Source organism: Tabrizicola sp., from assembly GCF_030373185.1.
Lineage (GTDB): Bacteria > Pseudomonadota > Alphaproteobacteria > Rhodobacterales > Rhodobacteraceae > Tabrizicola.
This window is the reverse complement of record NZ_JAUCZH010000001.1, coordinates 1-54,389: the sequence shown is the minus strand read 5'-3', so window position 1 is coordinate 54,389 and position 54,389 is coordinate 1. Positions and strand designations below refer to the sequence as shown.

The following is a 54,389-nucleotide window of genomic DNA, read 5'->3' as shown; positions in this document are numbered from 1 at the left end:
GAAGTGAACGAGGCCCGCATGGGCTATGAAGCGGGCGTGCGCGCCCAATGGCTCCTTAACTGAGAACGAACATGATCCAATTCGGAACCAACCCCATCGCCTGGGCCAATGACGACGACCAGACCATCGGCGCCGATATCCCCACAACCCGCATCCTTGATGAAGCCGGACGCCAGATCGGCTTTGACGGCATCGAAAACGGCCACCGCTGGCCCGATGACCCCGAGGCGCTGCGCGCGCTTTTGGCCGAACATGGGCTGAAGTTCATCTCGGGCTGGTATTCGACGGAACTTCTGGTCCGGTCGGTGGAAGATGAGATCAAGGCCGCACAGGCCCATATCGCCAAGCTTCGCCACAACGGGTGCCGCGTGATGATTGTGTGCGAGACGTCAAACGCGATCCACGGCAACCCGACCAAGCCCGTGAACGACCGCCCGTGCCTTACGGCGGCGGAAATGGTGGCGTTTGGTGCGAAGCTTGAGGCGTTTGCGGCCTACCTTGCCGCGCAAGGCCTGACGCTGGTCTATCATCACCACATGGGAACGATCGTGGAGTCCCCCGAGGAAATCGACGCCCTGATGGCCGCCACCGGCCCACATACCCAGCTTTTGTTTGACGCAGGCCACTGCGCCTTTGGCGGCGGCGATCCGGTGGCGGTGCTGACCCGCCATGTTGCCCGCGTGCGGCACTTCCACGCCAAGAACATCCGCCCCGCTGTCACCGCTCGGGTGCGGGCCGAGGGGCTGAGCTTTCTGCAAGGCGTGGTCGCCGGGGCCTTCACCGTGCCGGGCGATCAGGAGGGGGGCATCGACTTCGGACCTTTGCTTCAGATCCTTGCGGGTGCAGACTATGACGGCTGGATCGTGATCGAAGCGGAACAAGACCCCAAGGTCCGCAATCCGCTGCTTTATCAGACGCTGGGTCTGGCGACACTGAAGCGGCTTTCGCGGGAAGCCGGTCTGATCTGACCGCGGCAGAGCCGGGGGCCAGCCCCCGGACCCCCGGAGTATTCTTGAAAAGAGCAAGCCATGGCCAATCTTCTTTGCAAACCGACCGGCACACGCGGCAAGGTGCATGACGTCACCCCCGAAAGCGCAGGCTGGGGCTATGTGGGCTTTGCGCTTCACCGGCTGGAACCGGGCGATGTGGCGGCGGACGTGACCGCGGACCGTGAGGTCATTCTGGTGCTGGTCGAGGGCAAGGCGCGGATCGAGGCCGCAGGTCAGGACTGGGGCGAGATGGGTGCGCGGATGGACGTGTTTGAAAAGACCCCGCCGCATTGTCTTTATGTGCCGGGCGGCAACGACTGGCGGGCAGTGGCGACCACGGCCTGCACTCTGGCGGTCTGTTCGGCACCGGGCGTGGGGGGACACACGGCCCAGCGCCTTGGGCCGGAAGGGATCGAACTGACCCCGCGCGGCAAGGGGACCAACACCCGCCACGTCAACAACATCGCGATGGAAACCCGCGAGGTGGCCGACAGTCTGCTGGTGACCGAGGTGTTCACCCCGGCGGGGCATTGGTCCAGTTACCCCAGCCACCGGCATGACGAGGACGACTTCCCGCGCATGACATATCTGGAAGAAACCTACTACCACCGCCTCAACCCCGATCAGGGTTTTGCCGTCCAGCGCGTCTATACCGAGGACGGCAGCCTGGACGAAACGATGGCCGTCAAAAGCCATGACGTGACGCTGGTGCCGAAGGGCCATCACCCCTGCGGCGCGCCTTATGGCTATGAGCTTTACTATCTGAACGTCATGGCCGGACCGCTGCGCAAGTGGCGATTCCAGAATGATCCCGACCACGACTGGATCGCCACGCGGGATGCGTGAGCCATGCCCCACGGCAGGAAGTTCCCGGCATTTTGATCTCGCTGGGTTGGGTGGTGGCGGCTACCGGGCCTTTACGATTGCCACGAAGGGCGGGGGCCAAACGGCTTGACGCGGTTGGTGGAACAGCGCCGGTCAGCAGGTTCGGCATCGGTCGATCATTGGCCCGACGTTACCGGCATCCTGCAAATGCAGGGCAAGACCAAACCCCCTTCTGCCCTTGCCGGCTTGCGCCGGCTTTGGCCGGGTGCCTTGCGAAGCGCCTTATCTGGGGCTGGCAGCCGCCTTCCGCCGCGCGAAGACCGAAACGGTCGGGTCTGACCAATCAAGCCGGCAGCCGCGAATACCCTCCATGCGTTGAAGCATGCGGTCTTCGAGGCTGACGGAACCACGGAACCAGAACAGGAGGGAATGTACAGCGCTCATCTCGGTCTCCTAAGGGTTTTGTCGATATGTCGAGGATGCCCGCCAAAGTTGTGCCGAATATGACCGAACCGGGATAGAGTTGAGACGCTTCGTGGTCTTTCTGTGAACTGTCCGGCGAACTGGACTGATCTCGAATGCGGTTCCGGCCGACGTCTGACTTTGTATGTCGCTTCAGAGGATCAAGCGGACAGGACGGAAGCGGTGTGCAAGGTCAAGCGGTGCGCTGCGGCACCCGGTTTTCCAGCCAGCGGAACAAAAGCACGATCACCCCGGCAATCGCCATGTAAACCACGGCGAGGAGGAGGAGCGGCTCGTAGACCACGAATGTATCCTGCCGGATCCGCGAGGAGACAGCATAGATGTCGACCACGGTGATGGTGGCAACCAGCGGTGTGGCCTTCAGCGTCAGCACTGTCTCGCCGCCCAATGTGGGCAGGACACGTTGCAGGGCCTGCGGCAGCCAGATCCGGCGGAAGATGGTAAAGCGCGGCATGCCCATCGCGCGCGCAGCCTCCAGCTGACCATGCGGAACACCTTTGAAGGCACCGCGCATGACTTCGCCCTCATAGCCCGCGACAGACAGGGTCAAAGCCAGCACCGCGTAGGGCCAAGCCTGACGCAGGATCGGCCAGAGGTCACTTTCCCGGATCCACGGGATCGACGGGAAAAGCGAGCCAAGGCCGTAATACAAGAGCCAAAGTTGCAGCAGAAGCGGCGTGCCGCGGATCAACCCGCAGAAGGCGCGCGCCGGGGCGGCCAGCCACCAGGGGCCAGCGGCCTGCGCCAGACCGAGCGGGATCGCAAGCAGCATCCCGAGAACCATGGTCACCACCAGAATCCAGGTCGTGTTCCATGCGCCTTGCAGCAGCAAGGCCTGATACTTGGGGTTGGCAAGCCAGCTCCAGTTCAGGCTTGTCACACTCCAGCCGACCAGGGCGACAGCGATCAGGGCCAGCACGATGCGACGCGTGGCCCAGAAACCCTGCACCGGCGCGGGACCGGCAGAGACAGTCTGGCTTGGGGTCGGGTTGGCTTGCATCAGCTTGTTCCCGGCCTGACTTGCCCGCGCCGCGCCCAGGCCTCAAGCCGGGCGAACAACAGGGTGGAGAGGATGGAGATGATCAGATAAAGCGCGCCCGCCGCCATGAAGAAGGTGAAGAATGCCTTTGTCGTGCTGGCCGCCTGCCGGGTCACCAGCGTCAGTTCGGCAAAACCGACCACGGCCAGAAGCGCGGTGTCCTTGGTGGCAATCAGCCACAGGTTGGCAAGACCGGGGATCGCTGCGGCCAACATCTGCGGCAGCGTCACGCGCCAGGCAAGCATCAAAGGCGGCATGCCCATGGCGCGCGCCGCCTCGATCTGGCCCGAAGGGACAGAGAGAATGGCCCCGCGCAAGACCTCGGTCGCATAGGCGCCCTGCACCACGCCAAGGACCACGATGCCAGCAGCAAAGCCGGAGATCTGGATCCGCTCGAACCCCCATGACAGCAAGAGGTTGTTGATTGACGAGGTGAAGGCGAAATAAAGGATCAGAATCAGGATCAGCTCCGGTACCGCGCGGACGATCGTGGTGTAGATCGCCAGCAGGTCACGGGCCAACGGGCCGCCGTACAGCTTGCCATAGGCGCCCAGTGTGCCGATCAAGAGCCCAAGACCGAAGGCGCCCAGGGCGATCATCACCGACTTTGCCAGGCCGGTCAGCAGTGTCGCCCCCCAACCGGGGGGCGACAAGGCCAGAAGATCCAGCGTAGAGGCCAGGACGGCCCCGGCAATCATGGTTTAACCGCCGTAGATCGACGACGAGAAGTAGCCGGCGGTGATCTTGTCATAGGTGCCGTCAGCGATGATTGCCGCGATGCCGGCGTTGATCTTTTCACGCAGTTCATCTTCGCCCTTGCGGATACCCGCACCGACGCCAAGGCCGAGGATCACCGGGTCATCGGCCACCGCACCCTTGGTTTCGCAACAGGCCATGCCGGTTTCCGAGGCAAGGAAAGCGTCCATCGCGATGCTGTCGGCCTGGGTCGCGTCGATCCGGCCAGCGGCAAGGTCAGAGTTCGCCTCGTCCTGGGTCTGGTAGATCTTGATCTCGGCGGCGGTGCCGGCGAAGTATTTCTCGACATAGGCCGCGTGTATGGTCGAGGCCTGCACACCGATGATCTTGCCGGCCAGCCCTTCGGGCGTGGGGGCCACGTCGCCACCCTTGGCACCAACGATAACGGTCGGGGTGTTGTAGTACTTGTCCGAGAAATCAATGGTCTGCATGCGCTCTTCGGTGATCGACATCGAAGCCATGATCGCGTCGATCTGCCCCGAGGTCAGCGACGGGATGATGCCATCCCAGGCGACGGGGGTGATCACGCACTGCATTTCGGCGGCGGCGCAGACCGCGTTGATAAGCTCCACTTCCCAGCCAACCCAGTTGCCCGAGGCGTCGGGCGACGCGAAGGGCGGATAAGCCTCGGCGGCGATGCCGATCTTGACTTCCTGCGCAGCGGCCGGCGCTGCGAACAGAAGGGTCGCGGCGACGAGTGATCTGAAGGTCATGTTGGTCTCCTTGCTGGTTTGGTTGTTTCCGCCCGTCAGGCGACGGACTTCAGGAATTGTTTCAGCCGGTCGGATTGCGGCGCGCCGAACAACTGGTCGGGCGGGCCTTGTTCTTCGATCAGGCCGTTGTGCAGGTAGATGACATGGCTTGCCACCTCGCGGGCAAACTTCATCTCATGCGTGACAAGGATCATCGTGCGGCCTTCGTCGGCCAGCCCCTTGATCACCTGCAACACCTCACCCACCAGTTCGGGGTCAAGGGCGCTGGTCGGTTCATCAAACAGCATGGCCTTGGGTTCCATGCACAGCGCGCGGGCGATGGCGGCGCGTTGCTGCTGGCCGCCGGACATGAAGGCGGGATAGGCGTCTTCCTTTTCGGCCAGGCCTACGCGGGCCAGCAGTTTGCGCGCCCGGTCGATGGCCACGTCACGCGGGCATTTCATCACATGGACCGGCACCTCTATCAGGTTTTCCAGCACGGTCCGGTGGGTCCAGAGGTTGAAGGACTGGAACACCATGCCAAGCGACTGGCGGATGCGTTCCAGCTGTTTGCGGTCTGACGGGCTGCCGTCGGGGTGCATGGCCACCGCTTCGCCAGCGATGGAAATCAGGCCCGAAGACGGAGTCTCCAGAAAGTTGATGCAGCGCAGCATGGTGGACTTGCCCGACCCGGACCCCCCGATGATGGCCACCACGTCGCCTTCATGCGCGGTCAGGGAAACGCCTTTCAGCACATGGTGCGTGCCAAAGCTCTTGTGCAGGTCTGCGACACGGATCGCTTCGGGGGACTGTTGGTTGCCGTTTGCCATGTGCCTCACTCGACTGTTGTTATCTGAACGTGCAATTCAGCGGTGCGCAAGCCTTTCCTGCAAGAATGTGCCGCAGGGCATCGCGGCTTGAAGGGGGAACGCCGCTCGTCTAATCAGAGAAGGGAAAGAGGGGCCTGAAATGCGCATTCTGATCACCAATGACGATGGCATCAACGCCCCGGGACTTGAGGTGCTGACCGAAATCGCCACCGCCATTGCCGGGCCGAAGGGCGAGGTCTGGACAGTGGCCCCGGCGTTTGAACAATCCGGCGTCGGCCATTGCATCAGCTATACCCATCCGATGATGATCGCCGAACTGGGGCCAAGGCGATTTGCCGCCGAGGGCAGCCCCGCCGATTGTGTGCTGGCCGCGATTTACGACGTGCTTTACGGGGCCAAGCCTGATCTGGTGCTTTCTGGCGTCAACCGGGGCAACAACGCGGCCGAGAACGTGCTTTATTCCGGCACCATCGGCGGCGCGATGGAGGCGGCCTTGCAGGGCGTGCCGGCAATTGCGCTCTCACAGTTCTTCGGGCCGGAAAACGCCGGGCTTGCCGATCCGTTCGAAAGCGCGCGCGCGCATGGCGCGTCCGTGGTGCGCGCCCTTCTGGACCGTGGCACATGGACAAAGGATGATTACCGGGTCTTTTACAACGTCAACTTCCCGCCCCAGACCGCCGCAGACACGCGCGGGATCAAGGTGGCACCGCAAGGCTTCCGCCGCGATACGGCCTTTTCGGTGGAACCGCACCAATCCCCCTCGGGCCGCAAGTTCCTGTGGATCAAGGGCGGGCCGCAGCACATGCCCACCCTTCCCGGCACTGACGCGGCGGTAAATCTGGAAGGCTTCATCTCTGTCACCCCGATGCGCGCCGACCTGACAGCACATGACCTGGTTGCCGACCTTCAGGCCCGGCTGGCATGACCGCAGGGCCGGAGGATCACCTCGACCCCTCCGACGAGCTTGCCGAACGCAAGATGCGTTTTCTTTTCGCGCTCCGCTCACGCGGCGTGACCGACGCGCGGGTTCTGACCGCGATGGAGCGGGTCGACCGCGGACATTTCGTGCGCGGCATCTTTGCAGACCGCGCCTATGAGGACATGCCCCTGCCCATTGCCTGCGGCCAGACCATCAGCCAGCCCTCGGTCGTGGGCTTGATGACGCAGGCGCTGCACGTCAATCCGCGCGATACGGTGCTGGAGGTGGGGACCGGATCCGGGTATCAGGCCGCGATCCTGTCGCAGCTGGCGCGCCGGGTCTACACCGTGGACCGCTACCGCCGCCTTGCGCGCGAAGCGGCAGACCTGTTCCAGCAGATGGACCTTGCGAATATCACCACGATCACCGCCGACGGGTCGCACGGATTGCCCGATCAGGCCCCCTTCGACCGGATCATCGTGACCGCCGCCGCCGAAGACCCCCCCGGCCCGCTTTTGGAGCAGTTGAAGCCCGGCGGGATCATGGTGCTTCCGGTCGGCCAGTCCGATGCGGTGCAAAGCCTGATCAAGGTCACCCGCACCGCCACCGGCTTTGATTACGAAGAACTTCGCCCAGTGCGCTTTGTGCCTCTGGTCGAAGGGCTCGGGTCCGAGTAGGATACCGGCCCAGAAACCGGGCCAACCCGGGCAGCATGACAGAGGCGGTGGGGCCATGCAGAAAATCAACGGCAGAATTCGGACCGGTCTGGTCCTTGGGGCAAGTGCGCTGGCGCTGTCGGCCTGCGTTAATACCGGCGAGCTGGACTGGGATCTGCGCGGGGGTGGTGGCTCTACATCCGAAGCAGCCCGACAGTCCACTGCGGCCGCACCAAGGCCGGATGCAAACGGCATCCTGTCCTATCCCGATTATCAGCTTGCCAAGGCCCGGCGCGGCGACACCGTGGCGGCCATGGCAGGGCGGCTGGGCCTGAACCCTGAAGAACTGGCCCGCACCAACGCCTTGCGCCCGACCGACCCCTTGCGCGACGGCGAGTTGCTGCTTTTGCCAAAGCGCGTTTCGGCGGCACCGCAACCCGCCACGATCGGTGGTGGCAGCGGACCTGTCGACATCACCGCGATTGCCACCACCGCGCTGGACTCCGCTGGCCCGTCCTCGGCCCCGGCCCCGACCGCATCGAAACCGGTCGCCGCACAGCCCTCGACTCACCGCGTTGCCCGGGGCGAAACCGCCTTCACCATCGCGCGGACCTACAATGTATCAGCCAAGGCGCTGGCCGACTGGAACCAGCTTGGCTCTGACATGGCGATCCGTGAGGGGCAGACGCTTATCATCCCGATCGCCACCGCCCCTGCGCCGAACCGCGAACCCGTGCCGACGTCGCCGGGCGCAGGATCACCCACCCCCGAACCACCCTCGGCCTCAAAGCCCTTGCCGAACGAAAAGACCGAAGCCGCCGCCAGCAAACCCAAGGCCACCCCGCCTTCGCCCGATCTGGGCAGCGGCACGACCGGGGCCTCGGCCAGCGCCTTTGTCATGCCGGTGCAAGGCAAGATCATCCGCGGCTATGACAAGCGCAGCAATCAGGGCATCGATATTGCCGCAGCAGCAGGCACGCCGGTCAAGGCCGCCGCCAGCGGCACCGTTGCCGCGATTACCCGCGACACCGGGCAGGTGCCGATCGTGGTGATCCGCCATACTGATGGTTTGTTGACCGTCTATGCCGGGCTGGACGGCCTGACCGTCAAGAAGGGCGACACTGTCAAGCGCGGCCAGACCATCGGCGCGGTGCGCAAGGCTGACCCTGCGTTCCTGCATTTCGAAGTCAGGAAGGGCGTCGACAGTCTGGACCCGATGACTTATCTGCGCTGAGCTTGCGGCCCCGCCGAATGGGGCCTCAGTCCAGCCGCACGCCTTCGCGCGCGGCAAGGTCACAGAAGAACTGCCAGGCCACCCGGCCTGACCGCGACCCGCGCGTCGCCTGCCATTCGATCGCCTCGGCGAACAGCCGGTCTTCCGGCACCTTCACCCCATGCGCCGCGCAATAGCCACGGATCATGTCAACGTATTCATCCTGACTGCACGGATGAAAGCCCAGCCACAGACCGAAACGGTCTGACAGCGACACCTTTTCCTCCACCGCCTCGCTGGGGTTGATCGCGGAGGAGCGCTCGTTCTCGATCATGTCGCGCGGCATCAGGTGGCGGCGGTTCGATGTCGCGTAGAACAACACATTCTCTGGCCGCCCCTCGATCCCGCCATCCAGAACCGCCTTCAGGCTTTTGTAATGCTGGTCGTCATGGCTGAAACTGAGGTCGTCGCAAAATAGCAGGAAACGATGGGAAGCGGCGCGCAGGTGGTGCAGCAGGCGCTGGACGGACGGCAGGTCTTCGCGGGAAAGTTCAACGATCTTCAGCGCAAGGCCCTCAGACCGCACCTTGGCATGCACCGCCTTGACAAGGCTTGATTTCCCCATGCCCCGCGCGCCCCACAACAGCGCGTTGTTGGCAGGCAGACCCCGCGCGAAATGTCGGGTGTTTTCCAGAAGCGTATCGCGCGAACGGTTGACCCCGATCAAAAGCCCGATATCCACCCGCGCGACCTTGGTGACCGGTTCCAGACGATCCGGCCCGGTGTGCCACGCAAAGGCATCGGCGGCGTCCAGATCGGGCGCGGGCAACGGCGCAGGGGCCAGCCGCTCCAGCGCGGCGGCAATCCGGTCCATCGGGTCGCTCACTCTTCCGCCTCCGGTTCCACCCATGTGCCATCGGCTTTCGCCTCTGCCTCGCGGCGCTTTTCGATCCGGCGGATCAGGAAGATCGACACTTCGTAGAGCGGGTATACCGCCACGAACAGGATCAGCTGGCTCATCACATCCGGCGGCGTGACAAGGGCCGCGACCACAAGGATCAGCACGATGGCATATTTCCGCATCCCCGCCAGCCCGGCCGAGGTCGCAAGCCCCGCCTTGCCCATCAGCGTCAAGAGGACCGGAAGCTGGAAGCACAGCCCGAAGGCAAGGATAAGCTTCAGGCTGATATCCAGCGTCTCATTGACCTTGCCCTGAAAGACGATGGCGATTCCGGTCGTTTCGGCCGGCGCGGCCACCTCTACGCCCGAGGCGTCACCAAGGCTTGGCACCAGGGCCGCAATCACCGAATAGGTGTCGGCAAAGCCCAGAAAGAAGCTCATCGCGATGGGCGTCACGATGAAATGCGCGAAAGCGGCACCAAGGAAGAACAGCACCGGCGAGGCCAGAAGGAACGGCAGGAACGCCTGCTTTTCATTGCGGTAAAGCCCGGGCGCCACGAACCGCCAAAGCTGGTAGCCGATGACGGGGAAGCTTATCATCAGCCCGGCCACGACCGAGATATGGATCAAGGTGAAGAAGTATTCCTGCGGCGCGGTGTATTGCATGACCGGGTTCGGGTTGCCCAGCGCCCGCATCGCGCCTTCGATCGGCTGCAACAGGAAATCAAGGATCGGATCGGCCACGACAAAGCACAGGACCATGGCGATCAGGAAGGCCGACACCGACCAGATCAGCCGGTTGCGCAGTTCAGCCAGATGCTCGACCAAGGGGGCCGAGCTGTCTTCGATCTCGTCTTTGGTCGTCATGCGTCTTCACCTGCGCCCGCTGCGGGTTTCTTGCGGACCCGGCCACCGCGTTTCGGTGCGGGGGCTTCGGCCGCGGCTGGTTCGGCCGCAGCGGGTTTGGCGGCGGCCGTTGCAGGCGCAGCTTTCGCTTCGCGCAGCTTTGCCACCTTCTCGACCGAGGCGGCCTTCTTTGCTGCAACCTTTTCGGCCAGCGCCGAGGTTGCGGGCCCTGACGGCGCCACCGCGGGGGCCGTCGTCGGCGTCGCGGGCATCGGTGGAGGGGTCAGCGACGAGGCGGCTGGCTTGGCCGCAGCCGGCTTCAGCGGATCCCATTTTTCGAACTTGTCAGCGGCGGATTTCACCGCGTCCATGCCCATCGCCTTCGGATTGGCAACCTTTTTCAGGTCAGCGGCCACATCCTTGACGCCACTTTCCTTTGCGGCCGCCTCCATCGCACGCGAAAACTCGCGCCCCATGGCACGGACCTTGGCGGCAAAGCGGCCAAGTTCGCGGAACATGCCGGGCAGGTCTTTCGGGCCGATGAAGATCAGCGCGATAATGCCCACAACCAGAAGTTCGGACCAGCTCAAGTCCATCCTGCGTCCCCCGAACGCGCGTCAGACGGTCAGACCTTGTCCTTCTCGGCGGGCGTCACGTCCTTGGCGGCTTCGGCCTTGGCCTCGTCGATCTCGGCCGTGCTTTCGTTCACGCCCTTCTTGAAGGCGGTAATGCCCTTGCCCACCTCCCCCATCAACGAGCTGACCTTGCCCCGACCGAACAGGACCAAAAGGACAACCGCAATCAGGAGAATGCCGGGTAAACCGATATTGTTAAGCATGCGAACCACTCCATCCATGGCCCCGATCACGGGGCGGATTCCGTTACTGCCGCAAAATAGGGCTGGTCGACGGCGGGTTCCAAGGGCAAAGCTGCTTGCGCGGTGCATTCTACTGACAGTATTTTGTCAGTAGGCCCGGCAAAATCGCCGGCCCTACCCACCCTGAAAGCCGCAAGACCCGCCAATGAAACGCGACGCCCGCCTTTTCGACATCGTTCAAGTCCTGCGTGACGGGCGGCTGCACACGGCGGCAGAACTGGCCTGCGGACTGGGGGTGTCCACCCGCACGATCTGGCGCGACATGGAGATGCTGGCCGCTACCGGCCTGCCGGTCGAAGGCGAAAGGGGTCTGGGCTACATCCTGCGCTCGCCCCTGGTGTTGCCACCGACCATGCTGACCCCCGAGGAGCTGGAGGCCCTTGTCGAAGGCCTGCGCCATGTCGGTCAGGACGGCAACCCCCGCGCCAAGGCAGCCCGAAGCCTGCTTTACAAGGTGGCGACCCTTTTGCCGCAGACCGGGATCGACCCGGACCCCAGGGACGGTTGATCCCCAGACCCACCTGCCACCGAAAGACTGCTGACAGGGTGTTGTCAGTTGGACCATGTCAGAAGACCTCCATCACAACGAATGGAGATGACGATGCGCCTTTTGCCAGCCCTTGCCGTGATGATCCTGTTTTCCCCTGCTGACTCTGCCCGAGCAGGCGGCGATGGCAGGGTAATGGAGATCGTCACCTTCCGCCTTGTCGCCGGCGCAACTGAGGCAGATTTTCTTGCCGCAGCCGCTGGCACCGAAGATCCGCTGCGCAGCCAGAACGGTTTTCTTGGCCGCACGCTGACCCGCAGCGATGCCGGGGTCTGGACGGACCACGTCCTTTGGTCCTCAACGGCAGCGGCGATGACGGGGGCAGATGCCATGATGGCCAACCCGGCATTCGGCCCCTTCATGGCGCTCATCGACGGGCAGACGGTCGAGATGCGCCATGATCCGGTTCTGTGGCAGATGGATTGACCGAAGCCCGCGCCACCTGCACCTTGCCGCCATGCGCCGCACCGACCGCCTCTTCGACCTGATCCAGATCCTGCGCGACGGGCGGCTGCACACCGCCCGCGACATGGCCGGTGTATTGGAAGTGTCGGTCCGCACCATCTGGCGTGACATGGCCACGCTTGTGGCATCGGGCCTTCCGGTCGAGGGCGAACGCGGGGTCGGATACATCCTGCGCGAGCCGATCAATCTGCCGCCTCTGACCCTTACCCCGGACGAGGTGCTGGCCCTGACGCTGGGCCTGCAACTGGTGACCAAAGGGGCCGATCCCTCGCTTGCCGGGGCAGCAGCCTCACTTCACGGCAAGATCGCTGCTGTGTTGCCCGCCCGGCTGATGGCCGATGCAGGCCAGGACACCTGGGTCTTTCCCGGCGAAGAAGCGATGGCCGCAGCCCGCCACCTGCCGAGCCTGCGCCGCGCGATCCGGCTGCGTGAGCGCCTGCGGGTCAGCTACCGTGACACCAAGGGCGCAGCGACAACCCGGCTGATCCGCCCCTTGGGCCTGGAATTCTGGGGCCGGGTCTGGACGTTGGCCAGTTGGTGCGAAACGCGCGGTGATTTCCGCAGCTTCCGGGTGGACAGATTTGACCGTCTTGTCCCGACTGGTGACATCTTCCCTGACGAGCCGGGCCGCAGCCTTGCCGACTGGCGCGCGATGGTTGCGCCCTAGACGCCGAACACAAAGCACCGATCCCGCCGGATCATCAGCCAAAGCACCGTGCCGGGCTTTGGCAGGAACACCCCCGGCACCGAAGCTGTCAGCTTCGCCCCTTCAAAATCCATCGCGAAATCCACCAGACTTTCGCGCCCCAGATAGCGGCTGCGCAAGACGGTTCCCCGCGCCGGAGTGCCGTCTTCGGGCGTCGGATGCGGCCCCTTGCCGCCCCGGTCAAAGTCGATCCGCAGATGCTGCGGGCGGATCACGATCTCGACCGCGCCGCCATCGGCATGGCCGGGCGTCAGAAAGGCCCCAAACGGGGTTTCTGTCAGCGCCCCACGAGACGTGCCGCGGATCACGTTGATATCGCTGAAAAACGCCGCCGCGGCCTTGTCGACCGGCGCATTGTAGACGTTATAGGGCGCGCCCCGCTGCACGATCTTTCCGGCCCGCATCAGGGCAATCTCATCGGCCATGCGCATCGCCTCATCCGGCTCATGCGTGACCAGCAAGACCCCGGTGCCTTCCTCTTTCAACAGTTCCAGCGTCCGGTCACGGATACCGTCGCGCAGCCGGTTGTCGAGCCCGGAAAACGGCTCATCCATCAGCATGACCCGAGGCCGGGGTGCCAGCGCACGGGCCAATGCGACCCGCTGCTGCTCGCCACCTGAAAGCTGGTGCGGATGCTTCGGGCCAAATCCCGAAAGGTCTACCCTTTCAAGAAGCTCACCCACCCGCCTCGTCTTTTCGGCCCGATCTACCCGCAGACCGAAACCCACGTTTTCGGCCACTGTCAGATGCGGAAACAGCGCGAAATCCTGAAACATCAGCCCGACCGAGCGTTGCTCTGGCGGCAGATGCACCCCCGGCCCGGCGACCAGACGGCCATCGATCCGAACCTCGCCACTATCGGCCCGCTCCACCCCCGCAATCATGCGCAAGGTGGTGGATTTACCGCAACCAGACGGCCCAAGAAGGCAGGTCACCTGCCCCGCCGCCACCGCAAGGGACACATCATCCACCACTGACCGCCCCCCGAAAGCGCGGCTCAGATGTGAAACCTCAAGGCGTAGGGGTGTGGCGTCGGGCATGAAACTCAAGCGATTTTCTCAGGCTTTCCCTACCAGTGCCGCCCCTGCGCTTCAAGGTTACATGGTCGTATTGGTCGCGCCGCCATCCAGAAGCACATTCTGCCCCACGATGAACCCCGCGTGCTGGGAACATAGAAAAGCGCAGGCGGCACCAAACTCGCCCGCTGTGCCATAGCGCCCCGCTGGAATGGTCGCGGCACGCTCGGCAATCGCGTCCTCCATACTGATTCCCCTCGCCTTGACCACGGCCCCATCCAGCGCAATCGCCCGGTCCGTGGCGTGGATTCCCGGCAAGAGGTTATTGATCGTCACCCCTTTTCCCGCCACCTGTCGCGCCGTCCCCGCAACAAACCCCGTCAGCCCCGCCCGGGCCGCGTTCGACAGGCCAAGGACCGGGACCGGAGCCTTCACCGAAACGCTGGTGATGTTGACCACCCGCCCCCAGCCCTGCGCCATCATCCCCGGCAAAACCGCCTGCATCAGCGCAATCGGCGTCAGCATGTTGGCATCCAGCGCCTTGATGAAATCCTCACGCCCCCAGTCCGACCACATCCCCGGCGGCGGTCCGCCTGCGTTGGTCACCAGAATGTCAAACGGCCCATGCGCCAGCACCGCCGCCCGGCCTGGCTCAGAGGTGATGTCCCCGGCCACAGTGACCACACTGACCTGACACCGCGCCCGGATGTCCGCCGCCGTCGCCTCAAGCGCTTCGACCCCGCGGGCGTTCATCACCAGATCGACCCCTGCTTCGGCCAAAGCCTCGGCACAGCCCCGCCCCAACCCTTTGGACGACGCACAAACCAGCGCCCGCTTTCCCCTGATCCCCAGATCCATCGCCATCTCTCCTCTTTGCGGCAAGCCTAGCAGCGCCCGACGCAGGAACAAGGCCGCGCAGAGCGCATATCCGCGCCGGTTGCGCGCAGAGGTAAGACAAGTGGTGTGCGCCCGGAACGGGCGCTCATTAAAACTCGGCGGCTTGTCCAAATCCCGGCCCTTCAACGCTCAGCGCTTTTCGTTGCGGCGGATCGCAGCACATCCTATAGGACGGCCATGTCGCACCATGCCCCCCTTTCCGCCGAAACTGCCAATCCTGAAATCCGCAGACGCCGGACCTTTGCGATCATCTCGCACCCCGACGCCGGCAAGACCACGCTGACCGAAAAGTTCCTGCTGTTTGGCGGCGCAATCCAGATGGCCGGTCAGGTCCGGGCCAAGGGCGATGCCCGGCGCACGCGGTCAGATTTCATGAAGCTGGAGCAAGAGCGCGGGATCTCGGTTTCCGCCAGCGCCATGTCCTTCGATTTCCGGCATTACCGGTTCAATCTGGTCGACACGCCCGGCCACTCGGACTTTTCCGAAGACACCTACCGCACCCTCACCGCCGTTGATGCCGCGATCATGGTCATCGACGGGGCCAAGGGCGTGGAAAGCCAGACCCGCAAACTGTTTGAGGTTTGCCGGCTGCGCGACCTGCCGATCCTGACCTTTTGCAACAAGATGGACCGCGAATCCCGCGATGTTTTCGAGATCATCGACGAGATTCAGGAAAACCTCGCGATCGACGTGACGCCTGCCAGTTGGCCGATCGGCGTCGGGCGAGACTTTGTCGGGGCCTATGACCTGCTCCACGACCGGCTGGAAATCATGGACCGCGCCGACCGCAACAAGGTGGCGGAATCGATCCAGATCAGCGGTGTGGATGATCCCAAACTGGCTGAACATATCCCGGCCGAACTGTTGCAGAAGTTCCACGAAGAACTTGAAATGGCGCGCGAATTGCTGCCCGCCTTTGACCGTGCGGCCTTTCTGAACGGCTCGATGACCCCGATCTGGTTCGGGTCAGCCATCAACTCGTTCGGGGTGAAGGAACTCATGGACGGCATCGGCGAATATGGCCCCGAACCCCAGCCACAAAAGGCCGCAGAACGCCTGGTCTACTCCAGCGAAACCCCGGTCACCGGCTTTGTGTTCAAGGTGCAGGCCAACATGGACCCGAAACACCGCGACCGGGTGGCTTTTGTCCGCCTTGCCTCGGGCCATTTCGAACGCGGGATGAAGCTGTTTCACGTCCGGTCAAAAAAGCCGATGACCATTGCAAGCCCGGTCCTGTTCCTTGCCGCCGACCGCGAACTGGCCGAAGAGGCCTGGGCCGGTGACATCATCGGTATTCCCAACCATGGGCAACTTCGGATCGGTGACGCGTTGACCGAAGGCGAGGCTCTGCGCTTCACCGGCATCCCGTCCTTCGCGCCCGAACTGCTACAGACCGTGCGCGCGATGGACCCGATGAAGGCCAAGCATCTGGAGAAGGCCCTGACCCAGTTTGCCGAAGAAGGCGCAGCAAAGGTTTTCAAGCCGATGATCGGCTCGGGCTATATCGTCGGCGTCGTGGGGGCGCTGCAATTCGATGTGCTGGCCAGCCGGATCGAACAGGAATACTCGCTGCCTGTCCGGTTTGAAGGGTCCAACTTTACCTCGGCCCGATGGATTTCCGGCGACAAGGCCGAGATCGAAAAGCTGGTCAGCATCAACAAGGGCCATATCGCCCATGACAGCGATGGCGACCTTGTTTTCCTGACCCGGCTGCAATGGGATATCGACCGTGTCACCCGAGACTATCCGGCAGTAAAGCTGACGGCCACCAAGGAGATGATGGTCTAGCCCCCGCCGGCCATCGCCGCGCGCCAACCATGATCTGGCGAGAACTTTGCAAGGGTCACGCGCCGCAGCGTTGCCGGAAACGCATCGCAACCGACGGCCGTGATGGTCAGAACGTGGTCTCCGGGCGGGAACCCAAGACCCATGCGCACGACGGCAAGTTCACCTGGACCCAAAGGGGGCGTGTGGCCAAGCCAGACCTCGCTCTCACCCTGAACCCGAAATCGCATGCGATGGCAGCCGTCCTTGGGTGCCACGATCAGGATTCCGTATTTTCTCAGATCAGATGTCGATGACAGTCGAAACTCGGTCCGGCAGTCTTCCGGGTCACATCCGCCGTGGTCGGCATGCGACGACTGACCCATGATGACCACCAACACGGCAAACAGGAGAAATATCTTCATGATGCACCTGCAATTAGGTGAGCGAGCAAAAATTGGCATCGTCTGAATGGCCGAAATCTTAACAGAGTTCGGGTGAAAAACCAAGGCAGCCGGTGCATGCCTTGACCCCTCGCCACTTTTCAGCTATCGCGAGGCGCGGCCATTGGGGCCGAGACGCCGGGGCGCCCGGAAACTAGCGTCCCATCATTCATGCGGTCCGATACCGCATCCATAGGACGCTTATGACCAGATTTTCCGACCTCGCGCTTGACCCGCGCGTACTTCAGGCCGTTTCCGAAGCCGGCTACGAAACCCCGACCCCGATTCAGGAACAGGCGATCCCGCATGCGCTGCAAGGGCGCGATGTGTTGGGGATTGCCCAGACCGGCACCGGCAAGACCGCCAGCTTCACGCTGCCGATGATCACGCTTCTGGGTCAGGGCCGCGCCCGCGCCCGGATGCCGCGCAGCCTTGTGCTGGCACCGACGCGTGAACTGGCCGCCCAGGTGGCCGAGAACTTCGACATCTACGCCAAGCACACCAAGCTGACCAAGGCGCTCTTGATCGGCGGGGTTTCCTTCGGGGAACAGGACAAGCTGATAGACCGTGGGGTTGATGTGCTGATTGCCACGCCGGGTCGGCTTCTGGACCATTTCGAGCGCGGCAAACTTCTCTTGACCGGCGTGCAGATCATGGTCGTCGATGAAGCTGACCGGATGCTCGACATGGGGTTCATCCCCGATATCGAACGCATCTTCCAGCTGACCCCCTTCACCCGCCAGACGATGTTCTACAGCGCCACCATGGCACCCGAGATCGAGCGGATCACCAACACCTTCCTGACCAACCCGGCCAAGATCGAGGTTGCGCGGCAGGCGACGGCGTCGCTGACCATCACGCAGGCGTTGATCGAGGTGAAGCCGGCCCGCAAGGATCGCAGCTTTGGCGAAAAGCGCTCGGTCCTGCGCGCCCTGATCCGGGCCGAGGGTGAGGCTTGCACCAACGCGATCATCTTCTGCAATCGCAAGATGGATGTGGATGTGGTGGCGAAATCGTTGAAATCGCATGGTTTCAACGCCGCCCCTATCCATGGCGATCTGGAGCAGTCGCAGCGCATGAAGACGCTGGATGCCTTCCGCGATGGCTCGCTTCACCTGCTGGTCGCCTCGGACGTGGCCGCGCGGGGGCTCGATATTCCGGCCGTCAGTCATGTGTTCAACTTTGACGTGCCGTCGCACCCGGAAGATTACGTCCACCGCATCGGCCGGACCGGCCGGGCCGGGCGTCTGGGCAAGGCCTTCACGATCTCGGTGCCGTCGGATGAAAAATACCTCAAGGCCATCGAAAGTCTGGTGAAAATGGAAATTCCGCGCGGCACCCTGCCCGAGGGTTATGTGCCGGACGCGGGAGAAGACCGGCCCGAACGTCCGCGCGAAGAGCGCAGCGGGCGTGGGCGGGACCGCGAGCGCAGCCCGCGGGGCCGCGATCGCGACCGCGCGCCAAAGCCGCATGACGAGGTGGCCGCGATGGAACCCGTCGTGGTTGCGCCAAAGCCGGAAGCCGCTGTCGAGGACGTCCGCCCAGTGCGGTCCGAACCAAAGCCGGAAGCACGGCCGGAACGCGAAGCCCGGCCCGAACGGACGGAAAATCGCCGCAATGACCGGCGCGAGCCTCGGGAAGAGCGCCGCGATGACCGGCGTGATGCGCCCCGCGACGCCCCGCGCGAAGATCGCCGCGACTATCGCCGCGACCGGGATCTTGGGCCTTCCGTCGTGGGCATGGGCGACCATGTACCGGATTTCATCCTGCGCAGCTTTGCCATCAAGCCTTCCGCCTCCGACGAGGTGGATGAACCCGCGACCGGCACCGAAGGCTAAGCCGACCTGATGCAATGCAAAAGGCCCCGACGAAAGTCGGGGCCTTTGTCATTCCGGCAGCAAGATCACTCCGCCATCAGGCGGCTGATCACCACGGTCACTTCGGGCTTCTTGCCGATCTCTTCCATCGCGACCTGACGCAGAACCTTGCGGATCTCATCTTCCAGCTTCTTGTCGTCCTTCAGAAGTTTCTTACCTGCACGGTCGATGAATTCGGCCAGATCAGCTTCGATCGTCTCGGCCAGCACGCGGTCGCCCCGGCCCTTGGCGGGCAGACCCATCAATTCGACCCATGGCTCCCCCATCGGCTGATCGTTTTCGTCCAGCATCACCGTGACCAGTGCATGTCCGTTCAACGCCATGCGGATCCGGTCGCGCACCACGCCGTCCAGCGCGCCGACAAGGGCCGTGCCGTCCAGATAGACCCGCCCGGTTTCCACATATTCGGCCACTTCCGGCACATCGCCGGTCAGGTCGATCATCATGCCGTTCGTCGCCACCTGCGCCGCGATCCCGGCTTCGGTTGCGATGCGGGCATGTTCGCGCAGATGCCGGTGTTCGCCATGCATCGGGATCAGCATATCGGGCAGCACAAGACGGTGGACATGTTCAAGGTCCGGCCGGTTGGCGTGACCCGAGACGTGATACTTGCCACCCGCGTCATCAATGACGTTGACGCCCATTTCCGAATAGGCATTCCAGACCCGCAGCACCTCGCGCTCATTGCCGGGGATGGTCTTGGACGAAAAGAGGAACGTGTCGCCTTCCTTCATCTGGATGCCCAGATACTTGCCCCGGCTCAGCTGCGCCGAGGCCGCGCGGCGTTCGCCCTGACTGCCGGTGACCAGGAGCATCAGGTTCTTGCGCGGCACCTCCAGCGCCTCTTCGGGGCCGATGGTGCGGGGAAAACCGGACAGAACGCCCGCCTCTTCCCCCGCGGCAATCATCTTCTTCATCGACCGGCCCAGAACGCAGATCGTGCGGTCCGCTGCACGGGCGGCTTCTGCCAGGGTCTTGAGCCGCGCGACGTTCGACCCGAAGGTCGTGGCCGCCACCATGCCGGAGGCGCCCTTGATCAGCTCGGTCAGCGCCGGGCCAAGCGTGCTCTCGGACCGGCCTTCGTGATTGGAAAAGACGTTGGTCGAATCGCACATCATCGCCTTGACCGGGCGTTCCGCGACAATCTCGGCAATGCGGGCATCATCCCAGGCTTCGCCCACCACCGGGTTGTGGTCGATCTTGAAATCCGCCGTGTGGAAAATGCGGCCTGCGGGCGTGTCGATCACCAAGGCCGAGCTTTCGGGAATCGAATGCGACACCGGCACGAACTGAACCTTGAACGGCCCGGCCTCGACCGTGGCGGGGCGGGGTTCGACAGTCACGATCTGATCGGTCGGCAGGCCGGTTTCCTCGAACTTCAGCCGCCCGATGGTGGCGGTGAAGCGACGGCAGTAGATCTTCTTTTTCAGCTTCGGCCACAGCCGCCCGATCGCGCCGATGTGGTCTTCATGGGCATGGGTGATGAAGATCGCTTCCAGCCGGTCAACCCGCGCCTCAAGCCAGCTGACATCGGGCAAGATCAGATCCACCCCGGGCGAGGTATCCATATCGGGAAAGGTCACGCCCAGATCCACCAGGATCAGCCGTTCCTTGCCTGCCGGACCATAGCCGTAGACGTAAGCGTTCATGCCGATCTCTCCGGCGCCGCCGAGGGGAAGGTAGATCAGGCGGTTCACAGTCATGCGGTTTCCTTGTTGTAATCGTTGATCAGGACGAGGCCATGCATCGTCAGGTCATCCTCGATGGAATGAAATAGCGCGGTTCCTTGTGCGAACAGAGAGGCGAGGCCCCCGGTCGCAATCACTTTCATGGGGCGGTCGCGTTCGCGGCGAACCTCGCGCACGATGCCTTCGACCAGCCCGACATAGCCCCAATACACGCCGGACTGCATGCAGGCCACCGTATTTGTGCCGATCACCCGGTCGGGCTTTGCAACGTCGATATGCGGCAAGGCGGCAGCGGCGTTGTGCAGCGCCTCCAGCGACAGGTTGACGCCGGGCGCAATGACCCCGCCAACATAGGCGCCATCGTGGTCAACGACGTCAAAGGTGGTGGCAGTGCCGAAATCGACGATGATCAGGTCGCCGCCATGCCGATCATGCCCGGCGACGGTATTGACCAACCGGTCCGGCCCGACCGTGGTTCCCTGATCGACCCGTGGCGCGACGGGCAGCCGACACTCGGGTTTGCCCACCACCAAAGGGCGGCAGCCGAAATAGCGGTCACAGAGGACGCGCAGATTGAATACCACGCGCGGCACGGTGGAGGAGATGATCGCAGCCGTCACATGCGCCTCGGTCTTGGTCAGCATCATCAGGCTGGAGAGCCAGACGAAATATTCATCCGCCGTGCGTTTGTGGTCGGTCGCGATACGCCAGGTGGCGATGAAGCTGGTGCCGTTCCAGATGGAAAAGACCGTGTTGGTATTGCCGCAGTCGATGGCGAGAAGCATGGCGCGCGCTTTACGGTTGGCGGCGGACCGGGGGTTTCACACCCCCGGACCCCCGTGGGATATTTCGAGAAGAGAAAGCCTTGGGCGGGATCAAAAGAACACCTCGGCAGCGGGAATGGCAAGGGTTCCGGTCACGGTGCGCAGGATCAGGTTGCCGGTGGCGTCGATGCTTTCGAAGATGCCTTCACGGGTCTCGGTTCCGGTACGGGCGCGGATGATTTCTCCCTTGCGGGCGGCATGGGCAAGCCATCCGGCGCGCAGCGGGGCGAAACCTTCGGTCTGGAAGATCGCCTCCCACGCAGCATAGGCGGGGGCGAGGGCATCCAAGAACGCCTCGGGCGTGATGCGGTGACCGGTCTCATGCAGAAGTGAGACCGGGGGGACCGCGCCGGGTTCCACAAGCGACGCGTCCGGGGCGGCGATGAGGTTGACGCCGATGCCGATGCACAGGACCGGGTTTGCGGTGCCAAGGCCCGCGCTTTCCAGCAGTATCCCGGCCAACTTGCCTCCGTTCAGCAAGACGTCGTTCGGCCATTTCAGGGTGAAGCTGTCAGAAAGACCGGTCAGCCTTGCGCACGCGTCACGCAGCGCTAGTGCAGCGGCGAATGAGCGGAGCGCGACAGCCTCGGGTGGCTCTTGCGGCTTCAGCACAAGGGTTGCGTGGAAATTTCCACGCGGGCTTTCCCACGGCCTTGACCGACGGCCCCGGCCTGCGGTCTGAAAGCCCGCCACGATCCACGTCGGACCGTCCAGGGTAGCGGCCCGGCGGAAGCCTTCGGCGTTGGTGCTGTCAATCTCGGACAGGGCGAGACGCCCTGCCCATTGGTGCGACTCAGCGGACAAGCGCTTGGGCCGCAGTGGCGGCCGCGGGTTCGATGCCGAACAGGTTGATCACACCGACCAGCATGATCGCCGCCACAGCCATCAGCATGACCCATTGCACCGGGGCCATCCGGCTTTCGGCCGGTTCCTGTTCTGCGCCGAAATACATGAAGTAGACCAGCCGCAGATAGTAGAAGGCACCGATCACCGACGCCACCGCACCAACGACTGCCAGCCAGACCATCCCCGCATCAACCGCAGCCTTCAGGACATAGAACTTGCCGAAAAACCCCAGCATCGGCGGCACACCGGCAAGGCTGAACAACAAGACAAGCATCGCAAGAGCCTTGAGCGGTTCCACCTTGGCAAACTGGTTGAGGCTGGCGATGTCGCTGACCGGGCGGCCGTTGCGTTCCATCGACAGGATGAAGGCGAAGGTTCCGACATTCATCGTCACATAGATCGCCATGTAGATCATCGTCGCCTGAACACCGTAGGCGGTGCCAACGGAGAGGCCGATCAGCGCATAGCCCATATGGGCGATGGAGGAATAGGCCATCAGGCGCTTGATGTCCTTCTGGCCGATGGCAGCCACGGCACCAAGGGCCATCGAGGCTACGGCAAGACCGGCAAGCACCTGACCCCACTGGCCCGGAACGCCGCCGAACGCATCATGCACCAGCCGCGCGATAAGCGCCATGGCGGCGACCTTGGGGGCGGTAGCGAAGAATGCCGTGACCGGCGTGGGCGAGCCTTCGTAGACATCCGGCGTCCACATATGGAAGGGCGCGGCACTGACCTTGAACGCCAGCCCCGCCAGCATGAACACAAGGCCGAACAGAAGGCCCAGTGGCACGCCATCCTTCACCGTGGACAGGATGCCCGCAAACTGCGTGGTGCCGGAATAGCCGTAAACCAGCGAGGCGCCATAAAGCAGAAGCCCCGACGACAGCGCGCCAAGGACAAAGTACTTCAGGCCCGCCTCGGAAGATTTCGCACTGTCACGCCGCAGCGAGGCCACGACGTAAAGCGACAGGGATTGCAGTTCCAGCCCCATGTAAAGCGTCATCAGGTCGGCAGATGAGACCATGACCATCATCCCGACAACCGCCAGCGCGATCAGGATCGGGTATTCAAAGCGCAGAAGGTCGCGCCGGACCATATAATCCTGCCCCATCACCAGGACGGCAGCGGCGGCCAGAAGGATCGTGACCTTGGCAAAACGGGCGAATGGATCATCGACGAACAGGCCACCAAAGACCACACGCTCACCGCTGCCACCAGCTCCGATGTAAAGCGCCAGCGCCACGAACAGCCCCGCCGTCGCCCAGACCAGTGCCGGGGCCAGCTTGTCCTTGGTCGTGTAGACCCCGACCATCAGCGCGGCCATGGCATAACCGCTCAGCACGATCTCGGGCAGAAGGGTCTGGAAATCTGCGGACGTCATCGGCGGAACCTCAGTGCAGGGCCAACTGCGCGCCATCGGCGGGCAGCGCGGCATTGTAGTCGGAAACAAGGGCCGTCACGGAAGGCCCGATGATATCGGTCACAAGGCTGGGATAGACGCCAAGGATCAGGGTCATCGCGATCAGGGGCGCGAAGATAATCCGCTCGCGGCGGTCCATGTCAGTGATCGAGCGCAGCGCCTCTTTGATCAGGTCGCCGAAGACGACTCGCCGATAGAGCCACAGCGCATAGGACGCCGACAGGATCACACCCGAAGTCGCCACAGCCGCAACCCAGGTGTTGACCTGGAAAATGCCCATCAGCGTCAGGAATTCACCGACAAAGCCCGAAGTGCCGGGCAATCCGACGTTCGCCATGGTGAAGAACATGAAGACCAGCGCATAGGCCGGCATCCGGGTCACAAGGCCACCATAGGCGTCGATGTCGCGGGTGTGCATCCGGTCATAGATCACGCCGACGCAAAGGAACAAGGCACCCGAGATGAAGCCGTGCGACAGCATCTGGAAGATCGCGCCGTCAATGCCTTGCTGGTTGGCGGCAAATATCCCCATGGTCACATAGCCCATGTGGGCGACGGACGAATAGGCGATCAACTTCTTCATGTCGGTCTGCGCAAGCGCCACGAGGCTGGTATAGACAATCGCAATCGCCGACATCCACAGCACCAGCGGCGCCATTACATCCGACCCGACCGGGAACATCGGCAACGAAAAGCGCAGGAAACCGTAGCCGCCCATCTTCAACAGGATCGCCGCCAGCACGACCGACCCCGCGGTCGGCGCCTGAACGTGCGCGTCGGGCAGCCATGTATGCACCGGCCACATCGGCATCTTCACCGCGAAGCTGGCAAAGAAGGCAAGGAACAGCATCGTCTGCAAGCCGCCCACAACCTGAACGCCCAACAGGCTGAACGTCTCGGACCCGAAGTCATGCACCAGAAGGTCGACGATATCGGTGGTGCCGGCGTCGAAATACATCGCGATCATCGCGACCAGCATCAGGACCGACCCAAGGAAGGTATAAAGGAAGAACTTGAAGGCCGCATAGATCCGGTCCTTGCCGCCCCAGATGCCGATGATCAGGAACATCGGGATCAGCCCTGCCTCGAAGAACAGGTAGAACAGCACCAGATCCAGCGCGCAGAACACGCCCAGCATCAGCGTTTCAAGCACAAGGAAGGCAATCATGTATTCCTTCACCCGCGTCTCGACATTCCAGCAAGAATAGATCGTGATCGGCATCAGGAAGGTCGTCAGCATCACGAACAGGATCGAGATCCCGTCGACCCCCATCTTGTAGCTCAGTCCCATGATCCACTGCCGGTCTTCCACGAACTGAAAGCCGGTGTTCGACGGGTCAAACCGCAAGAGGACGAAGAGCGAGATCAGGAAGGTCGCCGAGGTGGTGAACAGCGCAAGCCACTTTGCCCCCTGCCGGGCCGCCGCATCATCACCGCGCATGAACAGCGCAAGGATGATCGCCGCGACCAGCGGCAGGAAAGTGATGATCGAGAGAAGCTGGTTTTCCATAATTCCGTGCGCCCCTTACTTCGCGCCGCCGAAAAGCGTCATCCAGGTCACCAGAATGACGATCCCCAGCACCATCGCGAAGGCGTAGTGAAACAGGTAGCCGGACTGCGCACGGCCTGCGAGTCGGGTGAAGAAGGGAATGATCCCCATCGCCACCCCGTTGAGCGAGCCATCAATCACGTCACCATCGCCGCGCTTCCACAGGAAGTTGCCCAGCCATTTTGCAGGGCGGACGATGACCCAGTCGTACAGCTCGTCGAAATACCACTTGTTCAGGAGGAACAGGTAAAGTGGCCGATGCTGTGCCGCCAGACGACCGGGAAGGTCGGGACGGCGGATGTAGAACAGCCACGCGGTGAACAGACCGATCAGCATGGCTATGAAGGGTGAAAGCCGGACCCAGACCGGGACATAATGCGCATCATGCAACACGGTGTTGTCGGGGTGCATGAAGATGGCGCCCTTCGGGGCCACGCCAGCAACCGGGGCGGCGTGGGCGGTGTCCGTGGCAGCGTCCGCCCCCGTCCCGCCATGGGTATCGGTGGCCGCAGCCTCACCCTCGGCGGCATCATGGCTTTGGTCAACCTCGCCATGCGCGGCAGAACTTTCCATGCCGAACCAGTTGCGAACGGCCGTTTCGTCGCCAAAGAACACCTTGTACCAAAGCATCCCCGAGAACACCGCGCCAAGGGCCAGAACCCCCAGCGGGATCAGCATGACAAGCGGGCTTTCATGCGGTTCATGGTGGTGGTCGTGGTGGCCGTGTGCGTCGTGGCCATGGCCATGACCGGTGGCGCGACTGGTGCCGTAAAAGGTCATGAACATCAGCCGCCAGCTGTAAAAGCTGGTGAAGCAGGCCGCCACCACCAACAGCCAGAAGGCGTATTGGCTGCCGACAAAGGCACTTTCAATCACGGCGTCCTTCGAAAGGAAGCCGGCGAAACCGTAATGCGTCAGCGGAATACCGACGCCGGTGATGGCCAGCGTGCCGATCATCATCGCCCAGAAGGTATAGGGGATCTTCTTGCGCAGCCCGCCATAGTTGCGCATGTCCTGTTCGTGGTGCGTGGCATGGATCACCGAGCCCGCACCAAGAAACAGCATCGCCTTGAAGAAGGCGTGGGTGAACAGATGGAACATCGCCACCGAATAGACACCCACCCCGGCAGCCACGAACATGTAGCCAAGCTGGGACATGGTCGAATAGGCGATGACGCGCTTGATGTCGTTCTGCACAAGGCCGATCGTCGCCGCCACAAAGGCAGTGGTGGCGCCAAGGACGGTGACAAAGGTCATAGCTTCCGGCGCGTATTCCATCACCGGCGACATGCGGCAGACCAGGAAGACCCCGGCCGTCACCATCGTCGCGGCGTGGATCAGAGCTGACACCGGGGTCGGGCCTTCCATCGCGTCCGGCAACCATGTGTGCAGGAAAAGCTGCGCCGATTTGCCCATCGCCCCGATGAACAGCAGGACAGCGATCAGGTTGGCTGCGTTCCAATCGGCCCAGAGAAAGCGCAGGTTCGTGTCGGCCAGCGCGGGGGCTGCGGCGAAGACATCGTCAAAGCGGATCGAGTCTGTCAGATAGAACAGCGCGAAGATGCCAAGCGCAAAGCCGAAGTCACCAACGCGGTTGACCACGAAAGCCTTGATCGCGGCGGCATTGGCCGAGGGCTTGCGGTAGTAAAACCCGATCAGAAGATAAGACGCGACGCCCACGCCTTCCCAGCCGAAGAACATCTGGACCAGGTTGTCCGACGTCACCAGCATCAGCATCGAGAAGGTGAAGAACGACAGGTAGGCAAAGAAGCGGGCCTTGTAATGCTCCCCCTCATGCCAGTTGTCGTCATGCGCCATGTAGCCAAAGCTGTAGAGGTGGACGAGTGCGGAGACCGAGTTCACCACGACCAGCATGATCGCGGTCAGCCGGTCAAGCCGGATGCCCCATTCGCTGCCCATCGTGCCGGATTCGATCCAGCGCATCAGGACGATCCGCTGGGTCTCCCCGTCAAAGGTCAGGAAGATCCACCACGACAGCGCTGCGGCAAGAAAGATGAAGGAGGTCGCAATGACCTGACCGGCTTTCTCGCCGATCAACCGCCAGCCGAACCCGCAGATCAGGGCGCCGATCAGCGGCGCAAGAAGGATGATCGTTGCCATCTGGGTCAGCCTTTCATCACGTTCACGTCTTCCACGTCGATCGAGCCGCGGTTGCGGAAGAACACGACGAGGATGGCAAGGCCGATCGCGGCCTCGGCGGCGGCGACGGTCAGGACGAACATGGTGAAGACCTGCCCCACCAGATCACCGGCAAAAGATGAGAAGGCGACAAGGTTGATGTTCACCGCCAAGAGCATCAACTCGATCGACATCAGGATGACGATCACGTTCTTGCGGTTCAGGAAGATCCCGAAGATGCCGATGACGAACAAGGCCGCCGCCACCGTCAGGTAATGTTCAAGTCCAACCATCTCACGTTCCCTCCGGGTCTAAAGCCCGTTCATTCCTTCGGGCTTGCGCCCCGATTGCCCAAGGTGCGCCGAAGCGCACCGATCACAGCCCTTGGCCCGGCTTCACGTCCTTAAGTTCCATCGCCTTGGCCGGATCGCGCCACATCTGTTGCAGCACGTTCTGCCGCTTTACATCCTTGCGGTGCCGCAAGGTCAGCAGGATTGCACCGATCATCGCCACCAGAAGGATCAGGCCCGAAAGCTGGAACAACAGGAAGTAGCGGTCATAAAGCAGCATGCCCAGGGCGCGGGTGTTCTCGACATCAGCGGCGGCAGGGGCCACGGCCTTGCGCAAAGCCTCGGCTTCCGGGGCGGCCTGCCAGACGCCGACGCCAATGGCGATCTGCATCAACAGAACAACGCCGATCAGCAGCCCCAAGGGCATGTAGCGCGCCAGTTCACCCTTGAGCGCGGCAAAGTCGATATCCAGCATCATGACGACAAAAAGGAACAGCACCGCCACCGCGCCCACATAGACGATGATCAGAAGCATCGCCACGAATTCGGCCCCCAGAAGCACGAACAGCCCCGAGGTCGAAAGGAACGTCAGGATCAGCCACAGGACCGAATGCACCGGGTTACGGCTGATCGTGACCATCAGACCCGCCGCCACGGTAACCGAGGCGAAGGCATAAAAGGCAAAATCGAAGACGGTCATGCGTCTTTCTCCCCAGAATTCTCATCGGTCTCGGCAAAGACGCCTTGCGCGATTTCCAGCGCCTTCTGCATCGCCGGCACACCGCCGAACATCGACATCTGCCAGATCACTTCCGCGATCTCGCGTTTGGTGGCCCCGGCGGCAAGGGCGTTCTTGATCGTGATGCGCAGTTGCGGCTCACCCAGGGGGCCAAGCACGGTCTGCGCGGCGATGGTCACCAGAAACCGGGTGCGGGCATCAAGGCCTTCGGGGTTGAAAGTCTTGCCGAACCACATCTCCAGAAGTTCCTTCGGCATCGCAGGGAACATCTTTTCAAAGGCCTTCACGTCGACGTTTTCCATGGCCGGAGCAAAGGCCTTGGCCATCTTCTGCCCCTGCTCCATCATGGCGGCGAACATCTTGGCGAAATCGTCGGTCATCAGCGGTACGGCGCATCAATTTCAAGGTTGCGGGCAATCTCGGCTTCCCAGCGGTCACCGTTCGCAAGGAGTTTATCCTTGTTGTAGAACAGCTCTTCCCGCGTCTCGGTCGAGAATTCGAAGTTCGGGCCTTCGACGATGGCGTCCACGGGGCAAGCCTCCTGGCAGAAGCCGCAATAGATGCACTTGGTCATGTCAATGTCATAGCGCGTGGTGCGGCGGCTGCCGTCTTCGCGCGGTTCGGCGTCGATGGTGATGGCTTGCGCCGGGCAGACCGCTTCGCACAGCTTGCAAGCGATGCAGCGTTCCTCGCCGTTCGGATACCGGCGCAACGCATGTTCGCCCCGGAAGCGGGGGGAAAGCGGGCCCTTTTCGTGCGGATAGTTCAGCGTGGTTTTCGGCGCGAAGAAGTATTTCATCCCAAGGCCGAAGCCCTTGATGAAGTCCATCAGGAGGAAATACTTCGTGGCGCGGGTCCAGTCGATGTTGCTCATCTGTCAGCCCCCCAAGGTCCAGCGCGCCCAGAAGCCGCCGAGTACTTCGAATTTTGCAAGAAACGCCACCAGAACCACCCAGCCCAGAGACAGCGGCAGGAAGACCTTCCAGCCGATCCGCATCAACTGGTCATAGCGGTAGCGGGGGACGATGGCCTTCACCATGGCGAACATGAAGAAGAACAGCCACATTTTGGCAACCATCCACCACCAGCCATCGGCCAGCCCGGGGATGGGCGACAGCCAGCCACCGAAGAACAACAGGCTCATCAGCGCGCACATCAGGAAGATGGCGATGTATTCCCCGGCCATGAACAGAAGGTAGGGGGTGGAGGAGTATTCCACCATGAACCCGGCGACGAGTTCGGATTCCGCTTCCGGCAGGTCGAAGGGCGGGCGGTTGGTTTCGGCCAGGGCGCTGATGAAGAACAGGAACACCATCGGGAAATGCGGCAGCCAGTACCAGTTGAACAGACCCCAGTCCCCATCCTGCGCGGCGACGATGGACGAGAAGTTCATGCCCCCGGTCGAGATGATGACGCCGATGATGATCAGGCCCAGCGACACTTCATAGGAAATCATCTGCGCCGCCGACCGCAGCGACCCGAGGAACGCGTATTTGGAGTTCGAGGCCCAGCCGCCCATGATTACGCCGTAAACCTCAAGCGAAGAAACGGCGAAGACGAACAGAAGCGCCACGTTTATGTTTGACAGCACCCAGCCATCATCAAAGGGGATCACCGCCCAGGCCAGAATCGCCAGCACGAAGCTCAGCATCGGCGCAAGGAAGAACACCGGGCGGTCAACACCCGCCGGGATCACGATTTCCTTGACCACATATTTCAGCGCATCGGCCACCGATTGCAGAAGGCCGAACGGCCCAACCACGTTCGGGCCGCGCCGCATCTGCACGGCGGCCCAGATCTTCCGGTCGCCGTAGACAAGGAACAGCAGGCTGATCATCACGAATGCCACGATCAGAAGGGCCTGCGCCGCAATCAGCACCGCCGTTCCGAACCCCGTGGAAAGAAACCCGTCCATCTCAGCCCCTCATCCTCAAACCGTCGGTATTCCAAGCTCTGCACATTCCGCCACCGCCAATCTGGTGTCGATGGTACGCAGGCCCTCGGGCTGACTGGCCGAGATGAGGTAAACCGCATCCCCAACCCATGTCCGCCCGTCCTTCTTCACGATGGTCCGCACATGCCGTGCGAACCCGTTTCCCTGATCCAGCGCATATTGCGCAACGGCACAGCGGCCATAAGCCTCGACATCCGACTTTTCAGCCGCGCCACGCATCGCGACGCTGACGCTGACAAGGTCCGTGTCGAGCAGGATCGTCGAGATCCCGTCATAGACCGGCGTGCCGCGACCCTCTGTCACCTCTGCACCTTGCGTGCAAGCCCCGAGCGCCACTGTCGCGGTGCCAAGGGTGGCCAGCAGGGTCAGAGGGTGATGCAAGGGCCTACTCCGCCGCAAGGGGCTGTGCCGCCCGCGCCTTGGCCATGGCCGACAGGTCTGCCATGACAGTTGACGCCCGCGCGACCGGATTGGTCAGGTAGAAGTCCTTGATCACATTCCGGAAATCCGCCTTGCCCAGCGGCTTGACCGCCAAGGCCAGCCAGTCATTCGCAGCCACTTCATCCACCCGGCCAAGATGCGGATGGGCCTTGACCAGTGCCGAGCGCAAGGCGGCCAGACTGTCCCAAGGCAGGGTCGCCCCCAGTTCGGCCGAAAGCGCACGCAGGATGGCCCAGTTTTCCTTCGCCTCGCCCGGAGCGAACCCGGCGCGCAGCGCCAGTTGCGGGCGGCCCTCGGTGTTGACGAAAAGCCCGTTTTCTTCGGTCCAGGCAGCACCCGGCAGGATGATATCCGCGCGCGAGGCACCCCGGTCGCCGTGGCTACCCTGATAGATCACGAAGGGGCCGCCCGAATCTCTGGCAGCGATTTCCACTTCGTCGGCGCCAAGGTTGTAGATCACCTCGGCCCCGTCGGTTGCTGCCGCAAGGCCACCTTCGGTCACCGCGCCCACATCCATTGCCCCGACGCGGGAGGCGGCGGTGTGCAGGACCAGAAGTTTCGCGCCCGACGCATCACACAATGCCATGGCCTGGGCCAGAACCGCTTCGCCATCGGCTTCATTGATCGCGCCTTGGCCGACGATGACGAGGCCAGCCTTGCCGTCCGGCCCGGTCTTCTTCGCGCCCTCCACCAGCGCCGCAAGCGCGGTGCGGTCGGTGCCGGCGTGGGTGTAGTCATAGGTCAGGTCAACCGCCTGCCCCACCAGCTCCACATCGGCGCCGAGGCTCCACGCCTTGCGGATCCGGGCGTTCAGAACCGGGGCTTCAACCCGCGGGTTGGTACCGATCAGCACGATGGATTTCACACTGTCGATGTCTTCGATCGCGGCCGACCCGACATAGGCCGACCGATTTCCGATCGGCAACCGCGCGCCGTCGGTGCGGCATTCGACATGGCCGCCAAGGCTTTCGACCAGTTGCTTCAGGCTGAACACGGCTTCCACCGGGGCCAGATCGCCCACCAGTGCGGCAACCTTCTTGCCCTTCATCGCGGCGGCGGCCATTTCCAGCGCCTCGCCCCAGCCAGCTTTCCGCAGCTTGCCGTTTTCGCGGACATAGGGCGTGTCAAGCCGCTGGCGGCGCAGGCCATCCCAGACAAAGCGGGTCTTGTCGGAAATCCATTCCTCGTTCACGCCGTCATGGTTGCGCGGCAGGATGCGCATGACTTCGCGGCCCTTGGTATCAACCCGGATGTTCGACCCCAGCGCGTCCATCACATCGATGGTTTCAGTCTTGGTCAGTTCCCACGGGCGGGCGGTAAAGGCGTAGGGCTTCGAGGTCAGCGCGCCCACCGGGCAAAGGTCGATGATGTTGCCTTGCAGGTTCGAATCCAGCGTCATGTTGAGATAGCTGGTAATCTCGCTGTCTTCGCCGCGCCCGGTCTGGCCCATCTGGGTGATGCCAGCAACCTCGGACGTGAACCGGACGCAACGTGTGCAGGAAATGCAGCGCGTCATGGTCGTGGCGACCAGGGGGCCAAGGTTCAGGTCTTCCGACGCCCGCTTCGGTTCGCGGTAGCGCGAAAAGTCCACGCCGTAAGCCATCGCCTGATCCTGAAGATCACATTCGCCACCCTGATCGCAGATCGGGCAATCCAGCGGGTGGTTGATCAGCAGAAACTCCATCACCCCTTCGCGCGCCTTCTTGACCATGGGGGATTTCGTCTTGACCAGCGGTGCCTCGCCATTCGCGCCGGGGCGCAGATCCTTGACCTGCATCGCGCAGGAGGCCGCAGGTTTGGGCGGGCCGCCCACAACCTCGACCAGACACATCCGGCAGTTCCCGGCGATGGTCAGGCGTTCGTGGTAGCAAAAGCGCGGGATTTCCACCCCGGCCACTTCCGCCGCCTGGATGATGGTCATTGCGCCATCAACCTCGACCTCGATGCCGTCGATGCTGATCTTCTTGAGGTTGGTCATGGCCTTGCTCCGCCGTCCTTCCGGCACATGGGGACTGGCCCCTCTGCGCCCTTGCCTGCCGGGCAGCAAACTGCCCGGCGATATGTCTTTGCCAAGGTCACTTTGTCGACCTCAAAAGATAGCCGATCAGGCTTTCCTTGGCGATTTCCTCTTCACCGATCCGGCAATAGGCGTCCGGGTTGCCCAGTTCGGCCCCGCGTTCCTTCAGCCATTCGGCGGCCAGAGCCTTGCCCCGCGCCTTTTCAGCCTTGTCGGTGACAAAGGCGCGCACTTCGGCCGCGCTGTAGCCCTGCTTCAGGGCATAATCCCTCAACTTGTTCAACTCACCCAGCGCGCGCAGTTTTCGAGGCTCTATCGTGGGGCAATTGTCGGCGATTGCGTCACCAATAAAGCCCTGCAACAGGGTATTGTTGATCATCGGTTCTTCGTTGATTGGCATCAGCGCATAGGCAGGCGCGGCAATCACAAGAGCAGCAAGCGTCAGAGTGAAGCGTTTCATCATGGTCTCCTTGGCTGTAACTGCCGCAGAGATGGGGGAGAACCCCCTTGATATGCCATGACAAACCCGCCCGATCAGCGGTTTGTGACTTGCCATGACATAACCGGTCATGCGCAGCCCCCCGGATAGACCCATTCACCGGTCGCCCGGTCAAAGCGGTCATAGATCGAGGACCGCACGCCCTTCGGCCCGCACTTGGCATCAGCCGCCGTGCGGGCAGCCGCTCCGTCCCACATCGCGAAAGGCTGGCCACCGTTCGAGACGCGCAACGGGCCAGAGGTGGCGGGTGCCGAAGGCACCGCAGCCACGCAGGCCCCTTGGGCAATCGTCAGGGAAAGGGCCAGCGCCACGCGCATCACTCGGCCGCGACCGCAGAGACGCGGCCGGTCTTCTTGGCCTTGATCCGGTCCTCAATCTCATCGCGGAAGGCGCGGATCAGGCCCTGGATCGGCCATGCGGCCGCATCGCCAAGTGCGCAGATGGTGTGACCTTCGACCTGCTTTGTCACGGAAAGCAGCATGTCGATTTCCTCGACCTCCGCCTCACCGCGCACCAGACGGTCCATCACCCGCATCATCCAGCCGGTGCCTTCGCGGCAGGGCGTACACTGGCCGCAGCTTTCGTGCTTGTAGAACTTGGACAGCCGCCAGATCGCCTTGATAACGTCAGTCGACTGGTCCATCACGATAACCGCCGCCGTGCCAAGGCCCGACCGCTGTTCGCGCAGCCAGTCGAAATCCATGATCGCGTCATCGCATTGCGCCTGCGTCAGCAATGGCACCGATGACCCGCCGGGGATGACCGCCTTGATGTTCTTCCACCCACCACGGACACCGCCGCAATGCCGTTCCAGCAGATCTTTCAGCGGGATCGACATCGACTCTTCGACCACGCAAGGGTTGTTGACGTGGCCCGAGATGCCGAAAAGCTTGGTCCCGGTGTTGTTCGGACGACCGAAGCTGGCAAACCAGTCCGCACCGCGCCGCAGGATGGTGGGGACAACGGCGATGGATTCGACGTTGTTCACCGTGGTCGGGCAGCCGTAAAGGCCAGACCCCGCCGGGAAGGGCGGTTTCATTCGGGGCATGCCCTTCTTGCCTTCAAGGCTTTCCAGAAGCGCCGTTTCCTCGCCGCAGATATAGGCCCCTGCCCCGTGATGCAGGTAAAGGTCAAAGTCCCAGCCCGACTTCGCGGCGTTCTTGCCCAGCATCCCGGCGTCATAGCATTCGTCAATCGCGGCCTGAAGCGCCTCACGCTCGCGGATGTATTCGCCGCGAATGTAGATGTAGCAGGCGTTGGCGTTCATCGCGAAAGACGCGATCAGCGCGCCTTCGATCAGCGTATGCGGATCGTGGCGCATGATTTCCCGGTCCTTGCAGGTGCCAGGCTCCGACTCGTCGGCGTTGATCACCAGATAGGAAGGCCGCCCATCCGACTGCTTGGGCATGAACGACCACTTCAGCCCGGTCGGGAAGCCCGCGCCGCCGCGCCCGCGCAGGCCGGATGCCTTGACCTGCTCGATGATCGTGTCGCGGCCGCGCTTGATGATCTCGGCGGTGCCATTCCAATGCCCGCGCTTCATGGCGCCCTTCAGGCTGCGGTCATGCATCCCGTAGAGGTTGGTGAAAATGCGGTCCTGATCCTTGAGCATCACAGTCTTCCTAACCCCGGCGTCCACGCCAGATCTGATACGTCACGACCATGGCCCAAAGGAATGCGGCCAATGCGACGAAATCGAAAAGAAACGCAAAGCGCGTTTCCCAAGCGAACCGACTGCCCAGCCATTGCGCGCCCATCCACAGGATCATCGTCACAGCAAGGACGATGCCAACCAGCCGCGCCTGACGGGCGCGGGCAAGGTCAGAGGGATCGGGGCGCTTTTGCACGGTCAGCCTTTAGTAGTTGTTGGTCTTGGCACGTTCACGGAACGCCTCAAGCCCTTCGGAAACGATGATCTTGGCCTGAGCCACCCATTTGTCGCGGGTGATCCGGCCCTTGAAGCCCTTCATCTCGGCATCGACCAGCGCCACATCGGCGTCAGACCATCCTGCGATCTGGTCGAAGTGGTAGAATCCAAGGCTGTTGGCCAGCTTTTCCATTGCCGGGCCGATGCCCTCGATTTCCTTGAGGTCGTCAGCCTTGCCCTTGCGCGGGGCATTCAGGCGCCGCGGACCTTCTGCCATTGCTGCGGGCTTGGCCACCTTGGGCTTGGTAGCTGGCTTGGCCGCCTTGGGCTTTGCCACCGGCGGCGGCGTGTCTTGCGCTACAGGGGCGGAAACGACAGCGGCGGGTGCCGCGACAGCCTCGGTCATTGGCTGAGGAGGCACTTGCGCCTGCACAGAAGGCTTTGCCGGGGCCACATCCTTAACGGAAGGTGCCGTCGCCGAGGGTGCCGAACCGCCCCAGGGCATGCCAAGAATCATCCCGGCCACACCAGCCACGGCAGCGGCCATCGCCGCAGCGGGGAAAAGGTCGAACTTGCCAACAATGACCAGCACGCCGAAAGCTACAAGCCCGGCCGCGGCCCCGATGGCCCATCCCCACAGATTAGGGGCATTCACATTCTCTGCCTTGCGCATTTTCCGTGTCTCTCCCTCTGGCGCCCTTTGCGAGCCTTGTTGCAGTCTTGCGTCGTCCTTCCTTTATGCCTTTGGTGTCTTGGTCGCCGCAGGCTTGGAGGCCGCTTTCTCACTGGTTTTGGGGGCCGCCTTCGGTGCCTTGGCTGGCTTGGCCACCTTGCCAAGCCATGGTGTCGTCAAAGGCACTTCGGTGCCGTCGATCCGCTTGACCGTATCGCCAAGGTCGACCGCCAGCTGCGCGCTGGCATTGTAAGGCTTGCGCCCGGCTTCAAACTCGGTCAGCGAGGTCAGCCCGCCCGCAGGTTCAGCTGCGTAGCGCCCGATTTCCGAGCCGGGAACCGGCACTTCACCGGTCGAGAACCGCGCAATCAGCTTGCGCAGGCCAGCCGGGGTCAGGTCTTCGTAATAATCTTTGCCGATCTGGGCCATCGGCGCATTTGCGCAGGCCCCCAGACATTCAACCTCTTCCCACGAAAACTTGCCGTCCTCAGAAAGGGTATGCGGAGTCTTGGCGATAAGTTCCTTGCAGACGGCCACCAGATCTTCGGCGCCGCAGATCATGCAGGACGTGGTGCCGCAGATCTGGATATGCGCGACCGAACCCACCGGCTGAAGCTGGAACATGAAGTAGAACGTCGCCACTTCCAGCGCGCGGATATAGGCCATGCCAAGCATGTCGGCGACATGTTCGATGGCCGGGCGGGAAAGCCAGCCTTCCTGTTCCTGCGCGCGCCAAAGAAGCGGGATGATCGCGCTGGCCTGCCGACCCTCGGGATACTTGCTGATCTGACCCTTGGCCCAGGCCAGATTGGCCGGGGTAAAGGCAAAACTTTCCGGTTGATGGGGATGAAGGCGGCGCAGCATCAGAGTCCCTTCTCGACAATCAGGGCGGCCAGTGTCACGCCCAGCGCAATCACCGACAACACCCCCGAGATCGTGTGTTTCATATGTGGATGCCCGGCCCGGGCATAAATCAGACCATCGGCAAAGCCCATGAAGGCGCAGACCGCGAAGAAAACCGCCATCAAGGCCAGATCGCCCAGAAACAGGACCGCCATCGCCAAAAGGGCAAAGGCCATATAGCGGTCGGCCAGGACCAAGGGCAGAAGCTCGATCCGATGCGTGGTCTGGGCCAACCCGCGCGCGGGATTCGACCAGAAGGCAAAGGCAAGGCTGGCCAGAATCATCACCGTGATCACCGCGCAGACCGTCACAAGGGTTGCCAGTGTCATTGCAGCCCCCCGGCAAGGAGAAGCGGCAGGAAAGGGGCGACCCCCGGCAGAACGGGCAGCAGGAAAAACAGGCTGAAAAGGCCTACGGTGGCGATCACCGGTCGATCTCCCCGAAGACTACGTCCATCGTCCCGATGATGGCAGAGACATCGGCCAACTGGTGGCCCTTGCAGATGTAATCCATGGATTGCAGATGCAGGAAGCCCGGCGCGCGGATCTTGGCGCGGTAGGGTTTGTTGGTGCCATCGGCCACGAGGTAGACGCCGAATTCGCCCTTGGGCGCCTCAACCGCCGCATAGACCTCGCCGGCAGGAACGTGGAAACCCTCGGTGTAAAGTTTGAAGTGGTGGATCAAGGCCTCCATCGAGGTCTTCATGTCACCGCGTTTCGGCGGGGTGATCTTGCCGCGCGCCAGAACATCGCCCTTTTCCACCCGCAGCTTGGCACAGGCCTGGCGGATGATGCTTGTCGACTGGCGCATCTCTTCCATGCGGCACAGGTAGCGATCATAGCAGTCACCATTCTTGCCGACGGGGATCTGGAAATCAAACTCGTCGTAACATTCATAGGGCTGCGCCCGGCGCAAATCCCATGCAAGGCCCGAGCCGCGGACCATCACGCCCGAATAGCCCCATTTCTGGATGTCAGCCTCGGTCACGATGCCGATATCGGCGTTGCGCTGCTTGAAGATGCGGTTTTCGGTCAGAAGGCCGTCGATATCGTCCAGAACCTTGGGGAATTCGACCGCCCATTGATCGATATCCTCGACAAGTTGATCGGGCAGGTCGACATGCACCCCGCCGGGCCGGAAATAGGCCGCATGCAGACGCGCCCCGCAGGCCCGCTCGTAGAACACCATCAGCTTCTCGCGTTCCTCGAAGCCCCAGAGCGGCGGGGTCAAGGCACCCACGTCCATGGCCTGCGTGGTAACGTTCAGAAGGTGGTTAAGCACCCGGCCGATTTCGGAATACAAGACCCGGATCAGGCTGGCACGGCGCGGAACTTCCGTGCCGGTCAGCCGCTCGATCGCGAGGCACCAGGCATGTTCCTGATTCATCGGGGCCACATAATCCAGCCGGTCGAAGTAGGGCAGGTTTTGCAGATAGGTCCGGCTTTCCATCAGCTTTTCGGTGCCGCGATGCAAAAGGCCGATATGCGGATCACAGCGTTCAACGATCTCGCCATCCAGCTCCAGCACCAGACGCAACACTCCGTGTGCTGCCGGATGCTGCGGGCCGAAGTTGATGTTGAAATTGCGGATACGCTGCTCACCGGTCTCGAAATCGGTCGAGCCGTCGTCATAGGTGTTCTTGCGGATATCGCCGTCCATCTATTTGGCTCCCGGCTTTGCATCGGCCTTCTGATCACCCGGAAGGATGTACTCGGCACCTTCCCACGGGCTCATGAAATCGAACTGGCGGTATTCCTGCACCAGCTTGACCGGTTCGTACACGACACGCTTCAGCGCCTCGTCATAGCGGACCTCGGTGTAACCCGTGGTGGGGAAGTCCTTGCGCAGGGGATAACCCCGGAAACCGTAGTCGGTCAGGATACGCCGCAGGTCGGGGTGGCCGCTGAACAGGATGCCGAACATGTCGAACACCTCGCGTTCGAACCAGTTGGCGCTTGGGTGCAACTCATGGATCGACGGCACCATGTCATCTTCCCGCACCGCGACTTTCAGACGGATGCGGTGGTTCCGGTACATCGACAGGAAATGATAGACCACATCGAACCGCGCGGCGCGCTCGGGGTGATCGATGGCAGTGATATCGACAAGCGACGAAAACCGGCAAGCCGGATCGTCGCGCAGGAATTCGACCAGCGCTTCCAGATTGGCAAGGTTGACGACCAGTGTCAGCTCATCAAAGGCTACGGCAGAGGACTGCACCGCGTCGGGCTGTTTCAAGCCGATGAAGGCGGCAAGTTCCTGGAGGGCTTCGCTCATGACTTACCTTACCAATGTGCCAGTGCGGCGGATTTTCCGCTGCAATTGCAGGATACCGTACAAAAGCGCCTCGGCGGTGGGCGGGCAGCCGGGAACGTAGATGTCTACCGGAACAATCCGGTCACAGCCGCGCACCACCGAATAGCTGTAGTGATAATAGCCGCCGCCATTGGCGCAGGATCCCATGGAGATCACATAGCGCGGCTCCGGCATCTGGTCGTAGACCTTGCGCAGCGCCGGGGCCATCTTGTTGGTCAGCGTGCCGGCCACGATCATCAGGTCCGACTGGCGCGGGGACGCCCGCGGCGCGGTGCCGAAGCGTTCAAGGTCATATCGCGGCATCGAGGTGTGCATCATCTCGACCGCGCAGCAGGCCAGGCCGAACGTCATCCAGTGCAGGGATCCGATCCGCGCCCAGTTGATGATGTCTTCGGTCGAGGTGAGCAGGAACCCCTTGTCCGCCAGTTCGCGGTTCAGGGCCTGAACCGCAACCTCATGGTCGCCCCCTGCCGTGTTGGCACCCGCCATCACTCCCATTCCAGGGCCCCCTTCTTCCATTCATAGGCGAAACCGATGGTCAGCACGGCCAGAAACAGCATCATGGACCAGAAGGCCGCCATGCTGAGTTCCCCGAAGGCCACCGCCCACGGGAACAGGAACGCGACCTCAAGGTCGAAGATGATGAACAGGATCGACACCAGATAGAAGCGCACGTCGAACTTCATCCGCGCGTCGTCGAAGGCGTTGAACCCACACTCATAGGCCGAGACCTTTTCAGGGTCCGGATTGCGAACCGCAAGGACGGCGGCGGCAAGGATCAGGACAAGGCCAAGACCGATGGCAATGGCCATGAGAATGATTATGGGAAGATACTCTCGGAGAAGCAGATCCACGAGGGACTCCTTGATGCTGGCGACACGCGAGCAACGCGGACTCTGTCGGCCCGCTTCGTCTCTCGGCCCGTTTACTCTGGCCCCCCGACCGGGTCAACCAAGACCGGAGCGGATTTCGAACCATGCAGGTGCAGAAATCATGAAAAGGGTGTCATTTCTGTCAGGACTTCAAAAGCCTGGATCGGAGTGGCCCAAGGATCGAAAGACCATTGCGAGGTTTGGTTCCCCCAACATGACCCGATCTGTGTCCCGGCGCCCTTTCGGCCCTGCCCATATGAAACGGTGCGATCCTGCGTTCTGCCCTGACATGCCTCTTTGCGTCATTGACGGCTCCGCCGCTTCAGGCCGGCGTCAGCGGGATTGACATTGCCGCTTTCGAGGTTCGGATCGCCATTCTGGAACCGCGCCATGGTTTGGTGCGGTCGGACATCGGCTGCGTTGCGGCCTGCAAAGCGACGGGCTGCTCAGACGGTGCGGCGCACGGGCCGGAAGTGATACCTGCCGTCCTGCCGGAAGATATGGCCGATGCCGGGGTCGGGCAGATGCGCACCCGCGACCAGAAGGCCCTTGCGCTTGGCCAGCCGCATCAGCGACAGCCGCGACTGCCGGGCAAGGGCCAGATCGGCATCATGCTTCCATCCGACCTCGGGGCGGGCAAACTGGATCGCCGCATGATGGACCAGATCGCCCCAGATCAACAGCCGCCCTTCGACCAGAAAGGCCATATGCCCCGCCGAATGGCCCGGCGCGTTGATCACCGTGACGCCGGGAAACGGCCCGTCGCCCTGTTCCAGCGGCACGAGCCGCGGCATCACCGGCTGCATCCGGGAATTGGCGCGAAAGGCCATCGTCTCCTCGATCGCCACGAAGACCCGCATCGCGTTCGGAAAGGCGGGGGCGCCGTCGGCATCGACGAGGCCAGACAGATGATCGACATGGGTATGGCTGAGCGCGATGGCCGTCACCTGCTGTGGCCCGAAGCCGGCCTCGGTCAGCGCGGCCTGCAACTGGCCCAGCCCCTTGTGCCAGGACGACGCGGCGCCGGCGTCGATCAGAAGGCACCCGGCTGGTCCCTTGACCAGAAAAGCGCGCACCGGAAGGCGCAGCCCGCCCTCGACCAGATCGGCCCCGGCAAGGGCTTCGGGGGAAAGTGGCTGGCCTTCGGTGTCCAGAAGGCAGTCCAGCGGCATCGCAGTCTCGCCATCGCTCAGCATCGTGACCTGAAGCTGCGCCAGTTCGATGGTCATGAACCGCTTGCCTGCACGAAGGATCCGCATCAGCACCAGCCCCCGCGCAGCCCGCCGCCATAGGTTCGGGCATGGCCTGCGCGGATCATGAGCCGGGCCACGTCCACCCCATCCAGTTCCAGCCGCACCAGCGCCCGGCCATACTGGTCCTTTCCGTCAAGGGTCAGCGTCAGCCGGTCGGCTTTCTGGATCAGCGTCCGCAAGCCCCAGCTTGCCCGTTCCGCCGCAAGGAATTCGTCGAGGCATTTCGGCGCATATTTCTCGGGCGTGTCGAAGCCAAGCAGCCGGGCGCTTTGCATCCCCTCTTCGGGGCAGATCAGCGTGACCGTATCGCCGTCGACGATCCGGATGATCCGGCAGGCCCCCTCGGCGCTGGCGATGGGCCGCATCGCCGCGTTCACAAGGTCGGCCAGCGTCGGCACGATCAGCAACCCGACAAGCGCGCCCACCATGACCAGCTTGAGATAGAAGCGCGGATCCACAAGCCGCCGCAACAGCCGGACCAGCGGGCCGGGGGGTCTTGCGGGGCGAAACACGGCCATCCGATTCAATCCGCCGCCGGGGCGACGACCAGCCCTGGCCGATCCGCCCGCGCGGCCTGGGCGACCTCATCGCCGATGATACGAGCGATCTGCGCCACGTCATCGGTCGTGAAGGTCAAGGGCAACCGCATGTCGATCAGCCCGGCAAGGAGGCGGTCCGTCTGGGGCAGTACTTCGGGCGCGGCATAGCGCCAGTGGGAATAGCGGCTGGTGAAGCCCTGCGGGTCGGCCGCACCGAACCATTTCAGCTCCACCCCGCGCGCGGCGGCCCCGGCCACGAGTGCGGCAATCCGGGCGGCATCCCAGCCCGGCAGCAGGAACTGGAAGGACGAGCCGACATAATCCTCATGCTGCGGGCGCGGGATCAGCCGCAGGCCCGGCACGCCGGCAAGCCCCGACTCCATCCCCTGATAAAGCGCGCGCCAGCGCGCCCGCCGGTCATCCAGCATCCCGATCTGTGGCCGCAGGATTGCCGCGCGCAGGTTGTCCATCCGGCTGGAGACGTTGGGGATATCCAGCTTCAACCCCTCGAACACCTCTGGCCCGGGCGCCGCCCGGTGGCGTGCGTAAAGCATGTATGACCCGGATAACAGCACCGCCCGCGCCGCAAGCTCCGCATCATCGGTGACCAGAAAGCCGCCCTCGCCGGAATTCATGTGCTTGTATGTCTGGGTGGAATAGCACCCGATCGCCCCATGGCGACCCGAGGCCACACCCTTCCACCGCGCGCCCATGGTATGGGCGCAATCCTCGACCACCCGCAGACCCAGCCGGTGGCAAAGCGCCATCAGCGCGTCCATGTCCCCCACATGCCCGCGCATGTGCGACAACAACAGGACGCGCGCGCCCGTGGCCTGCGCCTGCGCCTCCAGATGGGCAAGGTCGAGCGTCAGATCGTCGGTCACCTCGACAAAGACCGGCCGTGCTCCAAGCGAGGCGATGGCCCCCGGCACCGGTGCCAGGGTGAAGGCATTGGACAGAACCGGCTCACCGGGGCGGACCTGCAACGCGCGCAAGGCGCAGGCCATCGCCGCCCCGCCCGACGCCAGCGCCAGACAGTATCTTGCCCCGAGGTAAGCAGCAAATTCCTCTTCCAGAAGCGCGGTTTCGCCCACTTCGCCGGTGGCCATGTTATAGCGGTGCAACCGCCCGTGGCGCAGGACCGCCAAGGCTGCATCGATCCCCGCCTCGGGGATCGGCTCTTGCTGGGTAAAGCTGCCCGTGAACCGTTCCATCATCCTGCCTCCGGTCGGAGTGTAACCGTCAAGAACGGCTTAACCAACCCGACCCGCACATCTTCCGCAACAAGATAGACCGGGCCTGACAACCGGAAAGCCGCTGCTGCCGGCAAGACATGCCCGAGTATCGTCAAAAAGGCCACCATCCCGATGCCTGCCGCCACGTTCATCCACCCCGCCCTTAGCGCAACAATCGTGCGGCAAGGTCAGGCAGATCGTCATACCGATCGAGAAGGGCGGCAGGCTGGAACCGGCAGACCCCCGCACCTTCCGGGCCGAAGGTCACCAACGCCACCGGCACGCCCGCAGCAAGCCCGGTCTTTGCGTCCGTTTCCGTGTCGCCCACCAGCATCGACCGCGCGACGGCCCCCCCCGCCCGTTCGACTGCCGCCACATAGGGCGCCGGATCAGGCTTTCGGACCGGCAGCGTATCGGCTCCGATCATCGCGTCAAATGCCCCGCGCACCCCAAGCTGGCGCAAAAGTTCTTCCGCCAGAGCCTCGGGCTTGTTGGTGCAGATCGACACCGCGAAACCTTGCGATTTCAACAGCTCCACCGCCTCCATCGCGCCGGGGTATAGCCGGGTATGGACCGCGATGGCTTGGCCGTAAGCCTCCAGCAAGACCGGATAGGCCGCATCCACATCCGCCTCGGACCAGTCCCGCCCCAGCCGCGAATAGCCAAGGCGCAGCATCGCCCGCCCACCGTGAAAGGCGCACAAGGCATCCTCCGGCCCCAGCATGGGCGCAGGCAGGCAGGCATTCGCCGCCGCCAAGAGATCAGCCGAGGTATCCGCCAAAGTTCCGTCCAGATCGAAAACAACGCAGCGCATTTGCAGCAATCCTGTAACGAGACGTGAGGCATGGCCCCTTGCCAGCCCGCGCCACGGGGGTAAAACGGGCGCAACAATAAAGGAAGAGGCGGAATGCAGGTTTCAGTGATCGTGCTGGCGGCGGGACAAGGCACGCGGATGAATTCCGACCTGCCAAAGGTTCTGCACAAGATGGGCGCGGCACCGCTGCTTCACCACGCGCTTGCAACCGCCCGCAGCCTTGAGCCAGCCCGCATTGTCGTCGTCACCGGCCATAGCAGCGAAGACGTCACCGCCGCCACCCTTGCCTTTGACGAGACGGCCTTCTGTGTGCGGCAAGACCCGCAGAACGGCACCGCCCATGCCGTGCGGCAGGCAACCCCGTTTCTGGCCGATGCCGAGGGCGATGCGATCGTCATCTACGCAGACTCGCCGATGATCCGCGAAGCGACCTTGCGCGCCATGCTGGAAGCCCGCGCGCGCCATGCCGTTGTCGTGCTTGGCTTTCATGCCCGCGATCCCGGCCGCTATGGCCGTCTGATTGCCGATGGTGAAAACCTGCACAAGATCACCGAATGGAAAGACGCGGCCGATGCGGAACGCGCCATAACCCTTTGCAATTCCGGCGTGATCTGCGCTGACGCCAAGCTCTTGTCATCTCTGGTGGCCGAGGTGAAGAACGACAATGCCGCCGGGGAATATTACCTTACCGACATCGTCGAACTGGCACGCTCGCGCGGGTTTTCCGCCGGCGTTGTACTGTGCGACGAGGCCGAGACTTTGGGCGTCAACACTCGGGCGCAACTGGCCGAGGCCGAAGCCGCCTTCCAGTCCCGCGCCCGGGCCGAGGCGTTGGACAACGGCGTTACCCTGACCGCGCCCGAAACCGTGTTCTTCGCGCTGGATACCCATGTCGGCCGGGATGCGGTGATTGGCCCGAACGTGATCTTCGGCCCCGGCGTCACAGTTGAATCCGGTTCCGAAATCAAGGGCTTCTGCCATCTGGAAGGCTGCCACATCAGCCGGGGCGCACAGGTTGGCCCCTTTGCCCGCCTCCGCCCCGGCGCGGAACTGGCGGAAGATGTGCATGTCGGCAACTTCGTGGAAATCAAGAACGCCATCCTTGATGAAGGCGTGAAGGTGGGCCATCTGACCTACATCGGCGATGCGGATGTGGGGGAATTTACCAACATCGGCGCAGGCACCGTGACCTGCAACTATGACGGGGTGATGAAACACCGCACCACGATCGGCAAGCGTGTCTTCATCGGGTCCGATACCATGCTGGTGGCCCCGGTGACCGTGGGCGATGGCGCGCTGACCGCCTCGGGTTCGGTGATCACCGAGGATGTCCCACCCGAAGCCGTGGCCATCGGACGCTCGCGTCAGGTGACAAAACCCGGCCTTGCGACGCGAATGTTCGAAAAGTTGAAATCCATCAAGGCGGCCAAGGCAAAAGGGCAGTAAAAATGTGCGGTATTGTAGGTGTCTTGGGCAACCATGAAGCAGCCCCCCTTCTGGTGGAGGCGCTGAAACGCCTTGAATATCGCGGCTATGACTCCGCCGGGATCGCCACGGTTCACAAGGGCCAGCTTGACCGTCGCCGCGCGGTTGGCAAGCTGGTGAACCTGTCGGACCTTCTGGTTCACGAACCGCTCGCCGGGAAGGCCGGGATCGGCCATACCCGCTGGGCCACCCATGGCGCCGCGACGGTGGTGAACGCCCACCCGCACAAGGCCGGCGCGGTCGCGGTTGTCCACAACGGCATCATCGAAAACTACCGCGACCTGCGCAGCGAACTTGCCGCCGATGGTTACGCGCAGGAATCCGAGACCGATACCGAAACCATCGCCCTGCTTGCCCGGCGCGAGATCGACCGTGGGGCCTCCCCCGTTGAAGCTGCCCGCGCCACCCTCAAACGGCTGCACGGCGCCTTTGCGCTTTGCTTCCTGTTCGACGGGCAGGAAGACCTGATGATCGCCGCTCGCAAAGGCTCCCCCCTCGCCATCGGCCACGGGGTCGGGGAAATGTTTGTCGGCTCCGATGCCATCGCCCTTGCCCCGATGACCGACCGGATCACCTATCTGGAAGAGGGCGACTGGGCCGTGATCACCCGGCAAGGCGCCCAGATCTTCGACGCCGAGGATCGGCTTGCCAACCGGGCCGAAACCCGGGTCCAGATGGACAGCGCCCGGATCGAAAAGGCCGGCTACAAGCATTTCATGGCCAAGGAGATTGCCGAACAGCCCGTCGTCATTGCCGATGCGCTGAAGCATTACACCTCATCCAAAGGCACGCTGGAACTGCCGCAAGAGCTTGATTTTCATGACATTGATCGGGTGACGCTAGTGGCCTGCGGCACCGCCTCCTACGCATGCCATGTCGCGAAATACTGGTTCGAACAGATCGCGGGCCTGCCTGCCGATATCGATATCGCCTCGGAATTCCGCTACCGCGACCCGGTGCTTTCCCCCGCCTCCATGGCGGTATTCGTCAGCCAGTCGGGCGAGACGGCAGATACCCTTGCCGCCCTGCGCTATGCCCGCGAACAGGTGGCGCGCGTGGTGTCGGTGATCAACGTCCCCACGTCGTCGATCGCCCGCGAATCCGATCTGGCGCTGCCGATCATGGCCGGGGTCGAGGTGGGCGTCGCCTCGACCAAGGCCTTCACCTGCCAACTCGTCACCCTTGCGCTCATGGCCCTGAAGGCGGCGCAGGATCGCGGGCAGATCGACCCCGCCACCCTGAAACAGCGCCTTGACGACCTGCGCGCCCTGCCCGGGCTGATGAACGTGGCGCTGGCCCTTTCAGACCCGATCGCCCGGATCGCCAAGGATCTTGCCAAGGCGCAGGATGTCTTGTTCCTTGGCCGTGGCCCGATGTTCCCGCTGGCGCTTGAAGGCGCATTGAAACTCAAGGAAATCAGCTATATCCACGCCGAAGGTTACGCATCGGGTGAATTGAAACACGGCCCCATCGCGCTGATTGACGCGCAGGTTCCGGTGATCGTCCTTGCCCCGAAGGACGCACTTTTCGACAAGACCGTCTCCAACATGCAAGAGGTGATGGCTCGCAACGGCAAGGTGCTTCTTCTCTCTGACGCCGAGGGAATCGAGGCCGCCGGAACCGGCACCTGGAAGACCTTGACGCTGCCCGCAGTCGCGCCCCTCTGGGCGCCGATCCTCTACGCGATCCCGGCGCAGCTTCTTGCCTATCATACCGCCATTGCGAAAGGCACCGATGTGGACCAACCCCGCAACCTCGCGAAATCGGTGACGGTTGAATAGCCAACCGCTTAAAACTTATCTAAAAATCGCCTTCCTCTCTGAAAAAATATCCCACGGGAGGTCTGGAGGGTGTGAAACCCTCCAGTCCGCCGCCAGCCGAAAGGACCGCCCATGGGCAAGCGTTACCCCGACCTGCAACCCGATCAGATCGCCTTCATCGGCCAGCAGCACCTCTATTTCGTCGGCACCGCTGCCCCCGGCACCCGGGTCAATCTTTCACCGAAAGGCATGGATTCGCTCCGCATCCTTGGCCCGACCCGCATCCTGTGGCTCAATCTGACCGGGTCAGGCAATGAAACCGCCGCCCATCTGGCGCTGGATCCGCGCATCACGCTGATGTGGTGCAGCTTTACCACCCGCCCGCTGATCCTGCGCGCCTATGGCACCGCTCGCGCCATCCACCATGGCGATGCCGACTGGCCCGAACTGAAGGCGCAGCTCCCCGACCAACCCGGCGCGCGGCAGATCATCGATGTCCGCATCAACCTTGTCCAAAGCTCCTGTGGCTTCGCCGTCCCTTTCATGGATTTCCGGGAAGACCGCCCGGTCCTGCAAAACTGGGCCAAGGACAAAGGCCCCGATGGCCTGCGCGACTATTGGGCCAACCGCAACCGCGAAACCATTGACGGTATCGCCACGGGGATCGAGGCCAACCTGTGACCCCTTTCCAACAGATCGAGGCCTTGGGAAACCCAGGCAAAGCCTTGGAAATGCAGGCCTATCACAAGGCCCCGCGCCGCTATCTGGGCGTTTCGGTGCCAGAGGTGGAAAGCCTGACCACCCAATGGCGGGCCGAACTTTCGCTTGACGACCGCCTCGCCCTTGCTGCCAGCCTATGGCAAACCGACGTCCACGAGGCCCGCATCGCTGCCGCGAAACTGCTCACGCAGGCCCGTCTCCGCCCTGACGATGCCGCCTGGGCTCTGATCCAGTCATGGGTTCCCGATTTCGACGGCTGGGCGCTGGCCGATCACGCCAGCATCGCTGGTCAAAAGCGCCTTGTCGCAGATCCCGCCCGCCTTGACACGGTCGAGGCATGGGTCACCTCACCCCACATGTGGACCCGCCGCGCGGCTTTGGTCATGACCCTGCCCTGGACGAAGCAGAATTTTCCCAAGCCCCAAGACCTTGAAATCCGTGATCGTGTGCTTGGCTGGTGCGCCACCTTGGCCCGCGATCCCGACTGGTTCATCCAGAAAGCGGTAGCATGGTGGGTGCGCGACCTGTCAAAGCATGACGCCCCCCGTGCGCGCGCCTTCCTTGAAGCGCATGCTCCGGACCTGAAGCCCTTCGCCCGCAACGAAGCGGCGCGCCACCTTCCGGGCGAAGCCGACTGACCTAAGCCTGCACTTTGCTCTTTTCACAAATACTCCCGGGGGTCCGGGGGTGGAACCCCCGGCGAAGTCAGCCGCGCAAACCGCCCTGCCCGATCGGCCTCATGGCCCGAAAACCGTCACTTCCGTCAATCCGGTCAGGCTCAATCCCAGTGCCTGAAACGCCGCCAGCGACAGAAGCGCGCCGCCGGTGCCGGGCCGCAACTCGACCGCAAGGCTTTTCCCCGCCGCCGTCACGATCCGGCCTTGAACTGTTTGGCTGACAAGGCTGGTCTTCAGCCAGATCCCCTGTTCGGCGGGCGGACCAAGGGCGACAATGACACGGCCAAGGTTGCGCTCGCCGCTGGCTGCCGGTGCGGCAAGGGCGGCTGCTTTTTCCTCGGCGGTGCTGGTATCCAGCGTCTCTGCGCGCACCGCCCGCGCGCCCAAGCCCGTGGTCCCTGCGGCTGGCATCGTCCCGGCTGCGGCCTCTGGGTCCGGGGTTCCCGTGATCGACCCCGGTGCAGGGCCACCTTTCGGCTCCAGCGCGGCGCATCCTGCAAGGGCGATCAGGAGCGGCAGGGAAACAATGGTTCTCATCATGGCCCAAAGCCTAACCTGCCACCCCAGCACTCGCAATCGGCGCTTTCCGCCTTGTGCGCCCATCCGCCCAGTCTTACCTTCAACGCATGGAACAACTTGTCGATCCCTTCGCCCGCGCGATCTCTTATCTGCGTGTTTCGGTCACCGACCGTTGCGATTTCCGTTGCAGCTACTGCATGTCCGAAAACATGACCTTCCTGCCCAAGGCCGATCTCCTCAGCCTTGAGGAACTTGACCGTCTCTGCACCACCTTCATCGGCATGGGTGTGCAAAAGCTGCGGATCACCGGAGGTGAGCCTTTGGTGCGCAAGGGGATCCTGACTTTCTTCGAAGCGATGAGCCGCCATCTGAAATCTGGCGCCCTGAAGGAACTCACGCTGACAACCAACGGCAGCCAGCTTGCGAAGTTCGCCGAACCTCTTGCCGCTCTTGGCGTGCGGCGCATCAATGTCAGCCTGGACACGCTGGACCCACGGAAGTTTTCAGAAATCACCCGCTGGGGCCGCCTGCCGCAAGTGCTTGACGGGATAGCCGCCGCCAAGTCCGCCGGCCTGCGCGTCAAGATCAACGCCGTGGCACTGAAGGGCTTCAACGAGGATGAACTTTTCAGCCTGACCGAATGGTGCGCCGCCAATGACCATGACCTTACCTTCATCGAGGTGATGCCGATGGGCGAAGACATGGGCGACGGGTTGCGGCTTGATCAATACTGGCCGCTGAAAGACCTGCGCGCCCGGCTCGGCCAGCGCTACACTCTGACTGACCTTGCCGAACGCACCGGCGGCCCCGCCCGCTATGTCCGGCTGGAAGAAACTGGTCAGAAGGTCGGCTTCATCACCCCCCTGACCCATAACTTCTGCGAAAGCTGCAACCGCGTACGGCTGACCTGCACGGGTGAACTTTACATGTGCCTTGGTCAGGAAGACATGGCGGACCTGCGCGCCCCCTTGCGCGCCAGCCCGGACGCGGAGCCCCTTGAACAGGCGATCCGCGCCGCGATTGCCCGCAAGCCCAAGGGCCACGATTTCGACTATTCCCGTCAGGCCATCAAAGGCCAGATGTCCCGCCACATGAGCCACACCGGCGGCTGAGCCTTGCTGATTTCAGCTGTCGGATAATGCCCGTTGCCGAGGGCTGGCCCTTGCGGAAAACCCGCCCGCCCAGGACTGCCAGCGATTACTTGGTCAGGATCAGTTTGCCCGCCCGGGTGATCCGCAGGCTGTAGACCTGCCCGTCAAGCGTGATACGGGCCAGACTGCCGCCCTCGGTCAAGACCCGCGCTTCATGCACTGGCGTTGCATCAGCGGTCAGCCAGATATCCAGTTGGGCGTTCATTTCCCCGCCTCCAGCCGCGCAATCATTGCTTCAAGCAAAGCGCCGGGGAACGGCACATGCGCTGCGGCCTTGAAAAGATCCAGAAATTCGGAACGGGGGGCCGGCTCGGGTCTGGGCATGGTGAACTCCACCTGTTTGAAGGACACCGGGCGCGCTCCTGCGGAAACAGGAACTGGCTGGGTTATTTTTTTATCCTGAGTATTTCACTCATCTTTGTCAAGCCACCGGATGCTCATATTCTACTGGCCCCCGCCGCTGCAACCGCTATCCTTGCGGCGGAAACGCCACTGATGACCACAGACCCAGACCCCGCAGGCCAGCTTCTAAGCCTCCCCCCGCCCCGGATGAATGCGGGGCGGTTGGCAAGACTTGTGGAGGATCACTGGGGGCTGACCGGCAGCTACACCCAGCTTACCTCTGAGCGCGACCTGAACCACCGGCTAGACACCGCGACGGCCAGCTTCACCGTCAAGCTGTCCAACCCGGCAGAACCATCAGAGCTGACGGATTTCCAGACCAGGGCCTTGCTGCATGCGGCCGTGGCCGACCCCGACCTGCCGACCCCGCGCGTGATCCCCACCCGCGACGGCCACCCGATCCTGCGCTGTGACGAAGGGGCGCTTCGCCTGCTTGGCTGGTGTCCCGGCACCCCGGTCGCGCATCTGCCGCGCACGCCGGCCCTTGCCTGGGCCACAGGTGCCGCGCTGGCCCGGCTGACCGCAGCCCTTGCCAGTTTCGACCACCGGGCCGCCGACCATGTCCTGTTTTGGGATATCCGCCAGTTCCCCAGGCTTGCCCCGCTTTTGAATGCGCTGCCCGCCGATCTTGGCCACGACCTTCAGCCCGGGGCAGCAGCCTTCCTCGACCAGTTCAAGGCCGAGGTCGCGCCCGCCCTTGCCCGCCTGCCGAAGCAAGTGGTCCATGCCGATTTCAATCCGCACAACCTGCTGGCCGACCCGACCCGGCCCGACACGCTGACCGGTATCCTTGATTTCGGTGACATGGTGCGCAGCCACAAGATCTGCGACCTTGCCACGGCCTGTTCCTACCAGATCGACCCTGCCGATCCGCTGCATCTGCTGGCACCGCTCCTGTCGGCCTATCACGCCCACCTGCCCCTGACCGAAGCCGAGATCCGGCTTCTGCCCAGCCTGATCACCGCGCGGATGTTCACCACCTTGATCATCTCGGGATGGCGCGCGGCCCGTTACCCCCAAAACGCCGCCTACATCCTGCGAAACGCCCCATCCGCCCGGGCTGGCCTTGCTGCCGCCGCCAGTCTTACCCCCCGGCAGCTAAATGCCGCCTGTGAAGGTGCATACCCATCATGACCACCGCCCCCGCGATGCCTAACGTCTACACCCCCGGCGCAGCCCCGGTCGCCGCCGAAGACGAAGCCCGGATCGCACGGCGCGCCGCCCTGCTTGGCCCGGCCTACCGGCTGTTTTACGAACAACCCCTGCACCTTGTGCGCGGCGAAGGCGTCTGGCTTTACGACCGCGACGGCCGCGCCTATCTCGACACCTACAACAACGTGGCCTCGGTCGGGCATTGCCACCCCCGGGTGGTAGAGGCGATGACGCGGCAAGCCGCAACGCTGGCCACCCATACCCGCTACCTTCATGATGGCATCCTTGATTATGCCGAACGCCTGCTGGCCCTGTTCCCGCCCGCCCTCGCCCATGTGATGTTCACCTGCACCGGGTCCGAGGCGAACGATCTCGCCTTTCGCATCGCAAGGGCCAAGACTGGCGGCACCGGCATCATCGTCACCGACAACGCCTATCACGGCGTCACCCTCGCCACCGCCGAGGCATCAATGTCGATCGGCCCGGCAACGGCCCCCGGCCCCACGGTTTTCCCCATCCCTGCCCCCAGCGCCACGAACTACCCCGAAGGCATCGCCACAGGCTTCGCCGCCGCTGTCACCGCCGCGGCTGATCGTATGGCAGCCCAAGGCCTCAAGCCCGCCGCGCTGATCGCCGATACGATCTTTTCGTCAGACGGAGTCCTTCCGGACCCCGCCGGCTTTCTTGCCCCCGCTGTCGCCGCGATCCGCGCCGCCGGTGGCCTTTTCATCGCCGATGAGGTGCAGCCGGGCTTTGGCCGCACCGGCGGGCATATGTGGGGGTTCGAACGGCACGGGCTGTTGCCCGACATGGTGTCGCTTGGAAAACCCATGGGCAACGGCTACCCTCTGGCAGGCCTTGTGGTGCAACCGCAGGTCGTGTCCGATTTTGGCGCAAAGGCGCGCTATTTCAACACTTTCGGTGGCAATGCAGTTGCTGCCGCCGTCGGCCTTTCCGTCCTTGACGTGATCCGCGACGAAGGCTTGATGGAAAACGCCGACACCGTAGGCAAGGCCTTCGCCGCAGGCCTGCGCGACCTTGCCGCCCGCCACGATGGCTTGGGCGAAACCCGCGCGGCGGGCCTCTTTCTTGGCACCGATATCGTCGCGCAAGGCCAACCCGATGCCCTTCGCGCTGGCCGCCTTGTCAACGACCTGCGCCGCGAAGGCATCCTGATCAGCGCCACCGGCCCCAAAGGCCATATCCTTAAAATCCGCCCACCCCTGCCCTTCTCGCTGGCAAACGTGGATCAGTTCCTCACCACATTCGACCGGGTTCTTGGCAGAACCTGACCTGCCACTTGCTCTTTTGACAAATACTCTCAGGGGGTTTGGGGGCAGAATGCCCCCATCAGCCGCAGCCGGTTGCGCGCTGGCGCGCAGAAGGCAAGACAAAGGCCCGCGCGCTTGCGCGAACGATCAGACTTTCGCCCGGATCAGCCCAGCGCGTAGCCCGCGCCGCGCACCGTGCGCACCGGATCGTCACCGCCAAACTGCATCAGCGACTTACGCAACCGGCCGACATGCACGTCAACCGTGCGGGTATCGACATAGATGTCGCGCCCCCAGACCATGTCCAGCAGTTGCTCACGGCTGAACACCCGGCCCGGCCGTTCCATCAGGGTGACCAGAAGCTTGAACTCCGTCGGTCCCAGCTTCAGCACCTTGTCGCCCCTATAGACGCGGTGGCTTTCAGGATCGAGCCGGATATCCTCATGCTCCAGCACCACCCCGGCGGTCGAAGGCCGCACCCGGCGCAATTGCGCCCGCGCCCGCGCCATCAACTCCAACACCGAATAGGGCTTGATCACATAGTCATCCGCCCCGGTTTCCAGCCCCCGGATCCGGTCTACCTCTTCTGCCCGTGCCGACAGCATGATGATCGGGATGCCCCGCGTCTCGGGCCGCATCTTCAGGCGTCGGCAGACCTCGATCCCCGAAACCTTCGGCATCATCCAGTCAAGGATGATGATGTCGGGATCTTCTTCGTCGACCAGGACCATCGCGTCCTCGCCATTGTCGGCCTGGGTCACCGCAAAGCCCTCGGCCTCAAGATTGTAGGCCAGAACCGTGCGCTGCGCCGGTTCATCCTCGACCAAAAGCACCCTTGGCTGTCCGCTGCGCGCCATCTTCAGCCCCTCGCTGCAATGCCGGTCGTACTGTCGACCTTCGGCCGGTCATCCCCCGGCATCGCCCCGGTCACCAGATAGATCACCTGTTCAGCGACCGAGGTTGCATGGTCGCCAACCCGTTCGATATTCTTGGCGATGAAATGCAGATGCATGCAGGGACCAATGTTCCTTGGGTCTTCCATCATATGGGTCAGGAACTCGCGGAAGATCGAATTGTACATCTGGTCCACGTCGCGGTCGCGCTGGCGGACATCCTCGGCCAGCTTCACGTCACGCCGGATATAGGCATCCAGCGCATCGGTCAGCATCTGCACCACAGCTCGCGCCAGCCGTCGGATCGACCCGGATGCCCCCGGCACCTGTGGCATCTGACTGAGAATCGCGGTGCGTTTGGCCAGGTTCTTGGCGTAATCACCGGCGCGTTCCAGTGCGGCGGCGATCTTCATCACCGTCAACACCGTGCGCAGATCTCCAGCGGTCGGGCCACGCAGCGCGATCAACCGGGCGCATTCACTGTTGATCTGGTCTTCCAACGCGTCGATCGCCGCATCACCTGCGCGCACCCTTGCGGCCAGATCCTCGTCCCGGGCATCCAGCGCTTCGGCAGCGTCAAGAAGGGCGGTCTCTACCAGCCCCCCCATCCGCATGACCAGCGCCTGAGCGGATTCAAGATCACGGTCAAAGGCCGTGGCAATATGAGCACTGTTCATTCTGTCGCTCCTTACCCGATGCGCCCGGTGATATAGGATTCGGTCCTTGGGTCTTTCGGGT

The 54,389-nt window shown here is 63.1% G+C and carries 61 protein-coding genes and 1 pseudogene (1 of these 62 running past the window's edge); 18 read left to right on the top strand and 44 right to left on the bottom strand.

The window, feature by feature from the left end; all coding sequences use genetic code 11:
- The 3 genes in view from iolD to iolB are tightly spaced (at most 60 nt apart) and all read left to right on the top strand, a layout consistent with a single transcriptional unit that may run on beyond the window.
- Window positions 1-63 carry the 3' end of a 3D-(3,5/4)-trihydroxycyclohexane-1,2-dione acylhydrolase (decyclizing) gene (gene iolD, locus QUV21_RS00310; protein WP_300852309.1) on the top strand. Its footprint begins 1,764 nt before the window's first position, so only the last 63 of its 1,827 coding nucleotides appear in the window; its start codon lies beyond the left edge, outside the window; its stop codon occupies window positions 61-63.
- Window positions 64-71: 8 nt separating this feature from the next.
- Entirely contained in the window at window positions 72-968 is an 897-nt protein-coding gene (iolE, locus tag QUV21_RS00305; RefSeq protein ID WP_300852307.1) for a myo-inosose-2 dehydratase, read from the top strand.
- Between the two features lie 60 nt (window positions 969-1,028).
- Entirely contained in the window at window positions 1,029-1,835 is an 807-nt protein-coding gene (iolB, locus tag QUV21_RS00300; RefSeq protein ID WP_300852306.1) for a 5-deoxy-glucuronate isomerase, read from the top strand.
- A 634-nt stretch (window positions 1,836-2,469) separates the two neighbouring features.
- Here iolB and QUV21_RS00295 read toward each other — a convergent pair.
- The 4 genes from QUV21_RS00295 to QUV21_RS00280 are packed head-to-tail and all read right to left on the bottom strand — an operon-like array spanning window position 2,470 to window position 5,614.
- A complete protein-coding gene (locus tag QUV21_RS00295; protein ID WP_300852304.1) occupies window positions 2,470-3,297 on the bottom strand; it encodes an ABC transporter permease subunit in 828 nt (275 codons plus the stop codon).
- Window positions 3,297-4,034, bottom strand: a complete 738-nt coding sequence (locus QUV21_RS00290; RefSeq protein WP_300852303.1) for an ABC transporter permease subunit — start codon at window positions 4,032-4,034, stop codon at window positions 3,297-3,299. The genes QUV21_RS00295 and QUV21_RS00290 overlap by 1 nt, the downstream gene beginning before the upstream one ends.
- 3 nt (window positions 4,035-4,037) lie before the next feature.
- A complete protein-coding gene (locus QUV21_RS00285; RefSeq protein ID WP_300852301.1) occupies window positions 4,038-4,805 on the bottom strand; it encodes a transporter substrate-binding domain-containing protein in 768 nt (255 codons plus the stop codon).
- 35 nt (window positions 4,806-4,840) lie between these two features.
- A complete protein-coding gene (locus QUV21_RS00280) occupies window positions 4,841-5,614 on the bottom strand; it encodes an ATP-binding cassette domain-containing protein (RefSeq protein WP_300852299.1) in 774 nt (257 codons plus the stop codon).
- Between the two features lie 139 nt (window positions 5,615-5,753).
- On the opposite strand from QUV21_RS00280, the gene surE reads away from it, so the two are divergent.
- The 3 genes from surE to QUV21_RS00265 are packed head-to-tail and all read left to right on the top strand — an operon-like array spanning window position 5,754 to window position 8,423.
- On the top strand, window positions 5,754-6,539 hold the full coding sequence (gene surE, locus QUV21_RS00275) for a 5'/3'-nucleotidase SurE (RefSeq protein ID WP_300852297.1): 786 nt from the start codon (window positions 5,754-5,756) through the stop codon (window positions 6,537-6,539).
- Window positions 6,536-7,210, top strand: coding sequence for a protein-L-isoaspartate(D-aspartate) O-methyltransferase (locus tag QUV21_RS00270; RefSeq protein ID WP_300852295.1), 675 nt, complete (start codon window positions 6,536-6,538; stop codon window positions 7,208-7,210). Before surE ends, QUV21_RS00270 begins: the two co-directional genes overlap by 4 nt.
- A 55-nt stretch (window positions 7,211-7,265) precedes the next feature.
- Complete coding sequence (locus tag QUV21_RS00265) at window positions 7,266-8,423, top strand: peptidoglycan DD-metalloendopeptidase family protein (protein WP_300852294.1); 1,158 nt, start codon at window positions 7,266-7,268, stop codon at window positions 8,421-8,423.
- Window positions 8,424-8,448: 25 nt separating this feature from the next.
- On the opposite strand, the gene QUV21_RS00260 is transcribed toward QUV21_RS00265, so the two are convergent.
- Genes QUV21_RS00260 through QUV21_RS00245 form a run of 4 tightly spaced genes read right to left on the bottom strand, consistent with a single transcriptional unit; the run spans window position 8,449 to window position 10,986 of the window.
- Window positions 8,449-9,288 (bottom strand): ATP-binding protein, encoded by an 840-nt coding sequence (locus QUV21_RS00260; protein WP_300852292.1) that lies wholly within the window; start codon window positions 9,286-9,288, stop codon window positions 8,449-8,451.
- Window positions 9,285-10,169, bottom strand: a complete 885-nt coding sequence (gene tatC / locus QUV21_RS00255; protein WP_300852291.1) for a twin-arginine translocase subunit TatC — start codon at window positions 10,167-10,169, stop codon at window positions 9,285-9,287. The genes QUV21_RS00260 and tatC overlap by 4 nt, the downstream gene beginning before the upstream one ends.
- Entirely contained in the window at window positions 10,166-10,744 is a 579-nt protein-coding gene (locus QUV21_RS00250) for a twin-arginine translocase TatA/TatE family subunit (protein WP_300852289.1), read from the bottom strand. Before QUV21_RS00250 ends, tatC begins: the two co-directional genes overlap by 4 nt.
- Window positions 10,745-10,773: 29 nt before the next feature.
- Window positions 10,774-10,986: a twin-arginine translocase TatA/TatE family subunit gene (locus tag QUV21_RS00245; RefSeq protein ID WP_300852287.1), complete on the bottom strand. Its 213-nt coding sequence runs from the start codon at window positions 10,984-10,986 to the stop codon at window positions 10,774-10,776.
- A 184-nt stretch (window positions 10,987-11,170) separates the two neighbouring features.
- Between QUV21_RS00245 and QUV21_RS00240 the strand changes: the two genes are divergently transcribed.
- The 3 genes from QUV21_RS00240 (at window position 11,171) to QUV21_RS00230 (ending at window position 12,704) form a co-directional block, all read left to right on the top strand.
- A complete protein-coding gene (locus QUV21_RS00240) occupies window positions 11,171-11,533 on the top strand; it encodes an HTH domain-containing protein (RefSeq protein ID WP_300852285.1) in 363 nt (120 codons plus the stop codon).
- Between the two features lie 93 nt (window positions 11,534-11,626).
- Window positions 11,627-11,998, top strand: a complete 372-nt coding sequence (locus QUV21_RS00235) for a hypothetical protein (RefSeq protein WP_300852284.1) — start codon at window positions 11,627-11,629, stop codon at window positions 11,996-11,998.
- On the top strand, window positions 11,970-12,704 hold the full coding sequence (locus QUV21_RS00230; protein WP_366907283.1) for a YafY family protein: 735 nt from the start codon (window positions 11,970-11,972) through the stop codon (window positions 12,702-12,704). Before QUV21_RS00235 ends, QUV21_RS00230 begins: the two co-directional genes overlap by 29 nt.
- On the opposite strand, the gene QUV21_RS00225 is transcribed toward QUV21_RS00230, so the two are convergent.
- Together QUV21_RS00225 and QUV21_RS00220 are read right to left on the bottom strand one after the other, a co-directional pair.
- Window positions 12,701-13,783: an ABC transporter ATP-binding protein gene (locus QUV21_RS00225; protein WP_300853442.1), complete on the bottom strand. Its 1,083-nt coding sequence runs from the start codon at window positions 13,781-13,783 to the stop codon at window positions 12,701-12,703. The two genes, QUV21_RS00230 and QUV21_RS00225, sit on opposite strands and share 4 nt — an antisense overlap.
- A 57-nt stretch (window positions 13,784-13,840) precedes the next feature.
- On the bottom strand, window positions 13,841-14,617 hold the full coding sequence (locus tag QUV21_RS00220; RefSeq protein ID WP_300853441.1) for an SDR family oxidoreductase: 777 nt from the start codon (window positions 14,615-14,617) through the stop codon (window positions 13,841-13,843).
- Between the two features lie 216 nt (window positions 14,618-14,833).
- On the opposite strand from QUV21_RS00220, the gene QUV21_RS00215 reads away from it, so the two are divergent.
- Window positions 14,834-16,444 (top strand): peptide chain release factor 3, encoded by a 1,611-nt coding sequence (locus QUV21_RS00215; RefSeq protein ID WP_300852283.1) that lies wholly within the window; start codon window positions 14,834-14,836, stop codon window positions 16,442-16,444.
- Here QUV21_RS00215 and QUV21_RS00210 read toward each other — a convergent pair.
- Window positions 16,441-16,845 (bottom strand): hypothetical protein, encoded by a 405-nt coding sequence (locus QUV21_RS00210; RefSeq protein WP_300852282.1) that lies wholly within the window; start codon window positions 16,843-16,845, stop codon window positions 16,441-16,443. The two genes, QUV21_RS00215 and QUV21_RS00210, sit on opposite strands and share 4 nt — an antisense overlap.
- Window positions 16,846-17,066: 221 nt before the next feature.
- Here QUV21_RS00210 and QUV21_RS00205 point away from each other — a divergent pair, with 221 nt between their 5' ends.
- Window positions 17,067-18,701, top strand: a complete 1,635-nt coding sequence (locus tag QUV21_RS00205) for a DEAD/DEAH box helicase (protein ID WP_300852280.1) — start codon at window positions 17,067-17,069, stop codon at window positions 18,699-18,701.
- A gap of 65 nt (window positions 18,702-18,766) precedes the next feature.
- On the opposite strand, the gene QUV21_RS00200 is transcribed toward QUV21_RS00205, so the two are convergent.
- From QUV21_RS00200 to QUV21_RS00065, 28 genes and pseudogenes are all read right to left on the bottom strand, one after another.
- Window positions 18,767-20,443: a ribonuclease J gene (locus QUV21_RS00200; RefSeq protein WP_300852279.1), complete on the bottom strand. Its 1,677-nt coding sequence runs from the start codon at window positions 20,441-20,443 to the stop codon at window positions 18,767-18,769.
- Window positions 20,440-21,213 (bottom strand): type III pantothenate kinase, encoded by a 774-nt coding sequence (locus QUV21_RS00195; protein WP_300852277.1) that lies wholly within the window; start codon window positions 21,211-21,213, stop codon window positions 20,440-20,442. Before QUV21_RS00195 ends, QUV21_RS00200 begins: the two co-directional genes overlap by 4 nt.
- 90 nt (window positions 21,214-21,303) lie before the next feature.
- Window positions 21,304-22,056 (bottom strand): biotin--[acetyl-CoA-carboxylase] ligase, encoded by a 753-nt coding sequence (locus tag QUV21_RS00190; RefSeq protein ID WP_300852275.1) that lies wholly within the window; start codon window positions 22,054-22,056, stop codon window positions 21,304-21,306.
- Window positions 22,046-23,482, bottom strand: coding sequence for an NADH-quinone oxidoreductase subunit NuoN (gene nuoN, locus QUV21_RS00185; RefSeq protein ID WP_300852273.1), 1,437 nt, complete (start codon window positions 23,480-23,482; stop codon window positions 22,046-22,048). The genes QUV21_RS00190 and nuoN overlap by 11 nt, the downstream gene beginning before the upstream one ends.
- Before the next feature lie 10 nt (window positions 23,483-23,492).
- Window positions 23,493-25,031, bottom strand: coding sequence for an NADH-quinone oxidoreductase subunit M (locus QUV21_RS00180; protein WP_300852272.1), 1,539 nt, complete (start codon window positions 25,029-25,031; stop codon window positions 23,493-23,495).
- 15 nt (window positions 25,032-25,046) lie between these two features.
- On the bottom strand, window positions 25,047-27,191 hold the full coding sequence (nuoL, locus tag QUV21_RS00175) for an NADH-quinone oxidoreductase subunit L (protein WP_300852271.1): 2,145 nt from the start codon (window positions 27,189-27,191) through the stop codon (window positions 25,047-25,049).
- 5 nt (window positions 27,192-27,196) lie between these two features.
- On the bottom strand, window positions 27,197-27,502 hold the full coding sequence (nuoK, locus tag QUV21_RS00170; protein WP_300852269.1) for an NADH-quinone oxidoreductase subunit NuoK: 306 nt from the start codon (window positions 27,500-27,502) through the stop codon (window positions 27,197-27,199).
- Between the two features lie 82 nt (window positions 27,503-27,584).
- Window positions 27,585-28,199, bottom strand: a complete 615-nt coding sequence (locus QUV21_RS00165; RefSeq protein ID WP_300852267.1) for an NADH-quinone oxidoreductase subunit J — start codon at window positions 28,197-28,199, stop codon at window positions 27,585-27,587.
- Window positions 28,196-28,618, bottom strand: coding sequence for a carboxymuconolactone decarboxylase family protein (locus QUV21_RS00160; RefSeq protein WP_300852265.1), 423 nt, complete (start codon window positions 28,616-28,618; stop codon window positions 28,196-28,198). Before QUV21_RS00160 ends, QUV21_RS00165 begins: the two co-directional genes overlap by 4 nt.
- Window positions 28,618-29,112 (bottom strand): NADH-quinone oxidoreductase subunit NuoI, encoded by a 495-nt coding sequence (gene nuoI / locus QUV21_RS00155; protein WP_300852264.1) that lies wholly within the window; start codon window positions 29,110-29,112, stop codon window positions 28,618-28,620. The genes QUV21_RS00160 and nuoI overlap by 1 nt, the downstream gene beginning before the upstream one ends.
- Before the next feature lie 3 nt (window positions 29,113-29,115).
- Window positions 29,116-30,153 (bottom strand): NADH-quinone oxidoreductase subunit NuoH, encoded by a 1,038-nt coding sequence (nuoH, locus tag QUV21_RS00150; RefSeq protein WP_300852262.1) that lies wholly within the window; start codon window positions 30,151-30,153, stop codon window positions 29,116-29,118.
- Window positions 30,154-30,168: 15 nt separating this feature from the next.
- The gene (locus QUV21_RS00145; protein ID WP_300852261.1) at window positions 30,169-30,573 is read right to left on the bottom strand and encodes a hypothetical protein; all 405 of its coding nucleotides are present in this window, start codon (window positions 30,571-30,573) and stop codon (window positions 30,169-30,171) included.
- A 4-nt stretch (window positions 30,574-30,577) separates the two neighbouring features.
- The gene (gene nuoG / locus QUV21_RS00140; RefSeq protein WP_300852259.1) at window positions 30,578-32,611 is read right to left on the bottom strand and encodes an NADH-quinone oxidoreductase subunit NuoG; all 2,034 of its coding nucleotides are present in this window, start codon (window positions 32,609-32,611) and stop codon (window positions 30,578-30,580) included.
- Between the two features lie 97 nt (window positions 32,612-32,708).
- The gene (locus QUV21_RS00135) at window positions 32,709-33,110 is read right to left on the bottom strand and encodes a DUF5333 domain-containing protein (protein ID WP_300852257.1); all 402 of its coding nucleotides are present in this window, start codon (window positions 33,108-33,110) and stop codon (window positions 32,709-32,711) included.
- Between the two features lie 107 nt (window positions 33,111-33,217).
- Entirely contained in the window at window positions 33,218-33,466 is a 249-nt protein-coding gene (locus tag QUV21_RS00130; protein ID WP_300852255.1) for a hypothetical protein, read from the bottom strand.
- Window positions 33,466-34,761: an NADH-quinone oxidoreductase subunit NuoF gene (nuoF, locus tag QUV21_RS00125; protein WP_300852254.1), complete on the bottom strand. Its 1,296-nt coding sequence runs from the start codon at window positions 34,759-34,761 to the stop codon at window positions 33,466-33,468. Before nuoF ends, QUV21_RS00130 begins: the two co-directional genes overlap by 1 nt.
- A gap of 10 nt (window positions 34,762-34,771) precedes the next feature.
- A complete protein-coding gene (locus tag QUV21_RS00120; protein WP_300852252.1) occupies window positions 34,772-34,996 on the bottom strand; it encodes a DUF5337 domain-containing protein in 225 nt (74 codons plus the stop codon).
- 9 nt (window positions 34,997-35,005) lie between these two features.
- Window positions 35,006-35,689: an endonuclease gene (locus QUV21_RS00115; RefSeq protein ID WP_300852250.1), complete on the bottom strand. Its 684-nt coding sequence runs from the start codon at window positions 35,687-35,689 to the stop codon at window positions 35,006-35,008.
- 66 nt (window positions 35,690-35,755) lie between these two features.
- A pseudogene (gene nuoE, locus QUV21_RS00110) lies at window positions 35,756-36,553 on the bottom strand (NADH-quinone oxidoreductase subunit NuoE); the annotation flags it as partial.
- On the bottom strand, window positions 36,553-36,921 hold the full coding sequence (locus QUV21_RS00105) for a hypothetical protein (RefSeq protein WP_300852249.1): 369 nt from the start codon (window positions 36,919-36,921) through the stop codon (window positions 36,553-36,555). The pseudogene nuoE and the gene QUV21_RS00105, both read right to left, overlap by 1 nt.
- A 94-nt stretch (window positions 36,922-37,015) precedes the next feature.
- On the bottom strand, window positions 37,016-38,251 hold the full coding sequence (locus QUV21_RS00100; RefSeq protein WP_300852247.1) for an NADH-quinone oxidoreductase subunit D: 1,236 nt from the start codon (window positions 38,249-38,251) through the stop codon (window positions 37,016-37,018).
- Window positions 38,252-38,869 carry an NADH-quinone oxidoreductase subunit C gene (locus tag QUV21_RS00095; protein ID WP_300852245.1) on the bottom strand — a complete coding sequence of 206 codons (618 nt, stop codon included), beginning with the start codon at window positions 38,867-38,869 and terminating at the stop codon, window positions 38,252-38,254.
- Between the two features lie 3 nt (window positions 38,870-38,872).
- Entirely contained in the window at window positions 38,873-39,406 is a 534-nt protein-coding gene (locus QUV21_RS00090; RefSeq protein ID WP_300852243.1) for an NADH-quinone oxidoreductase subunit B family protein, read from the bottom strand.
- Window positions 39,397-39,762: an NADH-quinone oxidoreductase subunit A gene (locus QUV21_RS00085; RefSeq protein ID WP_300852242.1), complete on the bottom strand. Its 366-nt coding sequence runs from the start codon at window positions 39,760-39,762 to the stop codon at window positions 39,397-39,399. The genes QUV21_RS00090 and QUV21_RS00085 overlap by 10 nt, the downstream gene beginning before the upstream one ends.
- A 464-nt stretch (window positions 39,763-40,226) precedes the next feature.
- Window positions 40,227-41,039: an MBL fold metallo-hydrolase gene (locus QUV21_RS00080; protein WP_300852240.1), complete on the bottom strand. Its 813-nt coding sequence runs from the start codon at window positions 41,037-41,039 to the stop codon at window positions 40,227-40,229.
- Window positions 41,039-41,551, bottom strand: coding sequence for a thermonuclease family protein (locus QUV21_RS00075; protein ID WP_300852239.1), 513 nt, complete (start codon window positions 41,549-41,551; stop codon window positions 41,039-41,041). The genes QUV21_RS00080 and QUV21_RS00075 overlap by 1 nt, the downstream gene beginning before the upstream one ends.
- A 5-nt stretch (window positions 41,552-41,556) precedes the next feature.
- Complete coding sequence (locus QUV21_RS00070) at window positions 41,557-42,789, bottom strand: aminotransferase class I/II-fold pyridoxal phosphate-dependent enzyme (RefSeq protein ID WP_300852238.1); 1,233 nt, start codon at window positions 42,787-42,789, stop codon at window positions 41,557-41,559.
- Window positions 42,790-42,970: 181 nt separating this feature from the next.
- Entirely contained in the window at window positions 42,971-43,621 is a 651-nt protein-coding gene (locus tag QUV21_RS00065; protein WP_300852237.1) for an HAD-IA family hydrolase, read from the bottom strand.
- Window positions 43,622-43,714: 93 nt separating this feature from the next.
- On the opposite strand from QUV21_RS00065, the gene glmU reads away from it, so the two are divergent.
- From glmU to QUV21_RS00045, 4 genes are all read left to right on the top strand, one after another.
- A complete protein-coding gene (gene glmU, locus QUV21_RS00060) occupies window positions 43,715-45,067 on the top strand; it encodes a bifunctional UDP-N-acetylglucosamine diphosphorylase/glucosamine-1-phosphate N-acetyltransferase GlmU (RefSeq protein ID WP_300852235.1) in 1,353 nt (450 codons plus the stop codon).
- Between the two features lie 2 nt (window positions 45,068-45,069).
- Window positions 45,070-46,887, top strand: a complete 1,818-nt coding sequence (gene glmS, locus QUV21_RS00055; protein ID WP_300852233.1) for a glutamine--fructose-6-phosphate transaminase (isomerizing) — start codon at window positions 45,070-45,072, stop codon at window positions 46,885-46,887.
- A gap of 111 nt (window positions 46,888-46,998) precedes the next feature.
- Complete coding sequence (locus QUV21_RS00050; protein WP_300852231.1) at window positions 46,999-47,547, top strand: pyridoxamine 5'-phosphate oxidase family protein; 549 nt, start codon at window positions 46,999-47,001, stop codon at window positions 47,545-47,547.
- The gene (locus tag QUV21_RS00045; protein WP_300852230.1) at window positions 47,544-48,224 is read left to right on the top strand and encodes a DNA alkylation repair protein; all 681 of its coding nucleotides are present in this window, start codon (window positions 47,544-47,546) and stop codon (window positions 48,222-48,224) included. Before QUV21_RS00050 ends, QUV21_RS00045 begins: the two co-directional genes overlap by 4 nt.
- 99 nt (window positions 48,225-48,323) lie before the next feature.
- Here QUV21_RS00045 and QUV21_RS00040 read toward each other — a convergent pair whose 3' ends face one another.
- Window positions 48,324-48,803 (bottom strand): D-galactarate dehydratase, encoded by a 480-nt coding sequence (locus tag QUV21_RS00040; protein WP_300852229.1) that lies wholly within the window; start codon window positions 48,801-48,803, stop codon window positions 48,324-48,326.
- A gap of 86 nt (window positions 48,804-48,889) precedes the next feature.
- On the opposite strand from QUV21_RS00040, the gene moaA reads away from it, so the two are divergent.
- The gene (moaA, locus tag QUV21_RS00035) at window positions 48,890-49,894 is read left to right on the top strand and encodes a GTP 3',8-cyclase MoaA (protein ID WP_300852227.1); all 1,005 of its coding nucleotides are present in this window, start codon (window positions 48,890-48,892) and stop codon (window positions 49,892-49,894) included.
- Between the two features lie 85 nt (window positions 49,895-49,979).
- Here the strand turns inward: moaA and QUV21_RS00030 are convergent, their stop codons facing one another.
- A complete protein-coding gene (locus QUV21_RS00030) occupies window positions 49,980-50,138 on the bottom strand; it encodes a hemin uptake protein HemP (protein ID WP_300852225.1) in 159 nt (52 codons plus the stop codon).
- The gene (locus QUV21_RS00025; protein WP_300852223.1) at window positions 50,135-50,257 is read right to left on the bottom strand and encodes a hypothetical protein; all 123 of its coding nucleotides are present in this window, start codon (window positions 50,255-50,257) and stop codon (window positions 50,135-50,137) included. The genes QUV21_RS00030 and QUV21_RS00025 overlap by 4 nt, the downstream gene beginning before the upstream one ends.
- 171 nt (window positions 50,258-50,428) lie before the next feature.
- On the opposite strand from QUV21_RS00025, the gene QUV21_RS00020 reads away from it, so the two are divergent.
- Both QUV21_RS00020 and QUV21_RS00015 read left to right on the top strand, forming a co-directional pair.
- Window positions 50,429-51,469 (top strand): phosphotransferase, encoded by a 1,041-nt coding sequence (locus QUV21_RS00020; RefSeq protein WP_300852222.1) that lies wholly within the window; start codon window positions 50,429-50,431, stop codon window positions 51,467-51,469.
- A complete protein-coding gene (locus tag QUV21_RS00015) occupies window positions 51,466-52,779 on the top strand; it encodes an aminotransferase class III-fold pyridoxal phosphate-dependent enzyme (RefSeq protein ID WP_300852221.1) in 1,314 nt (437 codons plus the stop codon). Before QUV21_RS00020 ends, QUV21_RS00015 begins: the two co-directional genes overlap by 4 nt.
- A 143-nt stretch (window positions 52,780-52,922) precedes the next feature.
- On the opposite strand, the gene phoB is transcribed toward QUV21_RS00015, so the two are convergent.
- Window positions 52,923-53,615, bottom strand: coding sequence for a phosphate regulon transcriptional regulator PhoB (phoB, locus tag QUV21_RS00010; protein WP_300852219.1), 693 nt, complete (start codon window positions 53,613-53,615; stop codon window positions 52,923-52,925).
- Between the two features lie 2 nt (window positions 53,616-53,617).
- A complete protein-coding gene (gene phoU / locus QUV21_RS00005) occupies window positions 53,618-54,328 on the bottom strand; it encodes a phosphate signaling complex protein PhoU (RefSeq protein WP_300852218.1) in 711 nt (236 codons plus the stop codon).
- Between the last annotated feature and the right edge of the window lie 61 nt (window positions 54,329-54,389).

What these genes read in the sequence shown, in the direction of transcription:
- iolE (WP_300852307.1), top strand. Translation starts at nt 72, where the DNA reads ATGATCCAATTCGGAACCAACCCCATCGCCTGGGCCAATGACGACGAC.
- iolB (WP_300852306.1), top strand. Translation starts at nt 1,029, where the DNA reads ATGGCCAATCTTCTTTGCAAACCGACCGGCACACGCGGCAAGGTGCAT.
- QUV21_RS00295 (WP_300852304.1), bottom strand. Translation starts at nt 3,297, where the DNA reads ATGCAAGCCAACCCGACCCCAAGCCAGACTGTCTCTGCCGGTCCCGCG.
- QUV21_RS00290 (WP_300852303.1), bottom strand. Translation starts at nt 4,034, where the DNA reads ATGATTGCCGGGGCCGTCCTGGCCTCTACGCTGGATCTTCTGGCCTTG.
- QUV21_RS00285 (WP_300852301.1), bottom strand. Translation starts at nt 4,805, where the DNA reads ATGACCTTCAGATCACTCGTCGCCGCGACCCTTCTGTTCGCAGCGCCG.
- QUV21_RS00280 (WP_300852299.1), bottom strand. Translation starts at nt 5,614, where the DNA reads ATGGCAAACGGCAACCAACAGTCCCCCGAAGCGATCCGTGTCGCAGAC.
- surE (WP_300852297.1), top strand. Translation starts at nt 5,754, where the DNA reads ATGCGCATTCTGATCACCAATGACGATGGCATCAACGCCCCGGGACTT.
- QUV21_RS00270 (WP_300852295.1), top strand. Translation starts at nt 6,536, where the DNA reads ATGACCGCAGGGCCGGAGGATCACCTCGACCCCTCCGACGAGCTTGCC.
- QUV21_RS00265 (WP_300852294.1), top strand. Translation starts at nt 7,266, where the DNA reads ATGCAGAAAATCAACGGCAGAATTCGGACCGGTCTGGTCCTTGGGGCA.
- tatC (WP_300852291.1), bottom strand. Translation starts at nt 10,169, where the DNA reads ATGACGACCAAAGACGAGATCGAAGACAGCTCGGCCCCCTTGGTCGAG.
- QUV21_RS00250 (WP_300852289.1), bottom strand. Translation starts at nt 10,744, where the DNA reads ATGGACTTGAGCTGGTCCGAACTTCTGGTTGTGGGCATTATCGCGCTG.
- QUV21_RS00245 (WP_300852287.1), bottom strand. Translation starts at nt 10,986, where the DNA reads ATGCTTAACAATATCGGTTTACCCGGCATTCTCCTGATTGCGGTTGTC.
- QUV21_RS00240 (WP_300852285.1), top strand. Translation starts at nt 11,171, where the DNA reads ATGAAACGCGACGCCCGCCTTTTCGACATCGTTCAAGTCCTGCGTGAC.
- QUV21_RS00235 (WP_300852284.1), top strand. Translation starts at nt 11,627, where the DNA reads ATGCGCCTTTTGCCAGCCCTTGCCGTGATGATCCTGTTTTCCCCTGCT.
- QUV21_RS00230 (WP_366907283.1), top strand. Translation starts at nt 11,970, where the DNA reads ATGATCCGGTTCTGTGGCAGATGGATTGACCGAAGCCCGCGCCACCTG.
- QUV21_RS00225 (WP_300853442.1), bottom strand. Translation starts at nt 13,783, where the DNA reads ATGCCCGACGCCACACCCCTACGCCTTGAGGTTTCACATCTGAGCCGC.
- QUV21_RS00220 (WP_300853441.1), bottom strand. Translation starts at nt 14,617, where the DNA reads ATGGATCTGGGGATCAGGGGAAAGCGGGCGCTGGTTTGTGCGTCGTCC.
- QUV21_RS00215 (WP_300852283.1), top strand. Translation starts at nt 14,834, where the DNA reads ATGTCGCACCATGCCCCCCTTTCCGCCGAAACTGCCAATCCTGAAATC.
- QUV21_RS00210 (WP_300852282.1), bottom strand. Translation starts at nt 16,845, where the DNA reads ATGAAGATATTTCTCCTGTTTGCCGTGTTGGTGGTCATCATGGGTCAG.
- QUV21_RS00205 (WP_300852280.1), top strand. Translation starts at nt 17,067, where the DNA reads ATGACCAGATTTTCCGACCTCGCGCTTGACCCGCGCGTACTTCAGGCC.
- QUV21_RS00200 (WP_300852279.1), bottom strand. Translation starts at nt 20,443, where the DNA reads ATGACTGTGAACCGCCTGATCTACCTTCCCCTCGGCGGCGCCGGAGAG.
- QUV21_RS00195 (WP_300852277.1), bottom strand. Translation starts at nt 21,213, where the DNA reads ATGCTTCTCGCCATCGACTGCGGCAATACCAACACGGTCTTTTCCATC.
- nuoN (WP_300852273.1), bottom strand. Translation starts at nt 23,482, where the DNA reads ATGACGTCCGCAGATTTCCAGACCCTTCTGCCCGAGATCGTGCTGAGC.
- QUV21_RS00180 (WP_300852272.1), bottom strand. Translation starts at nt 25,031, where the DNA reads ATGGAAAACCAGCTTCTCTCGATCATCACTTTCCTGCCGCTGGTCGCG.
- nuoL (WP_300852271.1), bottom strand. Translation starts at nt 27,191, where the DNA reads ATGGCAACGATCATCCTTCTTGCGCCGCTGATCGGCGCCCTGATCTGC.
- nuoK (WP_300852269.1), bottom strand. Translation starts at nt 27,502, where the DNA reads ATGGTTGGACTTGAACATTACCTGACGGTGGCGGCGGCCTTGTTCGTC.
- QUV21_RS00165 (WP_300852267.1), bottom strand. Translation starts at nt 28,199, where the DNA reads ATGACCGTCTTCGATTTTGCCTTTTATGCCTTCGCCTCGGTTACCGTG.
- QUV21_RS00160 (WP_300852265.1), bottom strand. Translation starts at nt 28,618, where the DNA reads ATGACCGACGATTTCGCCAAGATGTTCGCCGCCATGATGGAGCAGGGG.
- nuoI (WP_300852264.1), bottom strand. Translation starts at nt 29,112, where the DNA reads ATGAGCAACATCGACTGGACCCGCGCCACGAAGTATTTCCTCCTGATG.
- nuoH (WP_300852262.1), bottom strand. Translation starts at nt 30,153, where the DNA reads ATGGACGGGTTTCTTTCCACGGGGTTCGGAACGGCGGTGCTGATTGCG.
- nuoG (WP_300852259.1), bottom strand. Translation starts at nt 32,611, where the DNA reads ATGACCAACCTCAAGAAGATCAGCATCGACGGCATCGAGGTCGAGGTT.
- QUV21_RS00135 (WP_300852257.1), bottom strand. Translation starts at nt 33,110, where the DNA reads ATGAAACGCTTCACTCTGACGCTTGCTGCTCTTGTGATTGCCGCGCCT.
- QUV21_RS00130 (WP_300852255.1), bottom strand. Translation starts at nt 33,466, where the DNA reads ATGCGCGTGGCGCTGGCCCTTTCCCTGACGATTGCCCAAGGGGCCTGC.
- nuoF (WP_300852254.1), bottom strand. Translation starts at nt 34,761, where the DNA reads ATGCTCAAGGATCAGGACCGCATTTTCACCAACCTCTACGGGATGCAT.
- QUV21_RS00115 (WP_300852250.1), bottom strand. Translation starts at nt 35,689, where the DNA reads ATGCGCAAGGCAGAGAATGTGAATGCCCCTAATCTGTGGGGATGGGCC.
- QUV21_RS00105 (WP_300852249.1), bottom strand. Translation starts at nt 36,921, where the DNA reads ATGACACTGGCAACCCTTGTGACGGTCTGCGCGGTGATCACGGTGATG.
- QUV21_RS00100 (WP_300852247.1), bottom strand. Translation starts at nt 38,251, where the DNA reads ATGGACGGCGATATCCGCAAGAACACCTATGACGACGGCTCGACCGAT.
- QUV21_RS00095 (WP_300852245.1), bottom strand. Translation starts at nt 38,869, where the DNA reads ATGAGCGAAGCCCTCCAGGAACTTGCCGCCTTCATCGGCTTGAAACAG.
- QUV21_RS00090 (WP_300852243.1), bottom strand. Translation starts at nt 39,406, where the DNA reads ATGGGAGTGATGGCGGGTGCCAACACGGCAGGGGGCGACCATGAGGTT.
- QUV21_RS00080 (WP_300852240.1), bottom strand. Translation starts at nt 41,039, where the DNA reads ATGCGGATCCTTCGTGCAGGCAAGCGGTTCATGACCATCGAACTGGCG.
- QUV21_RS00075 (WP_300852239.1), bottom strand. Translation starts at nt 41,551, where the DNA reads ATGGCCGTGTTTCGCCCCGCAAGACCCCCCGGCCCGCTGGTCCGGCTG.
- QUV21_RS00070 (WP_300852238.1), bottom strand. Translation starts at nt 42,789, where the DNA reads ATGATGGAACGGTTCACGGGCAGCTTTACCCAGCAAGAGCCGATCCCC.
- QUV21_RS00065 (WP_300852237.1), bottom strand. Translation starts at nt 43,621, where the DNA reads ATGCGCTGCGTTGTTTTCGATCTGGACGGAACTTTGGCGGATACCTCG.
- glmU (WP_300852235.1), top strand. Translation starts at nt 43,715, where the DNA reads ATGCAGGTTTCAGTGATCGTGCTGGCGGCGGGACAAGGCACGCGGATG.
- glmS (WP_300852233.1), top strand. Translation starts at nt 45,070, where the DNA reads ATGTGCGGTATTGTAGGTGTCTTGGGCAACCATGAAGCAGCCCCCCTT.
- QUV21_RS00050 (WP_300852231.1), top strand. Translation starts at nt 46,999, where the DNA reads ATGGGCAAGCGTTACCCCGACCTGCAACCCGATCAGATCGCCTTCATC.
- QUV21_RS00040 (WP_300852229.1), bottom strand. Translation starts at nt 48,803, where the DNA reads ATGATGAGAACCATTGTTTCCCTGCCGCTCCTGATCGCCCTTGCAGGA.
- moaA (WP_300852227.1), top strand. Translation starts at nt 48,890, where the DNA reads ATGGAACAACTTGTCGATCCCTTCGCCCGCGCGATCTCTTATCTGCGT.
- QUV21_RS00030 (WP_300852225.1), bottom strand. Translation starts at nt 50,138, where the DNA reads ATGAACGCCCAACTGGATATCTGGCTGACCGCTGATGCAACGCCAGTG.
- QUV21_RS00025 (WP_300852223.1), bottom strand. Translation starts at nt 50,257, where the DNA reads ATGCCCAGACCCGAGCCGGCCCCCCGTTCCGAATTTCTGGATCTTTTC.
- QUV21_RS00020 (WP_300852222.1), top strand. Translation starts at nt 50,429, where the DNA reads ATGACCACAGACCCAGACCCCGCAGGCCAGCTTCTAAGCCTCCCCCCG.
- QUV21_RS00015 (WP_300852221.1), top strand. Translation starts at nt 51,466, where the DNA reads ATGACCACCGCCCCCGCGATGCCTAACGTCTACACCCCCGGCGCAGCC.
- phoB (WP_300852219.1), bottom strand. Translation starts at nt 53,615, where the DNA reads ATGGCGCGCAGCGGACAGCCAAGGGTGCTTTTGGTCGAGGATGAACCG.
- phoU (WP_300852218.1), bottom strand. Translation starts at nt 54,328, where the DNA reads ATGAACAGTGCTCATATTGCCACGGCCTTTGACCGTGATCTTGAATCC.